Below are 57,203 nucleotides of genomic sequence, written 5' to 3' on the forward strand. Positions count from 1 at the left end.
AGATCGAGGGTCATTACGCGGTAACCAGCTTCGATAGCAAAGTCGACAGCCGGTACAAAATCCCAGCGCACTTTAGCTGTCAGGTCGGTATGGGTGTCGCCACGGTAGGCCGTTGCATTGCCTTGGGCAATTACAGACCAGCCGGTAAATGGAAGATCAAAGCGCGCCATGCCATAGGCCATTGGCAGGTAGCCCGTGAGGTCGACAGTCTCTGCTTGGGTATCGCTCACTGCGGTAAATTCACCGTCATACATACGCGCGGTCAAACCGACATCCAGGTTTACCCAGTTGTCCAAAATTTCGTAGTAAAGGGTGGCGTCGGTATGGGTGAGGTTCAGATCTGTGCGGATTTCTGAATTGGCAGTGAAGGTTTCATCATCAAAAGTAACGGAGGTGGCCAGGATATCGTCACCGTCGGAATCGATATTGCTGTGGGCCAGAAGCACATTGGGCACCAGGGGAATGGGGTGTTCCAGGGCAACCTGCAGGAAGGTAATGTTATCTTCCGAGAGGGACAGGTTATCCAGCTTGTATTCGTCGGTACCGATATTACCGCTATAGCCTGGCAGCCATGCGCCGGCAGTAGCATCAAGGCCGAGGATAGTATCTGCGCTTGCGGTGCCGCAGGCGAGGAGGGTACTCAAGGCAAGTGCGGATTTCTTCATTGACTTCACTCCGTGATGAATTTGTCGCGGAGTTTACAGATAAATTTTTCCCGTGCCGTGGCTAAGTTGCACATTTTTACAAATCTTTAACCTTTTGCACTGGTAAAAATGGTGCGTTTGGGTATTGCCTGTTAGTAAATTGGTCGCTTTTTTCCTGCCTCACTAAATAGCTGCTTCGAACAACATCTGTTGTAGCGCGCTGGCGGGATTACTCAATGTTCGGCCTCGGTGACTGATCACGCCAAGGTTTCGCAGTACTTGCAGCTTTTTGACTGGCAGCACTGCCAGGCTGCTGTCCACCAATGTGTGGGGCAGAACACTCCAGCCGAGACCGACACAGGCCATCATCTTTATGGTTTCCAGATAGTTGGTTGCCAGCTTCGCGGTGAGTTTTAACCCCTGGGCATCAAACTCTCTTTTGATCAGGCGCCCGGTATAGGTATTCATATCCGGCAGTATGGCGGGATAGTTGGCGAGGTCGGTGAGTTCCAGTTCCGGCAGCTTTGCCAGGGGGTGATCCGGGGCCGCCACCACAACACAGGGGTCAGGCCAGATCACTTCGGCATTCAGGTGCGGATACTCCTTAAGTGCCAGGGTGACCACAGCCAGTTCATATTTAGCGGCCATCAGGGCTTCGTAAGCTTGTTCTGAGTCGACAAAATCGATGTCCAAGGCAACCTGTGGGTAGCGAAAGCTGAACTCTTTCAGCACTGGAGGTAGATGATGTAGACCCACGTGATGGCTGGTGGCGATACGCAAGCTGCCGCTGACCGAGTTGCTCAATGCGCGCAATTCCCGCTCGGTGTCGCTGATTTCATTAAGTATATGGCGGGCGCGGGGCAGCAGGGCGCGGCCGGCATCGGTGAGCTGCAATCGCCGCCCAATACGATCGAACAGCGGGGAGCCCAGTTGCTGTTCCAGGGCGGCCAAGCGCTTACTCATGGCGGGCTGGGTCAAGTGCAGTTTTTCAGCGCCTTCAGATACAGAGCCCTGTTCGGCGATAGCCAGAAATGCCCGCAGCCACTGTAGTTCCACGCTGTTTCCCCTGAGCTGGTTTGTCAATAAAGGCTCCGATTGAGCCCCTGTATAAATGGCAGGGACGCCAGAAGATGGATCTTACCTCAGCTTGGCTTTCGAATTCCATTTAGGAATACCTTGGATAATAAATATAAATTGGTGTTATTTGGTGGGGCTGGGTAGACTCAGGCTCTTAACTACTGAGAGGAATGGCTGTGGCAGGGCAAACACTCTACGACAAACTCTGGCAGGACCACCTGATCAAGAACTGTGATGATGGCTCCTCACTTATCTATATCGACCGCCACCTGATTCACGAGGTGACCTCCCCCCAGGCGTTTGAAGGCCTGCGTCTGGCTGGTCGCAAACCTTGGCGCAAGGATTCGCTAGTCGCCACTCCCGACCACAATGTGCCTTCCGAGGCGGCCGAGCGCGCCGCTGGCGTCAGTGGTATTCGCGATGATATCTCCCGAATCCAGGTGCAGACCCTGGATGAAAACTGCCGTGACTTTGATGTAGTCCAGTTCGGCATCAATGAGCCGGGGCAGGGTATTGTGCATGTGATCGGGCCTGAGACAGGTGCGACACTGCCGGGTATGACGGTGGTTTGTGGCGACTCACATACCTCCACCCACGGGGCGCTCGGCGCCTTGGCCCACGGTATTGGCACTTCTGAGGTGGAGCACGTGATGGCTACCCAGTGCCTTACCCAGAAGAAAATGAAGAATATGCTGGTTCGCGTCGACGGCCAGCTGCGCCCAGGTGTCACGGCAAAAGATGTGGTGCTGGCGATCATTGGCAAAATCGGTACTGCTGGCGGTACCGGTTACGCGATCGAGTTTGGCGGCGAAGTGATGCGTAACATGTCCATGGAAGGCCGTATGACCGTGTGCAATATGGCCATTGAAGGCGGTGCTCGCGCGGGGATGGTGGCGGTAGACCAGATCACTCTCGATTACGTGAAAGGCAAGCCCTACGCGCCGAAAGACGAAATGTGGGATCGCGCAGTTGAGGCCTGGAGCCACTTGCAATCCGATGACGATGCGGTATTCGACGAAGTCGTGGTATTGGTCGGTGAGGATATTGAGCCGCAGGTCAGCTGGGGCACTTCCCCTGAGATGGTGGCGCCGATCAGCGCCCAGGTGCCTACCCCCAGTGACGAGAGCGATGCCACTAAGCGTACGGGCATGGAGCGAGCGCTGGAATATATGGGGTTGAACGCCGGGCAGAATATCAGCGATATCAAACTGGATCGCGTATTTATCGGCTCCTGTACCAACTCCCGAATTGAAGATCTTCGCGCAGCAGCAGAAGTTGCCAAGGGTCGTTACAAGGCGGATAGCGTCAAGCAGGTGCTGATTGTTCCGGGCTCCCAGGCCGTAAAAGCCCAGGCTGAGCGCGAGGGGTTGCACGAGATTTTTGTTGAAGCCGGTTTTGAGTGGCGCGAACCGTCCTGTTCCATGTGTCTGGCGATGAATGCGGACAAGCTGGGGGCGGGAGAGCACTGTGCTTCCACCTCCAACCGCAACTTTGAAGGGCGCCAGGGCTACGGTGGCCGTACGCATCTGGTGAGTCCCAGTATGGCGGCAGCTGCTGCAGTTGCCGGCCACTTTGTCGATGTGCGAGAGATGGCACCGGTACAGCTGGAAGAGGAGATGGTCTGATGAAAGCGTTTACCCAGCACGAAGGTCTCGTGGTACCGATGGATCGGGCCAATGTGGATACCGACCTGATCATCCCCAAGCAGTTTTTGAAATCCATTAAGCGCTCTGGCTTTGGCCCTAACCTGTTTGATGAGTTGCGCTATTTGGATGAGGGGGTTCCCGGGCAGGACTGTTCTGGCCGTCCGCTCAATCCGGACTTTCCCCTTAATTTCCCCCGCTACCAGGGGGGTTCAGTGCTGATTGCACGGGAGAATTTTGGCTGCGGTTCCAGCCGTGAGCACGCGCCCTGGGCACTGGAAGATCACGGCTTTCGCGCAATTATCGCGCCCAGCTTTGCTGATATCTTTTTCAATAACTGTTTTAAAAATGGTCTTTTGCCAATTGTCCTGGCGGAAGATGTCGTGCACCAGTTGTTTGAGGAAACACACGGGCAGGAGGGTTATGCGCTCACCATCGACCTGGAACAGCAGCATGTGCGCAAACCCTGTGGCGAGCTGATTCCATTTGAAGTGGATGCCTTCTCCAAGCACTGTTTGTTAAATGGTCTCGATCATATCGGTCTGACCCTGGAGCACGCCGACGATATTCGCGCTTATGAGCAGGCGCGCCGAGAGAAAGCCCCTTGGCTTTTTGATGCGGTTCAGTAATTAAAGGAAATTCCTGTGACGAAAAAAGTAATGATTCTGCCGGGTGACGGCATTGGTCCGGAAATTGTTGAACAGGCCATGGCGGTGCTGGAAGTTGCATCGGGAAAATTCAATCTGGGGCTCAGTTTTGAGCAGGGCCTGATTGGTGGCTCGTCTATCGATGCCCACGGTGAGCCTCTGACTGACGCAACGCTGAAGGCGGCGGGTGACTGCGATGCGGTGCTGCTCGGTGCTGTAGGTGGTCCTCAATGGGATACCCTGGAGCGGGAAATTCGCCCGGAAAAGGGCTTGTTAAAAATTCGCAGCGGCCTGGGCCTCTACGCGAATCTGCGCCCGGCGATTCTCTACCCGCAACTGGCCGATGCCTCTTCGCTTAAGCCCGAAGTGGTCGCCGGCTTGGATATTCTGATTGTGCGCGAATTGACCGGGGGTATTTACTTTGGCGAGCCGCGCGGTATCAAGACCCTGGAAAATGGTGAGCGTCAGGGCTTTAACACCTACGTGTACAGCGAATCAGAAATTGAACGCATTGCCCGCTCTGCCTTTGAGGCAGCACAAAAGCGCAATGGCAAACTCTGTTCTGTAGACAAAGCCAATGTACTGGAAGTGACAGTGCTCTGGCGCGAGGTGTTGGATCGTCTGGCTCCGGAATATCCCGATGTAGAGCTGTCCCATATGTACGTGGACAACGCGGCGATGCAATTGGTGCGGGCGCCAAAGCAGTTTGATGTGATGGTAACCGGCAATATGTTTGGCGATATCCTCTCCGATGCCGCCGCCATGCTTACCGGTTCCATTGGTATGTTGCCCTCCGCCTCCTTGAACGAAAGCGGTTTTGGTCTTTACGAGCCGTGCCATGGCTCCGCTCCGGATATTGCTGGCCAGGGTATCGCCAACCCACTGGCGACTATTTTGTCTGCTGCCATGATGTTGCGCTATTCCCTCGATATGAATGAGGCCGCAGATGCGATTGAAGCAGCAGTGAGCAAGGTGTTGGAGCAGGGTTTGCGCACTGCCGATATTTATACCGGCGGCTGCCAGAAAGTCTCTACCGCAGAGATGGGCGCTGCCGTTGTAGCCGCACTTTAAGTTTCGATTCCACTATCGCGCCGCTTTCCCGGCGGCGCACTTTGACCACCTCACATACAGGACACCGCAATGCAAAAAATAGGTTTTATCGGCTGGCGCGGCATGGTCGGCTCGGTATTACTGGAGCGCATGCGAGCAGAGGATGACTTTGCCCATATCGCCGAACCGGTTTTTTTCTCAACTTCCAATGCCGGAGGCACGGCGCCGGACATCGGCAGGCCGCTGCCGCCACTGGGCGATGCTTACGATATTGATGCACTGAGCCAGCTGGATGCGATTGTCAGCTGTCAGGGTGGTGATTACACCAAGGAAGTTTTTACCCGCTTGCGCGAGGCCGGTTGGCAGGGTTACTGGATTGATGCGGCTTCCAGCCTGCGAATGCAGGACGATGCTGTGATTGTGCTGGACCCGGTTAATCGCGATGTGATTAATCGCGCGATTGATGCCGGGCAGAAAAATTTTATCGGTGGTAACTGCACCGTGAGCCTGATGTTGATGGCTCTGGGTGGGCTGTTTAAGGCGGGCATGGTCGAGTGGGTTACCGCCATGACTTACCAGGCGGCCAGCGGTGCCGGTGCGCGCAATATGCGCGAATTGATTGCGCAGATGGGTGCGCTGCACGATGGTGTGGCAACAGAGCTGGCCGACCCGGCCAGTGCCATTCTGGAGATTGATCGCAAAGTAGCAGCAGATATGCGCTCAGCGGAATTCCCCACCGCAGAATTTGGCGCGCCACTGGCAGGCAGTTTGTTGCCCTGGATCGATACTCAATTGGAGAATGGCCAGAGCCGCGAAGAGTGGAAGGCGCAAGTTGAAGCAAACAAGATTTTACAGACCGAAACCCCGATTCCTGTAGACGGCACTTGCGTACGTATCGGTGCCATGCGCTGTCACAGCCAGGCTTTCACCATAAAATTGAAAAAAGATTTGCCACTTGCCGACATTGAACAATTGTTAAATGGTGCCAACGACTGGGTAAATGTAGTGCCCAATGAGCGTGAGGCTACGGTGCAGAACCTGACGCCAACAGCAGTTACCGGAAAGTTGGATATTCCTGTCGGTCGACTGCGTAAATTGAGCGTTGGTCCAGAGTACTTAAACGCCTTTACTGTAGGGGATCAGCTGCTATGGGGCGCCGCAGAACCCCTGCGCAGAATCCTACTGATTTTACTCGGCAAACTGTAACTGGTACGGACCTGAGTAAGTCCTCTACTAAGTGTGGAAATAGGCCACTTTAGTGGAGGACTTTTTGCCAAGCTGTGAACTTCTTCGCGTAAAAAACGGCTACTGTTTGTCATAGCGCCTTTTTCGAATTTTCCCCACGGGTATAATCGCCCCTCATTTTCCCTTTCCAATTCAATGAAGTGATTTGCCATGTCCGAAGCCACCCGCGAACTGGTCATTGTCGGTGTTGATAACGCCGCCTTTGGTCCCCTGCTGGAAGTACTCGAAGAGCGTGAAGTAATTTCCGCCGAGCAGCTGAGTTTGCTGGAGACTGACGAACGGGAAGTAGACCCCCAGGTATTTGCCAATCGCAATATTCCGGTAGAGTCCCTGGAGAAATTTACATTTAACGATAAGCAGGTCGTGATTCTGCTGAGCGCCGGCGATGCCGTTGAAGCCGCCATGGCTGCCGCAGAGCAAAATGGCGCCTGGATTGTCGACGTGGCCAACAATACCCGTGGCGATGAAAGTGTTGCCCTGGTACACCCAATGTTTAACAGCGGGGAACTCGCTTCTGCCGAGCGCCGTGTTGTTGCGCTGCCAAGTGCCGGCGCCTCCATGGTGGCGGAAGCCCTGGCGCCCCTGAAAGATAAACTGCAAGCGGTAGAGGTACAGCTCAACCAGCCGGTGTCTGCCCTGGGCAAGGCCGCAATTGATGCGATGGCGGCACAAACCGCGCGGATGTTTAGTGGCCAGGACGCAGAAATTGATCCAGAGATTGGCCACCGATTGGCGTTTAACCAGCTCAGTGCCTGCGAGGCCCTACTCGCGAGTGGCCACACCCTCAGTGAGCTGACTTTGGTTCACGACCTGCGTCGCTTATTTGGAGACGCGGTAGCCGTCGATGCCAGCATCAATACGGTCTCTGTTTTCCACGGTCAGCTAGCTAATTTGGGCGTCGCTTTAACGGAAGATGTCGACCTGGAAAAAGTGCGTGCGCTGCTGGCAAATGGCGCTGGCCTCAACATGGCGGAGCAGCCCTCGGCAGAAAGTGCGGTGGGCAGCGACGTGACAATCATCGGCCGCTTGCGCCAAAGCCTACTTAACAAGCGACAGTTAAATCTTTGTGCGGTGTCTGACAACCTGCGCAAAGATGTAGCAATAAACTGTGCACAAATTGCTCACTTGTTGCTAAAAAACTACTGATAATTAATACTTAGCGGCCATAGTGAAGGTGTAATCTTAACTTTTGCCTGGCTGAAATTGGCGAGATATTCGCCATATTTGGCGGCTGCCTAAACGGCGGCCAAATCGTCGAACGATTACCGTTCAGTAATGGGGATGTTCTGAAGGCGCGCTTTTCGGAAGCCCTGGGAAGGTTCTAACAATAAAGGGAATCGGATATGCGTGTGCGTAAGTTGGCACTTGCAGTTGGTCTAGTCGGTGCACTGGGAAGCAACGCGGCTCTGGCGCTTGGACTAGGTGAGATCAAGCTCAACTCGACCCTTAACCAGCCTCTCGATGCGGAAATCGGATTGCTGCAAACTCGCGGTTTGGAAGATACCGAAATTAGGGTTCGCCTCGCAGGCCCTGAAGAATTTGAGCGAGCTGGTGTCGAGCGTTCTTACCTTCTCACTTCTTTAGATTTTGAAGTAGATTATTCAGGTGGCAAGCCGGTTATCCGTATTTCCAGCCGTGAAGCAATTCGCGAGCCCTTCTTGAATTTCCTTGTTGAGACTCGTTGGCCCAGTGGCCGTTTATTGCGCGAATATACGCTGTTGATGGACCTGCCGGCGTTTTCTCCTACCGCAGCACAACAGCCCGTGCGTGCGGCTGAGCGCGAACGCCAACAAGTGCGTCGCAATACCCCGGTACAGCAGCCTCAGCGACGGACAACACCTGCGCCGAGCAGTAATCAAGCTCCGGCACAGCCGACTCCCACTGAAAGCGTTACTCCTGAAAGTCGGGAGGCGGCGCGTCCACAACCTCGCTATGTGTCCACAGAAAGTGGTGACAGTAGCCAAGTTTACGGCCCGGTAAGTTCTTCAGATACCCTCTGGGAAATTGCACTGCAAAATCGTGCCAGCCGCGAGTTTTCTGTGCAGCAGACTATGCTGGCGATCCAAAGGCTGAATCCGGAAGCCTTTATTAATGACAATATTAATCTGTTGAAGAAAGGCGCCGTTCTGCGTCTGCCTAATACAGAAGATCTGCGCACACTGACTATGACTGAGGCCATCTCTGAAGTGGCCCAGCAAAATGATTCTTGGCGTCAGCGCTCCGAAGTGGAAGTGACCACAGGTGCACCACTGGATGCCCGCGCAGTTGAGGAAGAGTCTTTCACCAGTGAAACGGTTGAAGGGCGTGTGAGTCTTGTTACACCTGGGGATAATGAGTCTGTATCTTCGGGCTCTGGAGCTGGCTCTGAAGACAGTGCAGCGCTTGAAGGCAATCTCACTATGGCTGAGGAAGAGCTGGATAAGTCCAAGCTTGAAAACTCAGAATTGCGTGAGCGGATTTCCGAGCTCGATGAGCAGATTGACACCATGGAGGCGCTGGTCGAGGTTTCCAGTGAAGAGCTGGTAGCTGCGGTCGAGGCTGCTGAGCAGTCCGATGCGCTGCTCAATCCCACTGTGGTGGATGATGCTGAAGCGGAGCTCGCAGATGACAGCCTTGCTGTCGACGATAGTGAAGAGCCAGAGGGTGCAATCGACGCAGAAGAGGAAGCTGCTGAAACTGAGCCGGCTCCATCGGAAGAGCGCAACCGGGTAGTGGCTGTGCAAACCAAACCCAAGCCCACCTTTATGGAGCAGCTCGCCGATAATGGATTGCTGATTGGCTTGGGCGGTGGGGGCTTGTTGGCCGCTATATTTGGTCTGTTTACCTGGCGTCGCCGCAAGGCCGAGCAAGAGGCGCAGCAAGAACTTGAACAGCAGATGGCTATGGAACATGAGCCGCTGGATATTCCTGAGCAAATTGCCGAACCCGATGAAACTCTCGCTGCAGTAGAAAGTATGGAGGCCGACGACACTTTCGATCTGGGCGATCTCGGCGATGTAGGCACTGATGACCCTATTTCTGAAGCGGAGATTCACCTGTCCCTGGGGCAGTACGAGGAAGCTGAAAGCAAGCTTTTGCTGGGGCTGGAAAAAGACCCGCAGGTGGTCGATGCACGCCTGATGTTGATGGAGGTCTACGCCCACAACCAGGATGTTGAGAGGTTTGACGACCACTATCGCCAGCTGCTCAGTATCAGCGACGGCCCAGCTGCCGATCGCGCCGCGCGCCTGCGTGAATCCATTGTTGGTGCACCGGATTTTGAAGCCCCGGCTATGGGTCTATCCAATGAATCCTTCGAGGCAGCGCAGCTCGACGATATTGGCGCGGCCCTGGACGATGACTTCACAAGTGCGGAACCGGATCTCGACAGCAGCGATAGCCTGGAGCCTGACACGTCACTCCTCGACGATCTGACCATGGATCTGTCATTGGATGAAGACAAGTCTGATTCTGACCAGGAATTGTCCTTGGATCTGGATTTGGATAGTAGTTTTGAAGAGCCGTTACAGGTGGCTGCGGAGCAGGGCGAATCCTTCGATACGGAGTTCAGCCTGGATGATTTGGATCTGGACGGTGCTCTCGATGGTGATAGTCAGGAAACCAACCTCGCGGCATCTGAGCCAGAAACTGAAAACGACTTAAATCTTGACGAGCTTGATTTGGGTGAACTGGATCTGGGTGATTTGGGCTCAAGCAATCAAGGGTCCGCTTTGGTCGAAGACGATTTGGGGCTAGAACCTTCTGATAACACAGATGAAAGTGTCGAAGCTCCAATAGAATTTAATACCTCTGACTTGGATCTGGATTCTCTCGATCTGGAACCGGCGGTAGAGGAAAACACTACAGCCTCAGTTGAGACCCAACTGGAAGAAAAGGCAACTACTAGCGGTGGTTCGGTTCCGGGCCTGGATTTTGAGCTGGATCTCTCCATGATGGAGGAAAAGACCCAGCCGCAAGCGGAAGAAGAGGTTTCGCTTGAGCTGGATACGGCCTTTGAGTCGGATGATGCTCTGGAGTTGGATTCAGCTGACAGTAGTTTGAGCGAAGAGATCTCCCTGACAGGAAGGGTCTCCTCTGTTCAGGAGCCTGCATCTGCAGAAGAGTTATCCATGGATGACTTCTCTGAGGGTGATCTGGAGATGATCGGCGGCGACTTGGATTCCGATCTGGATCTCGACGGTATCGACCTGGATGATATTGCTGCGGATCTCAACGCAACTGAGCAGCCCTCGGCAGAGGTAGCTGCGGCCAGCAGTGAGCCGGCAGCAGATTTATCCCTCGATGCTGACCTGGATACTCTCGATGCGGCAGGTATGGAGCTGGCCGGGGCTAGCGACCTGGACTTCAATGCGGATGCAATCGAAGAGGAGTTCTCCCTGGAGGATGAGCTGGCTCTCATCGATGAATCCACTGAGGGTGATTTGACTCTTGAGCCAGAACCCCTGGTTGAAGCTAAGCCTGAAGCGACAGAGCAGGTTGAGGCGATTGTCGAAAAGCCGTCAGATTCTGACTTTGGTGACCTCGACTTCAACCTGGAAAGCGACCTCAATTCAGAGTTGAGTTTGCTGGAAGGCGGCGATGAGATGGCGACCAAGTTGGAGTTGGCTCAAGCTTATATGGATATGGGTGACGAAGAGGGCGCTAAGGATATCCTCAAAGAGGTCGCCCAGGATGGTGGCGGTGAACACAAAGACCGCGCCGAGGAAATGCTGGAGCGGATGGTGTAAGCTAGCAGCGTATTCCGTTTTTGAAAAAACCTCGCACTGGTTGCGAGGTTTTTTTATGTTTACCGGGAAGTTCCCGGCAGTGATTTTTACCCGGCGCAGTCGCAGCGGGGAGAGCAAGTGGTTTTGGTGATATGAGTCAGGTGACGCAGAGGGAATATATTTACAAGCCCAATGGGGAGGTCCCTGAAGGTGAGGGGCTGCCCGAAGGGCTGCGCCGTATAGCACTGGGCGTTGAATACTGCGGAGCCAAACTGCACGGTTTCCAGAAGCAGAAGTCTGCATCGGAGACTGTCCAGGCTCATCTGGAGCGGGCTTTATCCACTATTGCAGCGGAGGATGTGACCCTGGTTTGTGCCGGGCGTACCGATGCGGGCGTTCATGCTACCAATCAGGTCATTCACTTTGATACCCGAGCGCAGCGCCCGGACCGCGCCTGGGTGCAGGGAGTTAATACCAAGTTGCCGGATTCTGTGCGGGTGCGCTGGGCGCGGGAAATGCCGGCGCAGTTCCATGCACGTTTTTCCGCTCACGCACGCAGTTATCGCTATTTGATTCACAGTGCGCCGACCCGCTCAGCCCACAGCGCCGCTGAGGTAACCTGGACCCAGCACTCACTGGACTTGGAGGCGATGCGTGAGGGAGCCAGCTACTTGATCGGCCGCCACGACTTCACCAGCTACCGTGCCTCTCAGTGCCAGGCTAAGAGCCCGGTGCGCGAAATTACCCGCCTGGATATTGCTCCAGTGGGTCAGCTGATTGCTTTGGAGATTAGTGCTAACGCATTCCTTCACCATATGGTGCGCAATATCACCGGGGTTTTGATGGCTGCGGGGCGAGGGGAGCGTCCACCAATTTGGGTAAAAGAGGTGCTGGATCAGCGGGACCGCTCCGCCGGAGGCGTGACTGCGCCGCCGTTTGGCCTGTATCTCGTTGATGTGCGCTATCCGGATCATTTCCAGCTTCCCCAATGTGAGCCTGGGCCACTGCTGGTGCCACAGCCTTTGGGTGCTTTGCTACTTAGTTAAACTGCTGAATTTTTCGAGGCTAAAGCAAATCTGGGAGAGGGCGTGCATTTCGCGCCTTCTGACTATCTGCTAGTATCCGTCGTTCCCTCTTTTGATCGGCCAGCCGGCTGAGTCCAGGTTACACGATGCAAGTAAAAATATGCGGCATCACTTGTATAGAAGATGCCCTGATGGCTGTAGATGCGGGTGCCGACGCGTTGGGCCTGGTATTTTATAAGCCGAGCCCGCGCTATATCGATCTTGATATGGCAGCTAAAGTTGCAGCGGCAGTTCCCCCATTTGTCACCCTGACGGGGTTGTTTGTCGATGCGGCACAGAGTGAGGTGGACGCTGTACTGGAATCGGTGCCGCTTAACCTGTTGCAATTCCACGGCGATGAAAGCGCCCGTTTCTGCGAACAATTCCGGCGTCCCTATATCAAAGCGTTGCGGATGAAAGATGACCTCGATGTCAAAGCCGCAATGACTGAGCACCCCAAAGCCCGGGGGTTTCTATTGGATGCCTACAGGCCTGGTGTCCCCGGTGGTACCGGAGAGACCTTTGATTGGGACAGGGTTCCCCAAGATAGCAGTCGCCCGATCGTCCTTGCCGGTGGCTTGAATCCCGCGAATGTAACTGCAGCAGTAGAAGCTGCGCGCCCACAGGGGGTGGATGTAAGCGGAGGTGTAGAGCGTCAGCCGGGACGCAAGGATCGAGAAAAAGTTTTTGCGTTTGTCAGCGCGGCGAAGAGATAGATTTAGAGGCGGTACCGGAAGTGCCGCCCGCCGGCTTGGCCGGCGCGAGCCAGTAAATACCAGCAGATCGACGCATCTGCGCCAGTATTTTCTGGCGACGTTTGAATAGTTCAGGAAGAACTACGGCTAATAGTATTGAAGCGGCACAGGGAAGTGCCGCCCGCCGGCTTGGCCGGCGCGAGCCAGTAAATACCAGCAGATCGACGCATCTGCGCCAGTATTTTCTGGCGACGTTTGAATAGTTCAGGAAGAGCTAGTGCTAACAGTATTGAAGCGGCACAGGGAAGTGCCGCCCGCCGGCTTGGCCGGCGCGAGCCAGTAAATACCAGCAGATCGACGCATCTGCGCCAGTATTTTCTGGCGACGTTTGAATAGTTCAGGAAGAACTACGGCTAATAGTATTGAAGCGGCACAGGGAAGTGCCGCTCGCCGGCTTGGCCGGCGCGAGCCAGTAAATACCAGCAGATCCACGTATCTGCGCCAGTATTTTCTGGCGACGTTTGAATAGTTCAGGAAGAACTACGGCTAATAGTATTGAAGCGGCACAGGGAAGTGCCGCTCGCCGGCTTGGCCGGCGCGAGCCAGCAAATACCAGCAGATCGATGCATCTGCGCCAGTATTTTCTGGCGACGTTTGAATAGTTCAGGAAGAACTATTCAAACAGTAGGTAAACAGAAAGAAAGTTTTAACCCCACGTGACCCACGGAGTATGAGTGTGAGTAAGCCAGGTGCTATCGATTTTTCCACTTTCCCGGATGCGAGCGGACATTTTGGTCCCTACGGCGGTCGCTTTGTATCGGAGACGCTGATCAGCGCATTGGATGAGCTTCAGGCAATGTATAGCCGCCTGAAAGATGATCCGGATTTTGTCGCTGCCTTTGATCACGATCTGGCGCACTACGTAGGCCGGCCATCGCCGCTGTATCTTGCTGAGCGACTGACTGAGCAGGCGGGCGGTGCGCGAATCTGGCTTAAGAGGGAAGACCTGAACCATACCGGTGCGCACAAGGTAAATAACACGGTGGGCCAGGCACTGCTGGCCAAACACAGCGGTAAGACCCGAGTAATTGCCGAAACCGGCGCTGGTCAACACGGTGTGGCTACGGCAACCGTGGCAGCGCGTCTCGGTTTGCAGTGTACGGTTTATATGGGTGCGGAAGACGTTAAGCGCCAGTCCCCCAACGTATACCGTATGAAACTGCTGGGGGCAGAAGTGGTGCCGGTGGAATCCGGTTCCAAGACCCTAAAGGACGCCATGAATGAAGCCATGCGCGATTGGGTAACCAATGTCGATAATACTTTCTACATTATCGGCACTGTGGCTGGTCCTCACCCTTATCCGCAATTGGTGCGCGACTTCAACTCTATTATCGGCCGTGAAGCCCGTCGCCAGAGTCTGGAGCGCTTTGGCCAGTTGCCCGATGCGCTGGTGGCCTGCGTCGGTGGTGGTTCCAATGCGATCGGCCTGTTCCACCCGTTCCTGAATGACGCTGAAGTGAAAATGTTTGGTGTCGAAGCCGGCGGTGAAGGCCTGGCTTCCGGTAAGCATGCTGCACCACTGAATGATGGTATTCCCGGTGTTCTGCACGGTAACCGCACCTACCTGATGGAAGATGATGACGGCCAGATTATCGAGACTCACTCGGTTTCTGCGGGGCTCGACTACCCGGGTGTTGGCCCTGAGCACTCTTGGCTGAAAGATATCGGCCGGGTGGAATATGTCACCGCCGACGATGATGAAGCCCTGGATGCCTTCCGCCGTCTCACTCGCACTGAGGGCATTTTGCCGGCATTGGAATCCAGCCATGCAGTCGCGTACGCGCTCAAGTTGGCGGCTTCCATGAGCCCTGAGCAGAATGTCCTGGTGAATCTCTCCGGCCGAGGCGATAAGGATATTTTCACCGTTGCCGCTATCGACGGTATCGAGGTGTAGCAATATCACCGCCCGCCTCTGAGGCGGGCAAAATGGGTGAAGATCAAATAATTGAGCTGGCTTTTTGCCAGGAGTAGCTCAGGGAATAAACTGTGACAGAACAAAATAGAATTGATCGCCGCTTTGCCAAGTTGCGCGATGAGGGCCGCAAGGCACTGGTAACTTATATTGTCGCTGGCGATGGCGGCTTGGAAAATACTGTGCCGCTGATGCATCAGTTGGTGGCCAGCGGGGCCGATGTTATTGAACTGGGGGTGCCGTTTTCCGACCCCATGGCAGAGGGCCCGGTAATTCAGAAAGGGCATGAGCGAGCGCTGGCCAATGGGGCTTCGCTGCGCAAATGTTTGGCATTGGTGAAAGAATTTCGGCAGTCGGACAGTGACACTCCGGTAATCCTGATGGGTTATGCCAACCCTATTCAGCGTATGGGTGAATTGGAGTTTGCTGAAGCGGCGTCCACTGCGGGTGTCGATGGTGCCCTGACCGTAGATCTGCCGGCTGAAGAGTCCGGTTCCCTGAATGCCTTTTTGGCGGAGCGCAACCTGCGCAACATCTTCCTGCTGACGCCTACTACTACTGAAGAGCGTATTCGTGAAATTACCGATGTTGCCAGTGGCTTTGTTTACTATGTATCCCTGAAAGGGGTTACCGGAGCAGGCCACCTGGATTTGGATTCAGTGCGTGACAATCTGGACCATATTCGCCAGTTTACCGATCTGCCCCTGTGTGTTGGCTTCGGTATCAAAGATGGTACCTCGGCCCGCCAGGTCAGTGCCCATGGTGACGGTGCTGTAGTTGGTAGTGTGCTGGTGTCGGCGGTAGATGCGGCGGCAGACCTGGAAGCCGCTAAAACGGCGGTTGGCGCTATTGTCAGCGAGATGCGCGAAGCCCTGGATCGCTAAAAGCAGCTATAGGTCTAAGCACAAAGCTGGCCAGAAAGCCAAAAATAGCGGCTGATCTGGCCGGGTTTGTTGTTCAGCTTAGTGTTTTAATTCCTAGCCTGAAACCCACTGGTCGGTAAAATGTGCCGGCCCAAAGAAAGCCTCCGGATTTGGAAACGAGATGAGCTGGTTAGAAAAAATTGTCCCTGCGGTAATTCGCACAGAGCGTCGCACCGGCAGCAGCAAGGTCCCCGAGGGGGTTTGGAAGAAATGCGTCAAATGCGATGCGATGCTTTATCGCCCGGAGCTGGAACGCAATCTGGATGTGTGCCCCAAGTGCGATCACCACTTTAGAATCGGCGCCCGTCGCCGCCTGGATATCTTCCTCGACGAGGAAGGCCGTGAAGAGCTGGCCACCGATGTGCAGCCGGTTGATCGCCTGAAGTTTAAAGACGTCAAAAAATATAAAGACCGCTTGGTACAGGCACAAAAGTCCACTGGTGAGAAGGATGCCTTGATCGCCATGCAGGGCAGCCTGAATGGTGCCCCCCTGGTAGCGGTAGCATTTGAGTTCGCTTTCCACGGTGGCTCCATGGGCTATGTGGTCGGTGAGCGCTTTACCCGTGCCGCTCAGCGTGCCTTGGAGCAGCGTATCCCGCTGGTTTGTTTCTCTGCTACCGGTGGTGCCCGTATGCAGGAGGCCCTGATCTCCCTGATGCAGATGGCTAAAACCTCAGCGGTGCTGGAAAAAATGAAGATGGCCGGCGTGCCATATATCTCCATTATGACCGACCCGGTATACGGTGGTGTTTCCGCATCCCTGGCCCTGCTGGGGGATATCAACGCTGCGGAGCCCGGAGCGCGCGCTGGTTTTGCCGGCCCGAATATTATCGAGCAGACCATTCGCCAGAAATTGCCGAAAGGTTTCCAGCGCAGTGAGTTCCTGCTGGAGCACGGCGCAATTGATATGATTATTCCTCGCAAGGAAATGCGCTCTACAGTGTCCCGCATATTGGGTAAACTGACCGGCAACTGATTTCCATTCCCTTGGGGTAATGCTGTGATCAGCTTAATTTCCGCTGATTGCAGCCCCCATCATCGATGTTTTCAACTATGCCTTCACTGCAAGATTGGCTCTCCCGTCTGGAGCAGCTGCACCCTTCCGAAATTGAATTAGGTCTTGAGCGCGTCGCGTCTGTGGCCGATGCACTGGGCATCCAGAAACCGGCACCGACAGTGATTACTGTGGCGGGCACCAATGGTAAGGGTTCCTGCGTGGCCACTATGGAGGCGCTGCTGTGTAAGGGAGGGCGCTCCGTAGGTGCTTACAGTTCCCCACACCTTCTGCGCTTTAACGAGAGGGTGCGTATCGGGGGTGAAGAGGTTGCCGATAAAGATCTCGTGCTGGCGTTTGAGGCTATAGAGGTTGCTCGCGGTGAGACCAGCCTGACCTATTTTGAATACACCACCCTGGCGGCGCTCTGGTTATTTCAAAGGGCAGGCGTCGAGTTTGCACTTCTGGAAGTTGGCCTGGGTGGGCGCCTGGATGCAGTCAACCTGGTGGATGCGGATCTCGCTATTATCACCAGTGTTGCCATTGATCACGAGGACTGGCTTGGCAGTGACCGGGAAATAATCGGCCGTGAAAAAGCCGGTGTCCTACGTGCTGGGGCGCCTTTTGTCTGTGCTGATAGTAATCCCACCCAATCTGTGCTGTCTGCGGCAGAAAAATTGTCCAGTTCCAGTTACTTTATAGGTCAGGATTTCTCTCTTAATTTGGGAGAGGGTAAAAAAGAACTTTACCGTTTTGGTGAGTTGGAACTTGCGATCCCCCCGATCAACTTGCCGCGCCCAAGTATCGCTGCTGGGATTACCGCGCTGGCTCTGCTCAATGTACTGCCCCAGAGTGGGATCGAATCTGCACTGGCTGAAATTGCCCTGCCTGGGCGCTGTCAGCAGGTTCAATGGCAGGGGTGTAACTTGCTGTTGGATGTGGGGCACAATCCGGCAGCGGCCGAACACTTGGCTAAATGGCTTGCAGATCACCCTGTAGATGGTGAGACCCATGCGCTGGTAGCGGCCATGGCCGATAAGGATTTGGTGGGGCTCTTCGCGCCTTTGCGGGATGTGGTGGATGCCTGGCACCCCGCAGAGTTACCGGGCAATAGCCGCGCTGCGAGCGGAGAGACCTTGCTGGAAGGTCTGGCCGCAGCAGGTGTTGAGGCAACGAACGCCAATAGTCGCTGTCCAAGCGTCGCCGATGGTTTACAACAGCTGCTGCCGACCATTGGTCCACAAGACAGGTTGCTTGTATTTGGTTCCTTCTTTACTGTGGCTGAGGTTCTGCAGCAGATGCGAGACGAAGGTAATGGAGAATTGCGAGGGTAAACCCTCCCGCCGAGGGCGATTGAACGACGGATTTAAGCAGCGCATTGTCGGTGCGCTGGTGTTAGCTGCGCTTGCCGTTATTTTCTTGCCCAGCCTGTTGGACCGGGAGGCCGCAGGCAATATCAGTGAAACCAGCCAGATTCCGGCGGAGCCGGATATACGCCCTATTGAAATTGCCGAGCCGCAACCGGTAGCGGATGCTATGCCTGCACCGGCGCCGGGTGAGGCTTTCCAGCCGGACCTGCCAGAGAACTTCTCCAACCCGAAGGCTCCAGTAGCTGATGAGGGAGAGGAGCGGTCAGAGATCGCCAAGAGTGATGAACCGGAGGAAAAACTGGCCGCGCCGAAAAAGGGGGCCTCGCCCCTTGTGGATGCCTATGGCCTGCCTGTGGCCTGGGTGGTTCAAGTGGCTTCCTACCGGGATGAGTCCAATGCGGACAAGCTGCGTTTGCGCCTGATGAACGAGGGCTACAGTGCCTATACTCGGGCAGTGGATACAGACAAGGGTCGCCTGGTGCGGGTCTTTGTTGGGCCAAAGGTCAACAAGGCTGATGCCCATCAGCTGAAAAAAGAACTGGATACCCTTCTGAAAGCCCAGACTCTCGTGCTTCAGTTCAAGGCCTGATCGGGCCTTTGGCTTCAGGTTGCCACCATTTCAGTCCGAGGAGGATGGTGGCAACTTGCTGGCAGACTTCCACTTTGCACTTTTATTCGCAATTAACCGATTGCCACTGCGCCAAACGTCCAGGGAAAGCGGTACTACAAGTAATAAATTCCAATCGGTTGGCCTACGGCTTCACGCGCTTAGTCCCTTCAGTTAGAATGCGCGCTCTTCGCGGCAGCAGCCGCCACGCAGGTAGGATTGAATGAATTGGGCTGACTGGATCATTCTGGCTATTGTGGGTATCTCCACGCTTATCGGCCTTAGTCGAGGTTTCATCAAGGAAACCTTGTCTCTGCTTACCTGGATTGCCGCCTTTATCGTCGCCATGATGTTTCGCGACCAGCTGGCGCCAATGCTATCCAACCTCGTCGACACCCCCTCCCTCCAAATGATTGCAGCTTTTGGCATCCTGTTTATCGGCACCTTACTCGCTGGCGCCGGTCTCAACATGGTGCTCTCTGCCTTTGTTGAGGCAACTGGGCTATCCGGTACAGATAGAGTGCTGGGAATGGCGTTTGGCTTGGTGCGGGGAGCCATTGTCGTGATGGCGCTGTTGATCCTGGCCCCGGCATTGGTGCCGGTGGAACAGGACAGTTGGTGGAGTCAGTCTGTTCTGATTCCCCATTTCCTCGAATTTGAGGATAGTGCGCGGGAGCTGGCGGGCTCCGTTAAGGAATTCTTCGTAAAGTTGTTTTAAATAGAGCGCCAAAAGCGCTCTTCTCGAGTCAATAGGGTCAAATATATGTGTGGTATCGTCGGTATCGTCGGTAAGAGTGACGTCAATCTGCAGCTCTATGATGGGCTCACTCTGCTACAGCACAGGGGACAGGATGCCGCCGGTATCGTTACCTGTGACGATGATCGCCTGAACCAGCAGAAAGCCAATGGTCTGGTTCGCGACGTATTCCGCGCGCGCCACATGGAGCGTCTGAAAGGCAATTTTGGTATTGGTCACGTCCGCTACCCCACTGCCGGTAGCTCCGGCCCGGCGCTGGCTCAGCCATTCTACGTGAACTCTCCCTACGGCATCGCCATGGCTCACAACGGCAACCTCACCAATGTGCACGAGGTGGTCGATGAGATCTTCCAGCAGGACCTGCGCCATATCAATACAGATTCTGATTCGGAAGTGTTGCTGAACGTGTTCGCCCACGAGCTGCACAAGTTGCACAAGTTGCAGCCGAAAGCCGAAGATATCTTCAGTGCGATGCGCTCTGTACACAAGCGCGTGCGCGGTGCCTACGCTTGTGTTGCCCTGATTGTCGGATACGGTATCGTCGCTTTCCGCGATCCCAACGGTATCCGCCCGCTGGTTTACGGCAAGCGTGAAACCGAGAAGGGCACCGAATATATGGTGGCTTCCGAGTCCGTGGCTCTGGACGTACTGGGTTACACCCTGGTGCGCGATGTCGCTCCTGGCGAAGCGCTCTATATCGAATTGGATGGCACTGTGCACTCCGAGCAGTGTTCAGATAACCCGTCTTTGACTCCCTGTATTTTTGAGCATGTGTACTTTGCCCGTCCTGACTCCATTATGGATGGCGTATCGGTACACAAGGCGCGTTTGCGTCAGGGGGAGCATCTGGCGGACAAAATTCTCAGCATGCGCCCGGATCACGATATCGACGTGGTTATCCCGATCCCGGATTCTGCCCGCACGGCAGGTCAGACGGTAGCCCACCGCTTGGGGGTGAAATTCCGTGAAGGTATGGTGAAGAACCGCTATATCGGCCGGACCTTCATCATGCCCGGTCAAAAGCAGCGCAAGAAGTCGGTTCGCCAGAAGCTCAACGCCATCGAGCTGGAATTCCGTGGCAAGAATGTGTTGCTGGTAGATGACTCCATTGTGCGCGGTACTACCTGTAAGCAGATTATCCAGATGGCCCGCGATGCCGGTGCTGCCAAAGTGTACTTCGCCAGTGCTGCCCCTGCGGTAAAATACCCGAATGTTTACGGTATCGACATGCCCTCCGCCACTGAGCTGGTGGCTCACGGTCGCACCACCGAGGAAATCTGTGAGGAGATTGGCGCAGACTGGTTGATCTACCAGGAGCTGGAAGATCTGGTGGTCAGCTCCAGCGGCGGCAAGCAAAAAATTGATCGCTTTGATTGCTCTGTATTCGACGGCAATTACATCACCGGTGATGTGGACGAGGAATACCTGAACGATCTGCACGCTCAGCGCAATGATACGGCCAAGCGTAAAAAGGCCGACGCCAACGCTTTGTAATTCGCCCTTGGGGGAATATCTAAATATCCTTCACCTGATTGGCGGGCGGCAAAAAAAACCGTTTTTGTAGCCTGCCAATAGTAAAAAAGCGTAAGCGTCCTTTTCTCGCGGCAGAAGAGGGCGCCAGTTAAGATCGTTTCGGTTAAGATGACTGCTTCCAAAAATACTGACCAGGAAGCGGTATATGTTTGAAGACGACGGTTACGCTCTGGAAACCCTGGCGGTGCGCGCCGGCCAGGTTCGCTCACCGGAAGGAGAGCACTCCGAGGCACTTTACCTCACCTCCAGTTATGTTTTCCCCTCCGCTGCAGAGGCTGCTGCGCGCTTCTCTGGCGAAAGCTCCGGCAACGTCTACTCCCGCTATACCAACCCCACAGTACGCACTTTTGAAGAGCGCATCGCTGCTCTCGAAGGCGGTGAAGCTGCGGTAGCCACTGCTAGCGGCATGGCTGCCATTCTCAGTATTTGTATGGCGTTACTGAAAAGTGGCGACCACGTTATCTGTTCCCGCAGTGTTTTCGGCACCACCACGGCTTTATTTGGCCGCTATATGGAAAAGTTCGGCGTGCGGGTGAGCTATGTCGATTTGACCGATATGGATGCCTGGAAGCAGGCCGTAGATGGTTCCACCAAGCTGCTGTTTATGGAGACGCCTTCCAACCCCCTGTGTGAAGTGGCGGATATCCGCGCGTTGGCACAGATCGCCCACAGCGCTGGTGCCATGCTGGTTGTTGACAACTGTTTCTGTACCCCGGCACTGCAGCGACCTCTTTCCATGGGCGCTGATATTGTGGTGCACTCCGCAACCAAATTCCTCGACGGCCAGGGGCGGGCCCTGGGTGGTGTTGCTGTTGGTCGCAAGGATGTAATGGATGAGTTGGTGGTTTTCCTGCGCACTGCCGGACCGAGTATGAGCCCGTTTAATGCCTGGGTATTCCTCAAAGGCCTGGAAACTTTAAAGCTGCGTATGCAGGCGCATTGCACCAATGCACTCGACTTGGCTTGGTGGCTCGATGAGCAGGAGATGGTTGAGAAGGTAAATTACACCGGCTTGCCTAAACACCCCCAACACCGCCTAGCGCGGGAACAGCAGGACGCTTTTGGCGCAGTGCTGAGTTTTACTGTGCGCGGTGGTCGCGAAGCTGCCTGGAAAGTGATCGACAATTGTAAAATCCTCTCCTGCACCGCCAACTTGGGGGATGCAAAAACCACTATTGTGCACCCTGCCACGACAACCCACGGCCGCCTTAGTGATGAAGATAAGGCTCGCGCCGGAATTACCGAAAATTTGATTCGTGTTTCGGTAGGGCTGGAAAATGTTGAGGACCTCAAGCGCGACCTGATGCGTGGATTATCCCAGTTATAAGCGCTGGCGTAAGCGCCCAGCTACCTATGATTATTAGGGAGCCTCTGAATAATTCTGCACTACCTCTGAGGGCCTTGAAGGCTACAGATGTTAGGCGTAGTGTGCCGCGAATGGCCACAGTCCTTTGCAAGAGCTGCAACACAGCAGATGCGGCCTTCAAGACCCGCCCTTCGGGGCTTGCAGAGCGATTCACACTCTGTGTTGCAGCTTCTTGAAAGGTCTAGACATTCCTGCGAAGCCGCGCCTTGATTGTGAACCGCGCTGCATGCCAGAGGTATCACGGAGTTATCCAGAGGCTCCCTGGCGGACAGTGGAATACTGCCCGCCGCTTCCGGTAGCGTTTGCATTTTGTCGCGCCCCTGCCGGTGTGCAGAAATAGCCCCCTTGAGAAAAATTGAGCAGTAATGGATTTGCCGTGCAAAAAATAGTTTCCGCCATAGTGTCTGATATCGGCAGCGTTTTATTGGGTAAAGAGCGCCAGGTGAAGTTGGCGTTGGCCTGTTTGTTATCAAAAGGCCACCTGTTGATCGAAGACCTACCGGGCATGGGTAAGACCACCTTGGCCCATGCACTCGCACAGGTGCTGGGGCTAACGTATAAGCGGGTGCAGTTCACCAGCGATATGTTGCCGGCGGATATTCTCGGTGTTTCGATATTTGATCGGGAGTCCAGCCAATTTCACTTTCACGAGGGACCTGTGTTTAGCCAGGTGTTATTGGCGGATGAGATTAATCGCTCATCGCCAAAAACCCAGAGTGCGCTGTTAGAAGCTATGGAAGAGCGCCAGGTGAGTGTCGATGGCGAGACCCGCACACTGCCCCAGCCATTTTTTGTGATTGCCACGCAAAACCCGATGCAACAATCGGGCACCTTTGCATTGCCGGAATCCCAACTGGATCGCTTCCTTATGCGTATCAGTCTCGGCTATCCCACCCGGGAGGCGGAGCGGGCTTTGTTTATGGGGGCCGATCCGAGGCAGCAGCTGGCGAAATTAAAACCCAGAATTGATATTGGCACACTCGGAAAAATGCAAAGCCTGGTTGGACAGGTGAAAACTTCTGACAGTCTGCTGGATTACCTGGAGCGACTGGTTTTGCAAACCCGCCAGAGCCCGGATTGCGCAGTGGGTTTATCACCCCGAGGCGCTTTGGCCCTTTTACGCGCAGCCAAAGCCTGGGCGTTGATTCACAATCGCGGCCATGTTTTGCCGGAGGATATCCAGGCTGTGTTGCCGGCGGTGGTAGGACATCGATTACAGAGCGATGGCAGCAACGGCGAGCAGTTGGTTGAGCGTCTGATGCGCCAAGTGGATGTGATTGCGGCCTGAGTCGATGAGTGTAAGTCACCCCCAACGTCGGAACCCTTCCCGCAATCCGATACACCTACTGGTGGAATATTGGCGCAACCTTATGCAGCGCTGGCTTAGTCGCCGGGCACCGCGGGCCCGAGCGATTACCTTGAACCACAGTCGGTTATTTATCCTGCCCACGCGCGCAGGCCTGGGTTTCTTGTTGGTGATTGCACTTTTATGGCTACTGGGCACCAATTATGAAAACAACCTGGTTTTCGCTCTGACATTTTTGTTGGTCAGCATTTTGGCGGTACTGCCACTACACACCTTTGCCAATTTAAGTGGCGTGCACTTGCGCCTTCTGGATACCCGGGCAGCTTTTGCTGGTGATTTTGCCGAGGCGGAAATTAATGTCAGTTGTGAGGGCAAGCGGGAGCGGGAATGGCTCGAGCTGAGTTGGCCACCGGAGCAGGGCAGTCGCGTGGATTTGTGCGAGCAGAGAAGTGCGGATATTTGTATCTCTATGCCGGTAGTAAAACGTGGGCGAGTGCAGGCACCTCGGTTGAGGATTGAAAGTCGTTTCCCTCTCGGGCTATTTCGCTGTTGGAGCCGCATCGACCTTGATGTCGAATTTTTGGTATACCCCCGCCCTATCTCTGCAGGCCCATTACCTGTAGGCGAAGCTATCGCCGAGGGAAAGTTTGGCGAAGTGCAGCGGGGTGGAGAGGACTATGCTGCGCTGAAACCCTATCAAGCGGGTGATTCCCTGCGTCATGTAGCCTGGAAGCAATATGCGGCCGGGCGGGATCTCTACAGTAAGGATTACGAGCGCAAAACTGATACGCGGTTGTGGCTCGATTGGGATTTGCTCGAAGGCAAGGGTGTGGAAATGCGTTTGAGCAATCTCTGTGACTGGGTCCTGCAAGCGGAAAAACAAAGCGTTGCTTATGGTTTGCGCCTGCCTGGCGTTTCGCTAGAACCCTCGCTGGGGGCTGAGCATCGGCAGCAGGTTTTACTGGCATTGGCTCTGTACCCGGGGCGAGGCCAGTGATGATTGCGAATAAGGATTTATTGCCCAGGGAGAGTTTGCTGTGGATTTTTGCCGCCCAGTTTGTCGCCCTGTTGCCGCAATTCACAATGCTTCCTCTGTGGGTGGCTTTTGCTTGGGCCTTTGCGGTTTATTGGCGTCTGGAAGTCTTTCGCGGGCGCAAGGACTTACCAGGGCGAACGCTAAAAATAACAGTGATTGCACTGACGTTGGCAGGACTGGCTCTTTCCTACCGGCGCTGGTTTGCTCTAGAGCCAATGATCGCATTGTTGGCAATTTCCTTTACCCTGAAAAATCTTGAGTTGGCCAGTCGCAGGGATGCTTTTGTCAGCTTGCTGCTGGCCTATTTCGTTGCTGCAACCCTGTTTGTCCAGGAGCAGACCATCCCCTACGCGCTTTACGGCCTGTTTAGTGTGTTAGTGATTACTGCAGCCCTGGCGGCACAGTTGGGGCAGTTCAGTGCGCGCCCGCGCCGGGCTCTCGGATTGTCTGTGCGTTTGATGGCGCAGGCCACGCCACTGATGGTGCTATTGTTTTTGGTTATGCCGAGGCTGGGGCCGCTCTGGTCAGTACCGCAAAATACTTCCGCTGGGCGCACTGGAGTCAGTGATTCGATGGCCCCGGGAGACTTTACTGAGCTTTCCAAATCCAGCAAGCCGACCTTGCGTATCTCCTTTGATGGACCTGTGCCCCCGCCTGAGCAGCGCTACTGGAGGGGCTTGGTGTACTCGGAATTTGATGGGCGTACCTGGCGCCAGGGCTATGGTGTTGACCCTCGAAATGGCGGGCGAGTGTATTGGAGAAGTGGTGAGCAGGTGCTTCCACAAGTGGGTCCCCGTTATCGCTACCAGGTTATCCAGGAAGCGAGCCGCAGCCCTTGGCTATTCGCTATGGCAAAACCGGCTTCAGAGAGCGCGGGTGTGGGAGAGACAACGGATGATCGCCTGGTAAAACGGACCCCGGTTTTCAACCGCTTTTCTTACCAGGTAAGTTCCTGGCCGAGAGAAACCCTGTCACTCAGTGCTACTCTCAGCAATGCGGAGCGGCGCAGGAATTTGCAACTTCCCAGTTACGGCAATAGCCGTACCCGCCAGTGGATGGCTTCCCTGCGGGATCAGGGGCTTAGTGCTGAGGCGGTTTCCTCCCAGCTGCTGACGCACTTCAACAACGCTTTCACTTATACCTTGAATCCCCCGGCACTGGGAGGCGATACCATCGATGAATTCCTTTTCGATAGCCAACAGGGGTTCTGTGAGCACTTTGCCGGTAGTTATGTGTTTGCCATGCGCGCAGCGGGAGTGCCGGCGCGGGTGGTGGCTGGTTACCAGGGTGGTGAGTGGGTAAGTGGAGAAGAGTACCTGCTGGTGCGGGAATACGATGCCCACGCCTGGGCTGAAATCTGGCTTGATGATCGCGGCTGGCAGCGTGTAGACCCCACTGCGGCAGTGGCACCAGAGCGTGTACGCGACGGTCTGGAGAGTGCAGCCGGTGAGGAGTTTATGCAGGACTCCCTGTTTCCTTTGCACCGTATCGGCATTCTCAGCCAGTTGCGCTTACAGTGGGATATGATCAACTACCGTTGGTATCAAACCGTAGTGAGCTTTGATGCCGATCGGCAACAGAATTTGCTGCAGCGAATATTTGGTGATCTCTCCCCGATGCGTATGGCCTTGTTGCTAGGGGTTCCGATTTTTGTGCTCCTATTGGGTATCAGTTTTTGGGCCGCTCGCACCGCAGGCAGGCCCAAGTTGACGCCTGCGGAAAAACTGTACCAGCGCTTTTGCCAGCGTATGGCCCGCAACGGGATCAGGCGGCGTTCTGGCGAGACGGCAGGTAATTACGCTCGCCGAATTGCCGAGGAGAGAGTGGAGTTGGCGAATTATGCTGGGGCCGTGACAGAGGCGTTTGAAGCGGTGAGCTACGGTGGCGATGCCCGCGCATTGAAAAAACTGCGGCAGCTGTCAAGTTGGTATTTCTGGTTGCGGCACTCGGAAAATATGGTGCCACAAAAGAGCGAGTTGGCGGGTTATTAATCATTGAGTTATTTCGTATCTAGAATGCCAACCCGATTGCAAAGATTTCTGCTGGGCTATAGCGGCACCTCCCTGGCAACCGGGTTGCAGGTGATATTGCTGCCCTGGATTGCGCTGACGATCGTGGATCTTCCGGCCCTGCAATTGGGGTGGATTCAGGCATCAGTATTGCTGCCAAACCTGGTATTCCTGCTGTTTGGCGGCGCTTTGGCGGATAGGCGAGACCCGGCTCTGGTGTCGGCTCTGGCCTGTTTGGGCCTGGCGCTTTGCCATACCGCATTGTTGTTGTATTTCACCTTCCATGTCCTGAATTTATCCACCTTGATGGTTTACGGAATTTGCCTGGGGGTGTGCAGCGCTTTTTTACAGCCGGCACGGGATAACTTGGTGCAGCGCAGTGCCCGCAACCGCAAGGGGCAGGCCACTGAGCGAGGCGTGCAAAAAACCGTAACCTGGATGATGTTGGCGCAGTACGGCGGCCAGGCGGTGGGTATGCTGCTAGCAAGTCGATTTGACCAGTGGGGCTTGCAGCACTTGCTGGGTATACAGATTGTCGTTGTGCTAGTGGCTTCATTATTGCTTTTCTCCTTGCGTCAGCCTCAAGAGCGTCAAAAGGCACCAGAGAAGCGACCCCATACCCTGATTCTGGATGGTCTCAGTCAGGCATGGAAACACCCGGTTTTGCGGGAGCTGACCGCATTGATGGCATTCAATGGCTTTGTGCATATCGGGGTTTTCCTGGTGGTCTTACCGCTGCTGGCCGAGGACTACGGTCGCGGTGCCGGTTACTACGCGACCCTGCAGCTGGCATTTATAGCGGGCACGGTGATCGCGACGGTGACCATGTTGAGACGGGGGCAGGGACAAGAGCCAGGGCGGGGAATTTTGATGTGCTTGCTTTACAGCGCAGCACTCTTGATTGCTATCAGCCTGGGGCCAACAAAGTTTGGCTTGATCCTGTTGTGTCTGTGTTGGGGGGCGGTTGCGGCAGCCTCCGCAGGGTTGGGGCGAGGCATTGTGCAATTGATGGCGCCGGCGGATTATCGCAGTCGCATTATCTCCATTTATCAATTTGCCCTATTTGGCTCTGCGGCGCTGGGAGCCCTGGCAGCGGGTGTTTTGAGCGAGGTTGCAGCGCCTCTGACGACACTATTGTGGGCGGGAATCCTGAGTTTATTGGCATTCGCACTGGTTGCCCTGAGTGGGGCTCTACGGCAGGTTAAAATTTCCGATAGCGAGGTTTAGGAATTCCGTAACGACCAAATCCAGTTGAGCCACCATATATTTAACAGGGAACTGTGGTTATGGAGGTGGGGTTTGGTATCAGTAAAAAGTGCCAAATGGTCACAGAGAGTCACGACAAACAGCCATGCGCTGGACCTTGAAGCCGGTGTATTTAGCCTGGATGATCCAAAAGCGATAGCCAAATCCCTGAAGAGTGCAGCTGAGGCCAGTCAGCAGCGCAAATCAGAGCCTTTCCGTTCAGCCATGTCTATGCTCACTTTTTATATCAATCGTGCGGGCCACCATTTACCTGCGCGCAGGCGCAGAATCCTGGAGGCCGCGAAAAATGAATTGCGTGAGCTTTATGGGCGTCCGCGCCGGCATTGAGCCGGCGCAGGGTAGAGGCGATGAAGTCTTTTAGGGGGCTAGGCAGGGCAGGCAGCGCACGTAGAGTCCGCGCGGGTCGCGGAAGCTCTGCAGTTCGCCGATTGGTGCCAAAACCGGTTGTAAGCTGTTTAACCAGGCGCCGAGTGGCAGGTTTGCCTCAAGGCTGGCGGCGATACGTGCATCCACATTATCGCTCAGGGCGCGCAGGAATCTTTCGCCGGGAGTCAGCTCGCGCTGGATCTCTATTACATCGTATTCTTCGATCTCAGCAAGCTGTGCGGCGTCGGCAATGGCGTCGTTGAGATTGCCCAGATCGTCTACCAGCCCCAGGTTTTTAGCCGCTCGCCCGGTCCAGACCTGGCCCTGGGCAATTTTGTGCACTTCCTTAGGAGTGCTGCCACGGGACTCGGCCACAATTCTCAGGAACCTGGCGTAGGTATTATCCACTCCCTGTTGCAGGATACTGGCGGCTGCCTCGGGTAGGGCACGATCCAACCGCATGCTGCCGGCCAGGTCTGAAGTGCCCACACCATCGGTATAAATACCCAGTGCCTCAAGGGAATCCTCAAAGGTCGGGAAGGCGCCAAATACGCCAATGGAGCCTGTCAGGGTTGCGGGAGAGGCCCAGATTCGATCGCCGCCGGTAGCAATCCAGTAGCCACCAGATGCGGCCAGACTGCCCATGGAGATAACGACAGGGATATCGGCTTCGCGGGTGGCGAGTAACTCTTGTCGAATTGCTTCTGACGCGAAGGCGGAGCCGCCGCCACTGTCAATGCGCAGAACCAGTGCATCAACTTCTTTTTTGCGCGCCTGTGCGATTAGTTCTCCCAGGCTTTCGCTGCCGATCCTGCCGGCGGGAGCGCGGCCATCGACAATAGAACCGCTTGCCGTGATTAAGGCAATCTTATTGGGTTCTTTCTTGGCGGCGACTTCGCTGAGCTTTTGGCTGCGTAGATAGGTGAGGGCATCGATGGCTTTATAACTGCGTTCATCGTTCTCATCTTCACCAATGGTTTTGCGTAGCTCTTGAACTGCCAGGTTGCGGTTGGCGAGTTGGTCGACCAGTTTATTGGCCAGAGCAGTACGTGCCCAGTCGCCCTCATGCTGCTGCAGTTTCTGGGGTAACTCATCGATAAATAGATCGATGCTCTCAGTTGGCAGGTTGCGAAGGCCGGTCACCTGTTCGGTGTATTCACTCCAGAGTTCATGCAGCCAGCGCTGGTTATTCTCACGGGAAGCCGGAGACATGTCGTCGCGAGTATAGGGTTCGATAAAATCCTTGTAGTCGCCAACGCGGAACACGTGGAAATTGACTTTGAGCTTTTCAAGGGCGCTTTTATAGTAATTCCGATAGACGCCAAAGCCGGTGAGCATCACGGAACCCATTGGATTCAGGTACACCTTGTCGGCGTGGCTGGCGAGGAAATATTGCGCCTGGGTGTAGTTATCACCCACCGCATAAATGGGCTTGTCGGCAGCCTTGAAGCGCTGCAGGGCTGCGCCAATCTCGTCGAGCTTACTGAGACTGCCGCCGACCATATTGTCGAGTTCCAGCACCAGTGCGGAAATGCGTTTGTCCTGTGCGGCTTTGTCGATAGAGTCGACAAGATCCTTAACCCTGATTTCCGCTGGCCCCTGTGAGCCACCGAAGAAAATCGGTAATCCGCTGGGCTGGCTGAGCTCATCTACCAGAAATCCACTCGGAGCCACTCGAAGGGCCGCGCCTTGTGGGACTACCAGCTGTTCGTCCTTGCCAAAAATTGCGATACCCAGGAATACCAGTATTAACAGGAATACCAGGTTGGTAAACACTCGCCTCAGCCAGGTAATTGAGCCGCCAATGGCACCAAAAAAGCTGCGGAACAGTCCTTTCTCATTGGATGAATCAGTCAAACCTCAAAACTCCTTAGTGCGCTGAGGGGCAAGCGTTGTCAAATTATCGGTTACAAAATCACAAGCAATGTGAATCTCGCCAAGGCTTATTGCATGCGATGCCAGCGGCTGCTCATCATTGATGAAAAGAATAGGATAAGGCTAAGGACTACCAGTACGCCATCCTGCCAGCCGCGTGTAGGCATCATTACGTCGACAATACTGGCAGTGATATACAGCAAAAGAATAAAACAGAGCCACAGATAGCTACGATAGTGCTGCTTTAGTAACCCGGGTAGTACCAACAGCAGTGGTATGGTCTGCAAGCACCACAGGAATAATGAGCCGCCTTCGAGGAATAGATTCCAGACGACAAACAGTACGAGCATGCCGATATAACAAATCCAGTTAATTCGCAGCGCTATCTTGAGCTTGCGCTGTACAGAATCGTTCACACTTTATCCTCTAGTTGTCGCCGTTATGCGAATTATCCAGCGTCTGTGCCAGGCTGCCGACTCGCTTGCCCAGTGCCCGGCACAGGGTTACTTCGTCATCGGAAAGCGATGTGGCGTGTTCACCGGACCAGTGTGAGGCACCATAGGGTGTGCCGCCAGTGCGGGTGCGCATTAAGGCGGCTTCGGAGTACGGGATGCCGGCGATCAACATGCCGTGGTGCAGCAGCGGCAGCATCATGGATACCAGCGTAGTTTCCTGACCACCGTGAAGACTGCCAGTGGCGGTAAATACCGCAGCCGGCTTACCGGTAAGGCTGCCATCGAGCCAAATATCACTGGTTTGGTCAAGGAAATAGCGCAGCGGAGAGGCCATGTTGCCAAAGCGGGTGGGGCTGCCCATCAGTAAACCGGAGCAATTGCGCAGGTCCTCGATTGTACAGTAGGGGGCGCCTTCGGAGGGGACCGGCGGCTCGCTGGCTTCGGTGTCTGGGGATACGCCAGGCACGGTGCGCAGGCGAGCGGTAATCCCGCTGGCCTCTACGCCGCGAGCCAGTTCGGTGGCCATGCGCGCTGTGGCGCCGGTGCGGCTGTAGTAGAGGATGAGGACATAGCCTTCGTTGTCCCGATCCATCAGATCAGCCCCAGTACATTTTCAGGGGGTCGTCCTATCACTGCTTTGTCGCCTTTTATAACGATCGGGCGTTGGATCAAAATAGGGTTTTGAGCCATTGCGTCAATTAACTGGGATTCGGCCAGATCTTTGTCTTTCAGGTTTAACTGCTTGTAGGGTTCTTCACCAGTGCGCAACAACTGTCGTGCATCAATATCCAGTTTGTGCAGCAACTTCTGAATATCCTCGGCAGAAGGTGGGGTTTGTAGATAGAGAATCACCTCCGGTTCAATACCGTTATCCTGCAATAGCTGTAGGGTTTGGCGGGATTTTGAGCAGCGGGGGTTGTGGTAAATCGTCCACATTGTGGCGGCATCCTGTTACTGTTTGGCGTATTCTAACCGAAGAATGTTGCGGAGTTCTAAGGCGCTTCTGAATAATCCCCCCAACGTCCTGCGGGGTTTTCGGGAGCTCCTTGGCTATTTGGGGCAGTAATACTGCGGCCTGGGCGAGATGTCCAGGCATAGAGAGATCACGATGAGAAGCACCGTTAAGGATTGGGGAAACCACTGGCTGCGCTTTGCGACGTCACTGTGGAAACTGTTTGATGAAAAGGATTGTCGGCAACGCGCGGCTGCTCTTACTTACCTGACACTGTTTGGCATAGTTCCCCTAGTGACGGTCAGCTACGCCATGTTGTCACTGTTTCCCGACTTTGCCGGCTTGCAGAGTAGGTTACAGGATCAACTGTTCACCCACTTTTTGCCTCAGAGTGGGCGCGAGATCCAAAAATATATCAGCAGTTTTTCCGAACAGGCACAGCGTTTGACTGGCGTTGGTATCGCGATGCTGATTATTACTGCCGGTTTGACCCTTCGCGGTATCGAGGGGACCTTTAACTCTATCTGGGACGTCCAAAAAGGCCGCAGCGGCGTTTCGAGTTTTCTTTTGTATTGGGCGATATTAAGTCTGGGTCCAATCCTATTGGGGGCGGGCCTGGCGACAAGTACTTTTGTCTTTTCACAAAAATTTTTCGTGGGTGGGGCCGATTCCTTTGAGGTAACTTCGTTGTTATTCAGGGTTCTGCCGTTTATTTTCAGCTCCATAGTTTTTACCCTACTGTTCATAGCTGTGCCCAATTGCAATGTCCCGTTGCGCCACGGAATAGAGGGGGGGATCATAATCTCGATTGCTTTCGAGGTTATGAAGTACTTATTCGGCTTGTTGGTAGCGCGGAGTTCAGTCCAGGCAATTTATGGGGCATTCGCTGTTGTTCCCCTGTTCCTGCTTTGGATTTATCTGATGTGGATACTGGTACTGGCCGGCTGTGTGTTGGTGCGCACACTATCGGTTTATCAAGCTGCGACCCAGGAGCGGGAGCATTCTGACCTGGTTGCCCTCCTTATTGTTCTCTGGCAGATGTATAAGAAATGCGCGCAGGGGAGGCCTCTGAAGGAGCGCGATATTTCCCGTATGGGAATCAAGTTTGTTCAGTGGCGAAGGTTGCGGAATATCCTTCAGGCTAATCGTATGGTGACCCAGACCGATCGCAATGATTATGTTTTGCTGAGGGATCTGAATACGGTGTCTCTGGTTGAATTGGCGGGTTGGTTGAGCGTGGATTGGATGCCCAGTGGAATTCCTGCGAGTCTGGATGGATTGCCCTGGTATGGAGAGGTAGAGCAACGCTTTGCCAATGCCAGAGAGTCAACCCGGGAGCAATTAGGTATTACTGTTGGAGAGTTGTTCCTGGAGGCCGAGCAAAAGGAAGCTGAAGATAAGCCCCTTGAGCTGGGCCACGACGGCGGGACTGATGATAAGCAAACAAACTCTGAAACCGGGGGAGAAAGTGGGCCTGATGAAAATAGTCAAAGTGAAGATGACAAGAGCAGCAGCGGTCACCTTTCTTTTGTTGGTATGCGGAATAAGCGCCTGCGCTAAAGACGATAAATCGCTTCTAGCCATTGATGGGGGAGGGTTGGATGTATCGGGCAAAGTTTTGCTGGTTAACTACTGGGCAGAGTGGTGTAAGCCCTGTCGAGAGGAGATCCCGGTCCTAAATCAACTGGCCAAGGGTAACGACAATGTCGTTGTTGTCGGGGTGAACTTCGACAATTTACCGGTTGCGGAAATACAAAAACAGGTGGAAAAGTTGGGCATTACTTTTCCCGTCCTAGTGGCCGAACCGCAAGGGCGCTGGGGGCAGGAGAAGCCGGAGGTGCTGCCTTCTACGTTCATTATTGGTACCGATGGACGCTGGCAAAAAACATTGGTTGGGCCGCAGGATAGAGACGACTTTATTACGGCTCTCAATTTATAGTAAGTACTAATGCTGGTAAAAGTCGGCGGGGTATCAGTGGGTTCTTAGAAGCTCCCAAACTTTATAAAACTATAACTAACACATCTATAGGCTTGTGACGGATCGCTGATAGCATGCCGCCACTTTCCCCTTTCGTTCCGGGTGGGACCCAGACCTTATGCATATCAGTTCATTTGCTTTTCTGCTTCTATTTATTGTTTTTCTATACGGACTTTTTCGCTGGCAGCGAGGCCGTGACTCCCTCGCACCAGCAGTGCTGGCAGGCCTTATTCTTGGGGTTATCTTTGGAGGCACCCTGCAACTGTCTCGCGGATGGGGGGCTGCGCCCGCAGAGGTAATACCTTGGGTAGAGATGATAGGGGACAGTTACGTAAATCTATTGTATTTACTCGTGATGCCCCTGGTGCTGACTTCCATATTAGTGGCGGTAGTTAAAGTCAGCCATACCCAGGCGCTGGGCAAAATCAGTATTTCAGTCCTGGGGGTGCTATTAGGAACAACGGCGGTGGCCGCTCTAATTGGCGTGGCTATGGCCGAGTTATTTGGTTTGTCGGCTGCGGGATTGGTTGAGGGTTCCAGGGAAGCTGCGCGAGTGGAAGTGCTGAATGCGCGCATTGGCAAGGTCACAGACCTTTCCATTCCTGAGATTATTACCTCTTTTGTGCCGCGCAATATTTTTCTGGACCTGACCGGAGCTCGCTCTACTTCTGTTATAGCGGTGGTTATATTCGCGGTGCTTTTAGGGCTGGCAGCCTTGGCGGTGCGCCGTGAATTTCCCGAAGAGGGCGCAGCGATTGAACGCTTCGTTCATGTGGCTCAAGTCTGGGTTATGAAGCTGGTGCGACTAGTGATGGCTTTTACCCCTTACGGCGTGATGGCTTTGGTTACAGGCCTGATCGCTAAATCCAGTATGGGGGATATTCTTAACTTATTGAGTTTTGTGCTGGCTTCCTTTACCGCTATTGGTTTGATGTTCCTGGTGCACGGTCTGCTGCTACTGTTTAATGGTATCAATCCGCTGCACTATTTCACCAAGGTATGGCCGGTGCTGGTTTTTGCCTTTAGCTCCCGCTCCAGTGCTGCAACTATTCCCCTGAATGTCGAGACTCAGGTGGACCAGCTGCGTACGTCTCCAGCAATTGCCAATTTCTCTGCATCTTTCGGTGCGACTATTGGGCAAAACGGCTGCGCCGGTATTTATCCGGCTATGCTGGCAGTGATGGTGGCAGTGCCGATGGGGATCAATGTATGGGACCCGGTATGGATTGCTACTTTAGTGGCGGTTGTAATGATCAGTTCTTTCGGTATAGCGGGCGTTGGTGGAGGGGCGACCTTTGCAGCCTTGGTGGTACTGCCGGCAATGGGGTTGCCAGTTACTATCGCGGCACTGCTAATTTCTGTTGAACCTCTGATTGATATGGCGCGAACCGCGCTGAATGTTAACGGCGCTATGACCGCTGGCACCCTGACACAACGCTGGCTTGGCGATGAAGTGCCCGGCCCGGAAGTTGTAGAGGGGTAAGTTAAAGGGAGAGTATCCGGCTTTCAGTTATGTGTGCTTTTTGAATTTGCTGACGTTTACCAGTTCCCTGTCAACCGGTTTCAGTGATCGACGTTATAGTCAGTGCTGTTAACTTGTTGAGTTTTTTGTTCACGGAACTGGAGCAACTTATGAATAAACTGATAGGGCTGTCAGTACTGGCGTTAAGTCTTGGTTTTCCACTCGCACTGCAGGCGGAAAGCAGCAGTGGGGGCGATGGACACGATCACGGTGACCATATTGAAAATCGACTTGACCGCAAGGGGGATCGTATTGAAGATCGCCTGGATGAGAAGGGTGACCGTATTAACGAGCGCTTGGATCAGCGGTCTGAGCGGGCGGCAGCTAATGGGAGAGATAAATTAGCTGCACATTTGGATAAAAAAGGTGATCTTATCGATAGTCGTCTGGACAATAAAGGTGAGAAAATTAACGAGCGCCTCGATGAAAAGGGTGAGCGAATAGATAATAGATATGATCGTAAGAATGAGCGCGGCGAGCGGAAAAAAAAGCACCACCGCAGATCCCGTGACAACGATAACGATTAATCATTACCGGTTTTAGCTGGCATTATCTATTGGGTTGTGGCGAACTGAGGAGCTTCTGACTAATTCCGTAATATTTCTGTGGGCCTTGAAGACTGCAGATGTTAGACGCGGCTTACTGTGCATGGCCTTTGCCCTTTGCAAGAATAACGCAGTAGCTGCGGTTTTTGAGGCCCGCCCCATGGGGTTTTCAGAGCAACTCATACTCTATGCTGCGACTGCTTAAAAGGTCTAGACATTCCTATAAAGCCGCGCCTTGGCTGTTAGTTGCCCTGAGATTCTGATGTATCACGGAATTATTTAGCAGCTCCTCAATCGCTGTAGAAGGGTTTCATCCTCGTCAAGGGACCTCAATCGGCTTTTATGGATCAGTTTCTCGCTTCAGTAGAAAAGCGGGCATTCACTATGGCGAAATATGCTGTAGGGGACCGTGATGATGCGCTGGATATAGTTCAGGACTCTATGCTTGCACTCGTCAAAAGCTATAGCTGCCGAGACCGTGCTGAGTGGCGCCCATTATTTTTTACCATTCTTAATAACCGCATAACCGATTGGCATCGTCGCAAGAAAAACCTGTCCCGTTGGCAGCTGTTGAAAGATAAACTTCCTATTAATAGCGAAGGCGATGAATGGGATTTGAGTGAATTTCCCGACCCCAACGGCCGCAGCCCAGATAGTGCCTTGATCGGTGAACGTACGATTGATGCCATTGACCGCGCCATTGAAAAGTTACCTCTGCGTCAACAGCAGGCTTTTTTATTGCGCTGCGTTGAAGGCTTTAATGTCAGTGAGACAGCAGGGGCTATGACTTGTAGCGAGGGAAGTGTGAAAACTCACCTATCTCGAGCATTGCGCAGCCTGCGGGTTTATTTGGAGGCGATGGAATGAGTAATTTGGGTAATAATTCATCGACTAACCAGAAGCGTATACTCGGAGCCGCCAGTGCCGCTGTTATACGTAGAGAGAAGTCACTCGATACGGAAACCCTGGCCGAGTTACGAAGAATCCGCTCCGCAGCGCAAGATCAAAATAATAAAAAACGGTACTTTTTACCCAGCACTTTGTATCCCTACCTTCCAGTTACCGCGGCTTCTGCCGCAGTGCTATTTCTTGCTCTATGGTGGCCCAGTTCTGTGACTAACAATGAGAATCGTACAGAGCTATTAGTGAGCGGTGATTGGCTCCTGGACGAAGATATGGATATCGAGATGATTGAGGATATGGAGTTTTATCAGTGGTTGGCGGAGGAGTTGGATGGACACTCTTCGTAGTGTTTTATTCATCATATCTATGTGTGCGCTCATATTTCCAGGTATTACCGAGGCGGAGGACGCTGAGCCTCTGCCGGAGGAATTCCTGCTATTCCTGGAAGAGTGGGTCGATCAACAAGGTGATGTTGTTATCCCAGAAGAGCCCGAGTTGGTTCAGGGCCGCAGGCAAACCCAGGAAGATACCAAAAGCAGAGATATATGGCTGGGGGACAGTCATGACTAAAACCCTGGTCGCAACTTGTTTGATGGCAGCCTCGCTACTTTGGGCTGGTATGGCATGGTCGGTGGAGTGGAGCAGCCTAAGTGAAAGTGATCGGAAGCTGTTACAGGGCATGGAAAAACGCTGGCCCAATATGTCTGAGAGCCAGCAGGAGAGGTTGTTGCGGGGTGCCCGCCGATGGAACTCAATGAGCCCTGAGCAGCGTGACAATGCTCGGCAGCGCTATGAAAAATGGCAGTCTCTGCCCCAGGAACGTCGTAATCAGCTGCGGGAATCTTATCGACAGTACCGCGACCTGCCGGAAGGTAGGCGTGAGAGTATCCGTGAGGCCCGTGAGAGATATCGACAGATGTCCCCCGAACAGAGAGAGCAAATGCGTGAGCGCTGGCGTGAAGCTAGGGGCGATAGGGGTGAATTGCCGAGGCCCAGAGGTGATAGGGCTCGGGGAGAGCGAGCGCAAGGGGATAGACTCAGGGAAGATGGGCCGAGGAGGGATAGGTCCGATGAGAATAGACCTAGAGGAAACCGGCACAGAGAAGACCGACCAAGGGGCGACCGGGCGAGAGGAGATAGGCCCAGAAGGGAGCACGAAAGGGGGAGAAGGCACCAGGATTCTCGGCCAAGGCGTGATCGAGAGGCCAGTGACCGACGAGAGGGTGATGAGGAGACTGATAGTTCATCTGGGGCTCCTGAATAGTGCCCTGCCATTCAAATTCCAATCCTGAGAGGCTGGCTTATCGTTTTACCTCGCTGCTACGACAGTGTAATTCAGCGTCTATTCAGATCATCTTAAGTAATCTGGCTCCCGTTGATGACTAGCGGGAGAGATATCGTGCAACTATACAAACAGCTAATCGCGGGTGCGGCAGTTGCGGCACTGGTGGGTCTAAGTTCTACTGCCAGCGCGGGCCCCCGAGGCTATGCTGCGGGTGGCTATGATTATGCGCGAGTTACCGAGGTTACTCCCGTCTACACCGATGTTCAGGTTGTTACACCGACGACTCAGTGTCGCGATGAACAGGTTGCCTATCGCGAGCCGACTTCCCCGGCAGGTACTGTAGTGGGGGGACTTATAGGTGCTGCAATCGGCAATAACTTAGGCGATCACGGCCACCGTGGACGCTACGGTTATCATCGCAGTCACAATCGTGGCGGCGCCACAATCGCAGGGGCTTTGGTGGGCGCCCTGGTAGGTAACCAGATCAGCCGTGCCAATGCTCCAATCCACTATGCAACAGAGTCCCGTTGCCATGTTGTAGATGAATACTCTACAAGAAGGGAATTAGTCGGATACGATGTCCGCTATCGGTATAATGGGCAAGTTTACTTGACCCGCACTGACCATCATCCGGGCGATAGAATCCGGGTCCATGTCGACGTCTCACCGGCTCTTTGAGCCCGGTTGAGGGCGGCAGGGAGTTTATAAAGGGTGGAAAATTGGATATCCACAGGAGCCGCACCGTGAAACTGAATCGTACCTTACTTGGCTTTATTGCTTTTACCGCTGTGTTTTTGCCGGCGCTCTGCAGTGCCACGGTACACAGCTACCCCGCTTATGAGCGGGAGAGTTTCCAGCCCCACTTTCTTCGTGTGCAAGGGGGAGAAATCTCAAGGGATCGGGCTGCTTCAATCGTAAAACAACGCTTTGGTGGAAAAATTCTCGCCATTTCTGAGACCAAGAAACAGGGGCGAGCCGTGTATCGGGTGAAAGGACTGTCGGCCAAAAGCCAGGTTTATGTGGTGTTTGTCGATAAACAGAGCGGCCGTATATCCCGCTAGCAGAATAATTGCGAGCCGCAATAAGGTAATTACTATGCGCGCACTATTAGTTGAAGATGAAGCATTACTGCGGCAGCAGCTGGCAGAGTCCCTGCGCACGGCCGGGTACACCGTTGACGAAGCCCCTGATGGAGAAGAGGCACTTTATCTGGGAAGGGAATATCCCTACGACGTTGCAGTAATGGACCTGGGTTTACCCAAAATTGATGGTATCCAGGTTATTGAAACACTGCGCCGTGAAGAGAAGCATTTTCCTATCCTGATTTTAACGGCTCGGGGACACTGGCAGGAAAGGGTCTCCGGCCTGGAAGCTGGCGGGGACGATTACCTGGTCAAACCCTTCCATACTGAAGAACTGCTCGCACGGTTGAATGCCCTGGTGCGCCGTTCCGCAGGTTTCTCATCGCCGACGATTAAAGCCGGACCTATCGTTCTGGATACCAGTGCTCAACGGGTTAGTGTGGATGAAGTTGAATTGGACCTGACTTCGTTTGAGTACAAGGTACTTGAATACCTGATGCTACATCCGGATGAGGTGGTGTCAAAAACCACCCTGACAGAACATATCTATGAACAGGACTGTGACCGGGACAGTAATGTGATAGAGGTTTTTATTGGACGCCTGCGGAAAAAAATTGATGCGGCAGCCAAGCTTAAGCCTATCGAGACTCTGCGCGGGCGCGGCTATCGCTTTGTGATTCCGCAGTGAGATCCATCAATTTCCCCCTGCTCTCCTATATTCTGGGTTCCTTAAAGGGGCGTCTGGCCCTGGTTACCAGTCTTGTGCTGGTCGGCTTTATTCTTCTTATCTCTGGAGTCCTCGAGCACGCCTATCGCACGTCCCTGAATGAAGCCAAGCAGCGGGAGCTGCAGGTTTACATTTACACCCTGCTGGCGGTTGCTGAGCCGGAAGGTAAAACCCTGATTCTGCCCCCGAGTTTGCCCGAACAACGCTTCAACCAGCCTGATTCCGGCTTGGTGGGCGCTGTTATTGATCGGGAGGGTGAGATTATCTGGCGTTCGGAGTCAGCCCTGGCAATGCCGCAGCTGGAGTTCTATCCGCTTTCCCAGGGGCAGGAGTCCTATTCGCAGGTATCGGTTCCGGGAGAAGAGGGAAGTTATAGCAGTTTCCGCCAAGGGGTTGCCTGGGGGCTGGAAGATGAAAATTTGTTTACCTTTGCAGTGCTCGAGGATGCGGCCCCGCTACAGGCTCAAGTGGGGCAGTTTCGCTCAACCATGTGGCACTGGTTGGGGTTGGGAGCATTGTTATTAATCCTTGCACAGTGGTTGGTTCTGCGCTGGGGGTTTGCCCCGCTGACAGCCCTGGCTAATGCGCTTCAGGAAATACAGCGTGGGGGTGCTGATCGATTGGAGGGTAATTTTCCTCGGGAGCTGCGCCCACTGACAGATAACTTAAATCTGTTGATTGAAAATGAGCGCCGCCAGAGAGAGAAAACCCGGCATACATTAGCTGACCTGGCCCACAGCCTGAAGACGCCATTAGCGGTATTGAAAGGTCTCAAATTTTCTGGAGATTCAACAACTGCCGGCAAGACGCTAACGGATCAGGTGCAGCGGATGGACAGTATTATCAGCTATCAACTGCAGCGGGCAGTAACCAGTTCGCCGAAATCCATTATACGGGGGACACCGGTCGCGCCACTGCTTCATAAAATACTGGATGCGCTTGAAAAGGTGTATCGCAGTAAGCCGTGTGATGTCGAAAGTTCCTGTGCTGAAAACGCCTTGTTTTATGGTGACGAAGGTGACCTGATGGAAGTCCTGGGTAACTTGCTGGATAACGCTTATAAATATGGTGACGGGAAATTATCGATTGCTGTTGAGAATATGGAGGATACTCGCAAACTGTCTATTCGGGTTAAAGACAATGGCCCAGGGCTGGACAGTGAGAAATGGCAAGCGGTTACCCAGCGGGGCGTTCGCGCTGATGAACAGCAACCTGGGCAGGGTATTGGACTTGCCGTGGTAGTGGATATTGTTGAGAGCTATGAAGGGCAAATAAATGCAGCCCCCCTTCCTCAGGGAGGTACGGAAATTACGGTACAACTGTAATTTCCGTTTTGCTCGACAAGTCGTTTAACTAGAACCAATTTTCCTGCATGTCGAAAGGAACGCTATTGCCTGATTTCAGCAGTGCGATAGCTGTCTCTGTTTTTGGCAGCTCCCATTCAAAATAGTATTTTGCAGTGTGTAATTTGCCCAGGTAAAAATCCTGAGCTTCACTGTTAGGATTCTTTTCCAGTGCTTTTTCTGCGATAACTGCCTGCTGTAGCCACAACCAGGCGACTACGGTACAGCCAAATAAATCCAGGTATAGGGTGGCATTACCCAGGCCGCGATCCACATCTTCCTGAAGCTGGGAGAATAATGCAAAACTTGTCTCATCCAACTTTTCCAGGGCTTCTTCCATCATTTTGGCCATAGATTCGAGCTTAGGTTTATCCCTGGCCTGCATAATCGTATTGCGGATCTCTGCCTGTAACAGTTGGTAGCCAGCAAGATTTTTTGACGGTACTTTCCGGGCCAGTAAATCCAGGGCATGGATGCCTTCTGTACCTTCGTGAATTGCGTTAAGGCGATTGTCTCGATACAACTGCTCTACCGGGTATTCACGAATATAACCCGCTCCCCCCAAAACCTGAATCGCCAATTCATTAGCTTTTAGGCAGTACTTGGAGGGCCAGGATTTTACTACGGGAGTTAGTAGATCGAGCAGTGTTGCAGCATTGTTGCGCTGCTCTTCTGTAGGGGCTGTATGCTCATCCTCGTAAAGTGAAGTGGCATAAACACTCAAGCTTAAGCCACCTTCAGCATAGGCCTTTTGCATTAGTAGCATACGGCGAACATCGGTATGCTGGACGATAGGGACCTGTTTGGATTCAGGATCTCGATTGGAGGGCATGCGCCCTTGTGGGCGGCCCTTGGCGTACTCAAGGGAGTAAGTGTAACCCTGGTATCCAAGTACAGAAGCGCCAGCTCCCACACTGATACGAGCCTCATTCATCATCTGGAACATATACTTCAGGCCCTGATGGGGTTCACCGATCAGGTAGCCTACAGCGCCACCATCCTCACCAAAGCTCAAAACCGTTGATGTGGTATTACGGTAGCCCATTTTATGTAGCAGGCCTGCGAGTTTTACATCATTGCGTTTTACCGGTTTCTCCTGCTCGTCCAGAAGGAATTTGGGAACCAAAAAAAGTGATATTCCCTTCACACCTGCGGGTGCGCCTTTAATTTTTGCCAGAACCAGGTGAACGATATTCTCAGTGAGGTTTTGATCGCCACCAGAAATATACATTTTCTGCCCGTGAATGCGGTAGCTGCCGTCTTCTTCTGGTAGGGCGCTAGTGCGAATGTCTGACAGCGCGGAGCCCTGATCCGGTTCAGTTAGTGCCATAGTCCCGGCAAAACGCCCGTCCAACATTTGTGGAAGGAATTGTTTTTTAAGCGACTCGCTGGCGAAAGTGCGCACCAAATTGGCCGCGCCAATGGTCAAGAATGGGTAGCTAGCACTGGCAACGTTTGCTGCAGCCATATAAGCGAGTGCTGTGCGCAGAATAACTTCTGGCAATTGCAGCCCGCCTTCCTCAGCATCACAGTGAGCGGCAAGAAATCCTGCAGAGGCAAAAGCATCCCAGGACTGTTTGGTTTCTTCGATAACGCTGACGTTTTCACCATCAAAGCTCGGTTCAATCTCATCGCCTTTGGCGTTGTGATTAGCGAAAAACTTTTCTGCAATGGTATGTGCAGTATTCAGTGTTGCATCAAAAATTTCACGGGAATGCTCACTGTACCGAGGGCGATTGATTAGGGCCTCGGTATCTAAAAATTCGTAAAGCAAAAAATCGATTTCACGCTCGTTGAGCAGCTGATGGGCCATGTTTACCTCTTACATTATTCTTTTTGGGTAATCCGTTTAATTTCCAGGTAGTTTTCCATTGAATATTTTTATGCTGGAACACTACGATTCAAGTGTATATGTAAACGTGGAGAGGGTGCACTGGGCAATGACTGATTCTATGAATAGACTTGGCGATTATTAGAGTGCTTTTACTCGGATATTCTTTGAAATACTGGTGCTGCTTCTGCAACGGGCTTTGGAACCACCTTGCGCCACAGTTGGGAGGATAGTTCAGTTGAGCTTTGTCGGCACCCGGAAGCAATCCAGTTGCCCAGTGCTTGAGCTACATCAGGCCATACTATCCGAAGTGGAGGGGGGCAGTTGGTTAGCCACTTGTCGATCGTATAGGCATTTATCTGTTTTACGATTGTGGCCAGTTTGAGCTGATCGAGCGCTTTGGCATTGGCTTCCTGCTCAAATTGATTGGCGAGAGGCCTACTGAGAATGGGTTTTCCCAGAGCCAGGGTTTCAGCCAATAATTCAAATCCGCTATTGCAGATTACTGCTTTAGAGGTTGCCAGATCCTTTTGAAAACCATTAATTGAGGGGGCCTTAACTTGAATATTACTAGAGGTAGGTAAATTGTGGGGTATACCGTAGACGATAAACCGATAGGGCAGCCTGGAAAGTTCGTCCAGCATCGGAATAGGCTGTTCGAAAGGCAAGTAAACTAGAATATGTTCACCCAATTCTTGGGAGAGTTCAGGTTTCTGAGGGACGATTGGCGGTAGTATTGGGTTGCCGAAGTGGTGCCAATGCAAACCGATACTCTCTTGTGTTGGGGCAAATGATTTTAGTACTGTGCGGGATGCCCACTTATTGCGAGGTGCAGGGATCGGGAATTCAAAGGCGTATTGATGGCCGATACCGATGCTGCGTTTTTTCTTAAATTTTGCTGCCCAGGCCGTAACAGGTTCATAGTCACTGATAATTAAATCAAAATTATTAACCGGCAGTGTTCTTGTATCCTTGATGAATCTTACTGCATTGATGTTTCGTAGTGTTGCGAAACTATTCAAGCGGCCGTGACTGTGGATAAAAGTCATTCCCTCCCGCCACCAATAGTCTCCAAAAGAAGACATCTCAAATAAGCTTTCTCTTGGACGGCCTGAAAATAACCACTGGACCTCGAGATTTGGATACTTTTCGAATTGCTTGGCCAGCGCGCGGGAGCGACTTATATGTCCGTTACCCGTGGATTGAACGCCATAAAGTATCTTCATAAAAAGGCGGCACTCACAATTAAGCTAACGCTGGTCCCCAAAATGGCACCAGCACAAATATCGGATGGAAAATGAACCCCTAAGCCAACCCTGGCAGCTCCCACCCCTGTGGCCCAGATATAACCAAAACTCCACATGGGACTTACCTGTATAGACATTGCGGTTATGAATAAAAAGGCGCATGAGGTATGGCCTGATGGCAAACTGAATCGATCATGCGCCACAATTACCGGACGCATACCGGGAATTGCCTGAGGCGGCCTAAGGCGACGAGTTGTATTTTTTATTCCCCAGTACAGGCTGCGTTCTAGAGCGACGGCTGTACATGCCAGGTACAGTAGTTGAATGGCTGAATTAAGCCATACATAAGTGAAAAAAAGTGCCCCGGCCGCCCATCCATCCCCAGATTTGGATAGCCATAAATAGCGCCGGCGTGAGCTGGGGCGGGATGCCCGCTCAACCATATACAGTACGGCGGACACATCAAAACTCTTCAAATTCATCGGTAAGCCTCGCATGCCGACAAGTTACAAATCGATTATTGCACGGACTTGACCGATTTATGTCGCAATAATGAAATCTAGATTAGGCTGGAGGGAATGTGCGAAAGGGCATATTTTGAAGTGGGAAAGCAAAGAAATATCTGACGTGCAATTCCTTTAAATCTGAAATGGAAAGTAATTTGGTTAATTAATGTCAGTAATCTACAGGTCTATTTTGTAGCATTTAATACACTTACTTATTTGAAAAATATTGAAAAATTAATATTGGATAAAGGTTGTGATAATTGCGCGTTTTAACTTAGTTTAAGTAAGAGTCAAGAAGAGGAGGGGGTTGGAGGGGCGATAGCACCTCCAAAAAATAGTTGATATGTCAGTCCCACCTAGGCGGCAATATCAAATGCCTGAATCAATTCAAAGCATGGCACGCAAGTACCATTTTTAGAAACCGATTCTTTAAACATACTTTGTGGCCGCACCCAGACACCATAGCTCCCATAAAGGGCGCGATAGACAACCATTACCTCTTCAGTTTCACTGTGTTTTGCTGTATGTAAAACCTCGTAAAGATTTCCTTTGTAGTGGCGATATAGGCCGCGTTGCATAGATACCTCTAACTCACGTGATGGGGGGCAAGCTGTAATTGTTCGATGCGATTTGCATGTAGCACTGCAGTGCCTGAGTAACGATGTTCGCCTGTAGAAGTAAACTCAAACTTATAGCTGCGGTGAAGACTGAAAAACCCTCTCTTATCTTTTCTGATTCGAGTACGCACCAAAAGCACGGTGTCATCTAGCAGTTGAACACCGAGCTGTCGGCAATGTTCAGAGGCTGCTCGCCGGACATGTTCCTTAGCTGCCATACTGGCCCAGATATACCAGAGAACCAAAAAGAACAGGGAGAGCCACAGTATGTCGCTAAGAGTGTAATACATTGCTATACAGTTGCTATGATCGCTTTCTTGCAAGAATAACACCTAAGGAGCGCCAATGTCCGGCACGATTTTAATAACCGGTTGTAACCGTGGAATTGGGCTCGAAATGTGTGCTCAGTTTGCCGAGATCGGCTGGAAGGTTCTGGCTTGTTGCCGGGAGCCTGAAAAGGCAGTGGAACTTGAGGTACTTCAGCAGCGCTACCCCTCCTCAATACAGTTGATACGCTTAGATGTAACCGACTATGAGCAGATGATCTCGCTGGGCAAGGCATTCCAGGGGGAGCCAATTGACATATTGCTTAACAATGCGGGCTACTACGGACCCAAAGGAGTAGGGTTTGGGTCTGTTGATCGTGGAGAGTGGCGGCGAGTCTTAGAGTCCAACACTATTGCCCCCTATATGATGGCTGAAACATTCTGCGAAAACGTTGCGGCTAGTGAGCACAAATTGATCGCGGTCATGAGTAGTAAGGTGGGTAGTATCGCCGATAATCGCTCTGGTGGCGGGTATATTTATCGAACATCTAAAGCTGCCGTTAATCAGGTAGTTAAGAGTCTATCTATTGATTTAGAGCCTAGAGGAATCACGGTTCTCACTTTACACCCGGGATGGGTGAAAACGGCTATGGGAGGCCCGGGAGCCCTTATTTCTGCTGAGGAAAGTGTTGCTGGAATAAAAAGGCTGCTTTTAGCTGCAAATTTGGCAAAAACAGGTCGATTTTTTAACTATGACGGAGCAGAAATTCCTTGGTAATGCTTGTAATGGCGTGTGACAAAACTTCGCCAAGAATCCTCTAGAATGCGGCTCCCGCACACAGTATACAGGTCTGATACAAGGTCTTGAGAATCTGCTCGATTTAAGTGCCGAACTCATTGTATTTACTTCTGAGCGCACACCTGCTTGTCCTGCAACGAGGTTTTCTATTGATTGCAAGATTAGGCAAGAATGTGGAAGAAGCCTTCTATCGCCTCGGGTGAAAACTCCTTGAAAATGACTCCCATACCACGGAGTGACACAAGAAAACCCTTTTACTGAATTGGCGGGTTTTACGTTTTAGGCAAGGATGCCTACGAAGGAGTGAAAATCATGAAATGGCTCGGTAGTTTAACCCGCAGTGAGAACTTTTCCCCCAGGTTACTGAAGTCGCCAATTCTAGCGGTTCTTATAGTCGCGGCATTGGTGGGTTACCTGGGAGGGATGCCAATTTGGGTAGCGGTACTGGGAGTTGTTGCTTATTACTCCAGAGGTCGTGATTTGCGGGCCGGTGCCTATAACCTCGCTTGTGTAGTGACCGGACTTGGATTGGGTCTAGGGGCACAAGCGGCAGCTTACAAATGGCAGATTGATCCAAGTATATTGATTGGACCAATTGCATTGATTTTTTCCATTATCAGCGTTTGGGCTATGGGGTTGGTGACAGGTGTTCGGAATATTCCCAGCTATACCATTGGCATCCTTATTGCGTTTCTCGCTCAGTTGGATGTCACACTGGATACCTACTTTCAATTAATCGCTACCGTATCTATTGGGGCAGTATTTGCCGGGCTGATCGATATTTTTTGGCCTCGTCAGGAAAGTACAGTGGGGACTTGTTGATTACTAAATTTTCTGCAGTGAGTATTGCGCGAAAAAGATGATCAGGTGCTAAATAAGTTTGTGTAGAGATATTATCCGGTGTTAAAGCGTATAGTGGTGTCAACGGCAATGGTGTTCGTTATAGCTTTGGCCTTTACTGAGCCCTATGAGCCCGAATTTAGTATTGAACAGAAATACTACAGAATAATTCTTCTTTGATGTAACTCGTTTTTTCGATTTTTTCAGCTTGAATTATGGGGAGGTAGGTGTGAAAGAAGATTTTTGGCATGATAAGTGGGAAAGAAATGATATTGGTTTTCATGAGACTTCCGGAAATTCATTGCTGATAGAGTTCTTTCCCAGGCTCGATTTGTCTTCAAGTGGTCGTATTTTCTTGCCGCTATGCGGAAAGACCAAAGATATCGCTTGGTTACTGCAGCAGAATATCTCAGTTGTAGGCTGTGAACTTAGTGAAGACGCAGTCAGGCAACTATTTATTGAAATGTCAGTGGCACCCAAAATAAGAGAAGTTGGCAGCCTGAAGTGTTACTCCAGTTTAAATATTGATATTTTCGTTGGTAATATTTTTGAACTGAGTAGGGAAGAGTTGGGGCCGGTTGCAGCCATTTATGACCGAGCTGCTCTGGTAGCCTTACCTACAGATATTCGCGAGCGATATGTCAGGCATTTACTGGATATTACCCAGGTCGCACCGCAACTTTTAATATCCTTTCAATATGAACAAGCCCGGATGCCAGGCCCTCCATTTTCTGTCGGCAGTCATTTGATTTATGAATATTATGATGCAGATTATGACTTGCAGGTTTTGACGGTAAGAGACGTTGTCGGGGGGCTAAAAGGAAAGGTTCCTGCTAGAGAAGAGGCGTGGCTGTTAATACCAAAGTGATAAAGGTTTCTCTGCAAGCTAAGTTTCTGGTAGAGAATGAGAGCCAAGTATTAGTTTTTCCTTTTTTGATTTTGGCCACTTCTTAATGGCTATCTCCATTTTCAAGGCGGTTGATTTATCGGGTAGCTCTACAGAGAACACGAGCGTAAGGGGCCCCTTGCCTCGTAGTGCTTTTGCCGCTTTTGGGCCATCACTACAGTGCTCAGCAAAGCGCCTCTCCAAATCATTGGTTATACCGGTATAGAGTGTTCCTCTGGCCGTTCGAACAAGATAGAGAAACCAATTCACGCCCAGCTCTTCCTTCTTTTTTACATAGCCCATAGATTCAAGAGAATAAATCCTGCTGCTCATTAGTGCGAGGTGGCGGCTTGAACTGGGAGCAATCCAAGGTTAGGCGCCGATGATCCAAGCCCAGCTTCTTAACTGCTACCTGAAAGCGTCTTTGGAGTAGTTGAGCAAATATTCCTGTGCCAATGCGCCTTTGGGAAAACTCACTTTGATAGTCCTTACCTGCACGGCTTTGCTGTACCAAGCTCATGACATGCTTTGCCCTTTCTGGGTAGTGTACCTCTAACCATTCCCGAAATAGAGGGGCAACCTCATGGGGGAGACGCAATAGGATATATGCGGCTCTTACAGCCCCTGATTTCCGCGCAGCTGAAAGAATCGATTCCAGTTCGCAGTCATTGAGAGCGGGGATCATAGGTGCAGCGAGCACCGCAGTAGGAATACCCGCTGAACTCAGCTGTTCAATTGTTCGCAGACGAGCTGCAGGGCCAGCGGTCCTTGGTTCAAGCTTGCGCTTAAGGCCGTTATCTAGTGTGGTTACGCTGATAGCGACTTGTACTAGGTTGTCTTGTGCCATTTCAGCCAGAATAGGGAGGTCCCGCAAGATTAGTTGGCTTTTGGTGATAATGGTGACCGGATGGCGAAATTCCAGCATGATTTTTAGGAGGCCTTGAGTTATCTGCTTTTCCCGCTCCAAGGGTTGATAGGGGTCGGTATTGGCTCCCAGTGCGATGGGGCTGCACTGGTAGCGTTTCTTTCGTAAAGCCCGCTCTAGCAGTTCAGCTGCGTTCGGCTTATAGAAAATCTTGGTTTCAAAGTCTAGGCCGGGTGACAAATCCATATAAGCGTGGGCAGGACGGGCGTAGCAATAGATACAGCCATGTTCACAGCCTCTGTAGGGATTTATCGATTGAGAGAACGGAATATCAGGTGATTGATTGGTTGAAATGATAGTTTTCGATTTTTCTTCAATGGAGGAGGTTTTTAACCTCACCGGCTCATCTGGTTCCGTTTGCCAGCCGTCATTTTCACTGGAGCTGTACTGCTTAGCAAAGCGCCCTGGGAGGTTGTTGGCAGTTCCTCGGCCTCTATACAATGGCGCTGATTTGTTGTGAGAGTGATCTGACATTGCGATAACAATAACTGTATTAATGTACAGTTTACGCTGTACTTTTGACGAATTGCAAGGCCTTGTGGATTTAACTGGATAGTGTGAATACGGTTCCCTGAGAGGCTGAGCCCCTCAGGGTTTACCTGTTTTTATAAGCTGGACTCAGGCAGTGCTGCAGGATTGTATTTTGAATCCATTGTTAGACCTGATCTTTCGTCATCCCAAATCATGTGTACTACTTTCCATGACTCGCCATCATTAAGGAGCTGAATACTATTTACTCCTCTTTTAATGAACTGAGTTCTTTCTTTATCGGACCAGGCTTCATAGATGCTGAAGGCATGGGCAATATTCCCAAATCGCTCAATGATGTTGTGGATCTCTATCTCGTAAAACGGACGGCCGGCAATCAGATTTTCAAAATTTTCGGGATATTCCTGTACGGTTAGGATTGTTGATTGAGGCATACCATTGCTATCAACAAATGTACGAATCATTTTTGCGTCAGAAGTAAATAATGATTCCTGCCTCTTCCAGTCCCGTTTAAATCCCGCAGGACCAGAAATTCCGCTGTAAAGTTCATCTATAACCTTTTGTATTTTTAGTTTGTCCTTCATGGTCTTCTCCTTGTTATGCTTCAGTATGAAATCCAACTGTCGGAATGTAGCTATATCAGTACCAATTGGCGTTAAAAGTAGATTGTTGATGGGGTGAATTTTCGGAGTGCCAATAGTATTTTATTAGTTTAAGTTGAGCTTAGTGTTTTTTGTTGTTTGTGTCATCAGCTCTATGCGGGTTCGATATTGTTTGCCTTTAGGATCTGTGAGGCATTTGTACCTATTGGTAATCGGCTGAATAACTGGTTGATATATAGCAACATTGCTTTTTCTATTTCTAATCTCCTTTTTCTGGCGGGCTAGCAATAGCCACTAATTTGATATGTGAACCCTTTTCGGCGAGTTTTTATAGGAGCATCACTTAGATAATGTTTTTTGGTCCCTGTTTTTGTCTAAGATGAGTAAATAGGCCATTTGCTTTTATGTGAAATATGAGTCGAGAGCATTACTCCAGAGAGTTGGGGCCGCAAGAAGCGCTATATATTGAGTTGACCAGGCAGTCACGAGGTGGATTGCAGCTTATTTCATTTATTAGGGTTTGTGAGCCATTAAGTGTAGAGGATGTACGCCAAGGCTTTAGCTACTTGCATTCGCGCCACCCGTTTTTGCGTGCCCGAGTAGCTAGGGGGCAGCGACTACGATGGGTGTGCGATGTTGATTTTTGTGACATTCCGAATCAAATCATTCCGCTAGAAGAGGCGATAAAGTTTGAAGAAGCATTTATGTTTCATGGGATGAGTTGTTTAGATAGTGAAAAATGCGTTTACAGTCTTACCTTGTACACCAATCAAATGGGAGATGTAGAATGGATTGTTATTGCTAGTATCCATGCCGCACTTGATGGAAGAGCCATAGTGACGCTTTTTTTGGACCTTGATAATTATCTATGCTCCCATAAAAAACCTATTGGAGTTCCATCACTCCCATTATTGGAGAGTATTGCTGATAGGCTTGGAAGTGCAGGGTTTTCTAGTGAGGAAGAATTTCAACACAAGAATAAAGCCGGATTTTTTTGGGCAACAGAAAAGAGTGCAAGCGTTCATGAGCGGAGAGCATGTGCTACCTCCTACTCTGTACCAATGGAAAGTGTCGGCCGGATTATAAAGGTTGCAAAGAATAACCTTATAAAGCCAACAGCACTATATAGTGCCGTAGCAGTATTGGCAGCGCGAGTTTTAGAAACTGAAAAAAACTTGTCAGAAATAATTATTGCCTTGGATGCGAGGCAGCTTTGTACTCCGCCGATTCCATTTGAGTCTGTTGGCTCATTCTCCCAAACGGTTAGTTTAAATGTACCGCTAGAGAGTACCTCGATGGGAGTTATCAAGATCGCTAAATATTTACAATCTCAAATTGACTCAGTGATGATTGGAAAGTTGCCTCTGACCAAAAATCTGAGTGCTGGGTATAATATAGAAGAAATTATTCAGGTGGCTCATGAAATTACAGCAAAGCATGATACTTTTTTGTCAGGAATTTGCCTGTCAAACTTGGGGAGTATGAGGTTTGTGGCTGAAAATATGCGTTACTTTGAGCTGGAGAGGGGAATGGTTACCCAGCATAATGGTATAAGTCCATTAATGATTGTTACTTATACAACATATCGCCATGGAGTTTTTGTGTTAGGGTATTGTGAGCCCTTAATGAGTAAGAAAAATGTGAGCCTTTATGTCGATGAATATAAAAAAATAATAAATAGTACCGTTTCTGAAGTGCAAGATTGAGCAAGATGGAAAAGTTGATTTTTCTAGCCCTCTAATTTGTCAGGGGATGGCAGCTATTGTCTTGTTGTGGTTATTGTGTCTGTAATTTTAAATTTAATTCTTTTGTTGTTTTGTGTGCGAATAACTTTTATATAAAAAGCTAAATATTGAGCTTAAAGAGGTGATATAAATTGCAAAACTCAGATGGGCGTAAAGTTGCAAAGGGTTTCAAGTTGAAATTTTATCAATGAGGTTTCTTTCGGGGCGGGTTTAGTTGTGAGGGTATGGGATGTTAATATGCTAATTCATAATATTGTCTATACTGAATGACTGTCCTCGCTGTGAAAGGATGTAAGCCTAGCTAATTTTCTAGACCATGCAGAAGATCTGCAGTACCAGGTGCTTTCTGCCCTGGCTAAAAAGATCCCATTAGCTAAAAGGTAGAGTCTGTTTACACAATCTTCGATATAGAAAAATGGCTGCAGGAACTACTTTAAAAAACAATGTTGCGTTCATAGGTCGATATATGGAGGTGTTACATGATCTCTTTTCTAAGGGCTAGAGTATTTGTTTTTGATGAGCAGATTTTATTTTTTTAGCTTAGTGGCTGATTATGCGAGGTCTCTAGTTGGTGGTTTGGTAATAATTGTGACCAGCTTGGCGATGAACATTGATTCAGTAGACAGGTCTCGATATTTTCTGCGAGAAGGGGAGAGGTCGGATAATTACACTTGGATGCCATAATAAATGGCTTAGGAGGTTTTTGGGTGTAATAAAGGATAGAATTACGAAGTAGAGATTTAATCGCAAATGGTTATATCAGGACATTTTTCCAGTCATCGGCTTATGAGTAGACGATGGCTGCTTAGAAAGAATAGGTGACAATGGTAGCTACTTATGCGACTTTAATGATTGATAGACAGAAAAAACGCTAGGAATGATTTTATTAAAGAGCGAATGAGAAACTTATGAGTCATAGCGTAGGAGAATGATCTTGGATGCCTATACTGAAGCAGTCGGCTTGTTGCTAGGCCCCAAAGTGCAACGACTGAACCTTACTGGATAGGCTTGGAGTTTGTATGAATAGTGGATCCCTACTAGTACAAAACAAGTTCTGTATAAAATATATTTTGAAATTTAGCATGGTGTGTTTATATGTTGGCACGGTGATCATTGTATGTTGGCAGTGACATGTATGACTTATCGAATAGTAAATGTGTCTTTGAATGCTGTGTCTCATTAACCAGTCAATAGATTGTTTAGTGCTTCTTAGAGAGCTACAGGAACACTTTAAATGATTTAATTGTAGATGGTAGTTCCAGATGAGCTTGTTGTCGGATTTTAGCGTGAGCGTTGCTGTATTTGAGTCTTGGATATATTGGCAAAGGGAGTGGCTCGGTGAGTGATGTAGTCACTGTTGTAGGGCAAGGATTATACCTTGCTGTCGCTGCAGTTATAGGTTTGGGTATCGCGAGAATATTGCGGATTGATAATACGCTTGGTTGTCTTGTTGCCGGAGTGCTGGCAGCTTTATTGCTACCCATAATTGACTATGATACAGGTTTGCGCGCAACCAGTATCAGGGAGTTGGTTTTTTTTGTTATCTTGCCGGTGTTAATTTTTGAGTCTGCATGGCAATTGGAGCCAAAAATTTTAAAGCGCTGGATTGGTCCTGTACTGTTATTTTCTACGGTAGGTTTGGTGATTTGTGCCGTTCTTATCGCAACAATTACTTATTACGGTATCGGCCATCCAGAGGGTTTTCCCTGGGTGGCGGCTATGTTAACGGGAGCTATTTTAGCGGCTACAGATCCAGTTTCTGTAGTTAATAAGTTGCGCCAGGAAAAAGCGGGAGAGGATCTCTTAACTTTGGTGGATGGAGAGAGCCTCTTCAATGACGCCGCAGCGGTAGTTCTCTATTCCTTAGTGTTGGGCTTGGCGACTTATGGTCTCGTTGAAAATTCTTCGATGGCGGCCGAAGCTCCATCGTTGGGTGTAACTTCCGTAACGCTATATTTTTGTATGGTATTTTTTGGGGGGGTTGCTATTGGGCTTATATGTGGCCTGATAACCACTCTAATCATATTATTTTTACGCTCCTCTAGTGCGGCACTTATGACTTTAGTGATCGCTGCGTTTGGGAGTTTTTATCTGGCAGAGAGTATTTTTCATGTATCAGGTATTATTTCGGTAATGGTATGTGCAATTGTTGCTCGAGGGTGTTTAAGTAAGCAAAATGATACCTATTTGGTTCATGCAGGCCCAACTTGGGAGTGGATGGGATTATTTTTTACCGGCATTATTTTTGTAATCATGGGGTTGGTAATTACCTTTGAAATGTTTAGCCATCAGTGGCTGGCAATGATTATTGCTACAGCGGCCGCTCTAGGAGCCAGAGCATTATCCGTATTCTTAGTGTCACCTTTAACTCGCTTTGTTGGCCCTCCAATACCTAAATCCTGGCGGTTGTTGATGAGTTGGGGGGGGCTGCGAGGAGTTATTGCGGTCGCCTTGGTGCTTTCTCTTCCGGTTGAATTGCCCTATTGGTGGACAATTCAATCTATGGTATTTGGTGTAGTTCTTTTCTCCTTGTTGGTACAGGGTACCACCAGTGGTCGCCTAATTCACAAATTAAACCTTTGAGTTAGTCGCCCTAATTATCCTGCAGTTAGGCTAATAGCGGCGGGATTATCAGCTGCCAACCACACGGCAACAAGAAGCAGGCTGAGCGCGAAAAACTTATTTTGTAAACTTCTATTTTTATCACTCGCAAGTGCTTTTGATAAAGTCCGGCCAAAAGTGATCCATGAAAAGTGTGTTATAAGGTTAAGTATAGTAATCATAATAATTAAGGTGATAACACTACTCTCGGCACCTTCCCCCTGTTTTGGTGCAAATACGGAAAACATGGTAATTACTATCATCCAAGCTTTAATGTTCATGCTTTGAATAAACATTCCCTGCCAAATACTGACTGATTTTATTGTGGTATCACCAGGCGCTTTACTGGGTTGTATGAAAACGTAAGCAAGGTAAATTAAATAGATGGAGCCAGTCCATTGTAGGATGGTCATTACCAAAGGGTAGTGAATGAGCCAGCCCATAAATCCGAAGCCGACTAATAAGGCCTTAACTAGAAACACAATGTCGATGCCCGCCAGCAAAGGTAAGGAGCCGCGAATGCCCAAGCTAGCCCCAGCTGCAGCAAAAGTGATATTGGCTGGGCCTGGGCTAAAAATTAGGGGGAACATTACTGCTAACCAGGCCAACACAAACTCTAAGCTCATATGTATTACTCGTATTGATTCAGTGAGGTAACCAAGAGATATAGGCACACTCCCTGAAGGTGAACTTTATTTTCTTGGTGGTAGATGAGGTTAAGGGGAGTGGGGGCGAGTTTCTTGTACAAAATTGCGCTACACAGATTTTAGGTAGCGAGCGGGTGTAATGCCGAATGCACGTTTGAAGTTACGGCTCAAATGGCTCTGGTCAAAGAACCCACAATCGATAGCTACATCTGCAATCTGAGCCCCTGTGCGAAATAATGTGCGGGCCTTTTGGGCTTTCAGGAGTATTAGGAATTGGTGGGGGGGAACACCAAATTGGGTATTGAAACTACGGATAAGCTGATATCGATTCATGCCAGTTACTTGACATAGCTCATCCAGAGTCACATTTCTCTGCCAGTTTTCTTGTAAGTAAGCGCGGGCTCTCAAGGCGCCCCGCTTATTTGGCGATGACTTTGGGTAGATTTTTTGGTCGCCATGTCGAGCAAAAAGTTGACTGATTGCTAAGGTAAGTAAAGTGTCTGTTGATAGGGATAGAGTGTTCACTTCAAGACTACTATGCAGCTTGTAAAGTAGCTGAAACAGCTCAGGGTCATCCAGTAGCGGCCCTTTTAGAAATGGTACGGGTGTTTGGTTGACTTGACTGTGCTCCCTAAGGGTCTCCTCAATAAGAGCTGTGTCAAAGTAAAACATACGGTAGTGCCAACCGGAGTCACTGCCGGAAAAGCCGGTGTGAATTTCCCCTGGGTTGAGTGCAGCGAGGGTTCCTTGGGGGAGGGTTACAGTCTCCCCGCGATAATCGAGCTTCTCTACACCGGAGAGGAAGATCCCGATAGCAAGCTCATCGTGCCAATGCTTGGCAAAGGAAAACTTGTGAAAGTAGGCGTGAAAAAGCTCTACGCCACTATGGCTTGGGCTCCGCCAGGCTTTAGAGAATTCCTTTGTCATTGATATTTCCCATATGAGAAGTGACTATTACCATACAGAAAGGAAGGGTGGTAACGCAAAGTTACAGGTGGGAGTGGAGAAATGAAAGAGCGGGAGGAAAATAGCTGCGGTTATATCCGCAGCTATTTGTGCTTATTATTAGCTAGGGATTATCTTTAGCTGGGTTTGGTGCCCCTCATATACTTGAGGTAGTTAGCTAGAGCTAAAGTTATGACACTGGAGATCATCAAGCAATAAGTGGCGATGATCATGACTGATCCAGCTTCAGTGCCAATTAGAATACTGTGTAACAGACCCAAAATTAGGCCCGGTAAGCTGAGGCGGTGTAGCCAGATTGCAATGAGCTTTCGGTTCGCGCGCATTGTTCCAGCCAAGGCTGACCCAATTAACGCCCAAAATGCAATAGCTCCTATTGAAACGCTGGTTTTATAGAATCCATGAAAAAAAGTAGGTATTAGGTTGCCGAGTGTAGAGTGTCCAGTTCTAATAGATGTGGCAGCAATAAATAAGCCTGCATGCAGAAGAAAGGTAACACAAACCATACTTCCAAGAATGATATGCACCTTTCTGGTAACTATTTTTCGGGAGGCTAGTGGATTGGCTAGTGCCAAGCATACTTGTAGCCACAGTAAGAAAATACTGTAAAGCCCGAATAGTTTTGAGAGTATGTAGGCTAATTGTCCCTTAGGTATTTCATAAGTAAAGTAGTCGGCAATACTGCCAGTCGTATCACTCCAGAGTACAACTGGTGTTATTAGGGTAAAGCATAGTGCTAGAGCTTTAAAAGCTGTAAGAGTGATCGGTGCAATAAAAGTTGCTTCCGTGGATGTATTGGCTTGCTGCATGATGTCGCTTTTATAAGTGAGTGCAAATATTAAATATTCTTAATGCATTCTTTGTCGTTAATGCATTGCTCTAAGTTGGCCTTAGCTTGCTGTTCGGTCAGCGCTTTAGTGCCAGCAACGGGAAGCTCAGCTTCAATCCAACCTCTTATGCCGTAGGGATTGAGTATGGCAGTTTGCTGCAATCCCCGCCGGCGAAGTATTTTAGCCATCTCAAAGCCCCTAAAGTCTTTAACGCAATAACTTATAATGATGTCGGCGCTCTCCAGTGATTTGGGGAGCTGATTGCCTAAGCTGCGTATGGGAATGTTTACAGCTCCTGGAATATGGGCCTCGGCAAATTCATTGCTTTCTCTAGTGTCAACAAAGACAACGTTCTTGCCGCTTCTTATGTGATCGAATAGCTCCGAGGCTTTAATCTCAGGTACAAGCCTTGTAGAACTGTTAAAAGCTACTTTAGTATTTTTTGTGCATTGCTGATCTGGTATTA

General features: G+C 51.3%; 57 protein-coding genes (2 of these 57 running past the window's edge). 38 read left to right on the forward strand and 19 right to left on the reverse strand.

The window, feature by feature from the left end:
- Window positions 1-665, reverse strand: partial view of a TIGR04219 family outer membrane beta-barrel protein gene (locus ACJJIW_RS12860; RefSeq protein ID WP_444905933.1) — the 5' portion only. It extends 73 nt beyond the left edge of the window; only the first 665 of its 738 coding nucleotides appear in the window; it begins with the start codon at window positions 663-665; its stop codon lies beyond the left edge, outside the window.
- Window positions 666-827: 162 nt separating this feature from the next.
- A complete protein-coding gene (locus ACJJIW_RS12865) occupies window positions 828-1,700 on the reverse strand; it encodes a LysR family transcriptional regulator (protein WP_413664945.1) in 873 nt (290 codons plus the stop codon).
- Between the two features lie 197 nt (window positions 1,701-1,897).
- On the opposite strand from ACJJIW_RS12865, the gene leuC reads away from it, so the two are divergent.
- The 8 genes from leuC (at window position 1,898) to ACJJIW_RS12905 (ending at window position 12,792) form a co-directional block, all read left to right on the forward strand.
- Window positions 1,898-3,346: a 3-isopropylmalate dehydratase large subunit gene (gene leuC / locus ACJJIW_RS12870; RefSeq protein ID WP_444894525.1), complete on the forward strand. Its 1,449-nt coding sequence runs from the start codon at window positions 1,898-1,900 to the stop codon at window positions 3,344-3,346.
- Window positions 3,346-3,993, forward strand: coding sequence for a 3-isopropylmalate dehydratase small subunit (leuD, locus tag ACJJIW_RS12875; RefSeq protein ID WP_444894524.1), 648 nt, complete (start codon window positions 3,346-3,348; stop codon window positions 3,991-3,993). Before leuC ends, leuD begins: the two co-directional genes overlap by 1 nt.
- A 30-nt stretch (window positions 3,994-4,023) precedes the next feature.
- A complete protein-coding gene (leuB, locus tag ACJJIW_RS12880; protein ID WP_444894759.1) occupies window positions 4,024-5,082 on the forward strand; it encodes a 3-isopropylmalate dehydrogenase in 1,059 nt (352 codons plus the stop codon).
- A gap of 69 nt (window positions 5,083-5,151) precedes the next feature.
- Window positions 5,152-6,267, forward strand: coding sequence for an aspartate-semialdehyde dehydrogenase (gene asd, locus ACJJIW_RS12885; protein ID WP_444935385.1), 1,116 nt, complete (start codon window positions 5,152-5,154; stop codon window positions 6,265-6,267).
- Between the two features lie 189 nt (window positions 6,268-6,456).
- Window positions 6,457-7,452, forward strand: coding sequence for an Asd/ArgC dimerization domain-containing protein (locus ACJJIW_RS12890; RefSeq protein ID WP_282931869.1), 996 nt, complete (start codon window positions 6,457-6,459; stop codon window positions 7,450-7,452).
- Between the two features lie 197 nt (window positions 7,453-7,649).
- Window positions 7,650-11,033: a motility hub landmark protein FimV gene (locus ACJJIW_RS12895; protein ID WP_444935386.1), complete on the forward strand. Its 3,384-nt coding sequence runs from the start codon at window positions 7,650-7,652 to the stop codon at window positions 11,031-11,033.
- A 131-nt stretch (window positions 11,034-11,164) separates the two neighbouring features.
- Complete coding sequence (gene truA, locus ACJJIW_RS12900) at window positions 11,165-12,058, forward strand: tRNA pseudouridine(38-40) synthase TruA (protein WP_444935387.1); 894 nt, start codon at window positions 11,165-11,167, stop codon at window positions 12,056-12,058.
- Window positions 12,059-12,183: 125 nt separating this feature from the next.
- Window positions 12,184-12,792 carry a phosphoribosylanthranilate isomerase gene (locus tag ACJJIW_RS12905; protein ID WP_108732437.1) on the forward strand — a complete coding sequence of 203 codons (609 nt, stop codon included), beginning with the start codon at window positions 12,184-12,186 and terminating at the stop codon, window positions 12,790-12,792.
- Window positions 12,793-13,035: 243 nt separating this feature from the next.
- Here the strand turns inward: ACJJIW_RS12905 and ACJJIW_RS12910 are convergent, their stop codons facing one another.
- The gene (locus ACJJIW_RS12910; RefSeq protein ID WP_444935388.1) at window positions 13,036-13,263 is read right to left on the reverse strand and encodes a hypothetical protein; all 228 of its coding nucleotides are present in this window, start codon (window positions 13,261-13,263) and stop codon (window positions 13,036-13,038) included.
- A gap of 238 nt (window positions 13,264-13,501) precedes the next feature.
- On the opposite strand from ACJJIW_RS12910, the gene trpB reads away from it, so the two are divergent.
- The 13 genes from trpB to ACJJIW_RS12975 all read left to right on the forward strand — a co-directional run bounded on the left by trpB (window position 13,502) and on the right by ACJJIW_RS12975 (window position 28,237).
- Entirely contained in the window at window positions 13,502-14,725 is a 1,224-nt protein-coding gene (gene trpB / locus ACJJIW_RS12915; RefSeq protein WP_108732438.1) for a tryptophan synthase subunit beta, read from the forward strand.
- Window positions 14,726-14,817: 92 nt separating this feature from the next.
- Window positions 14,818-15,627 carry a tryptophan synthase subunit alpha gene (gene trpA / locus ACJJIW_RS12920; RefSeq protein ID WP_413664953.1) on the forward strand — a complete coding sequence of 270 codons (810 nt, stop codon included), beginning with the start codon at window positions 14,818-14,820 and terminating at the stop codon, window positions 15,625-15,627.
- 160 nt (window positions 15,628-15,787) lie between these two features.
- Window positions 15,788-16,642, forward strand: coding sequence for an acetyl-CoA carboxylase, carboxyltransferase subunit beta (gene accD / locus ACJJIW_RS12925; RefSeq protein WP_282931874.1), 855 nt, complete (start codon window positions 15,788-15,790; stop codon window positions 16,640-16,642).
- 77 nt (window positions 16,643-16,719) lie between these two features.
- Entirely contained in the window at window positions 16,720-17,994 is a 1,275-nt protein-coding gene (gene folC / locus ACJJIW_RS12930) for a bifunctional tetrahydrofolate synthase/dihydrofolate synthase (RefSeq protein ID WP_444935389.1), read from the forward strand.
- On the forward strand, window positions 17,975-18,619 hold the full coding sequence (locus ACJJIW_RS12935) for an SPOR domain-containing protein (RefSeq protein ID WP_444935390.1): 645 nt from the start codon (window positions 17,975-17,977) through the stop codon (window positions 18,617-18,619). The genes folC and ACJJIW_RS12935 overlap by 20 nt, the downstream gene beginning before the upstream one ends.
- Before the next feature lie 241 nt (window positions 18,620-18,860).
- The gene (locus ACJJIW_RS12940) at window positions 18,861-19,355 is read left to right on the forward strand and encodes a CvpA family protein (protein WP_282931877.1); all 495 of its coding nucleotides are present in this window, start codon (window positions 18,861-18,863) and stop codon (window positions 19,353-19,355) included.
- Between the two features lie 45 nt (window positions 19,356-19,400).
- Window positions 19,401-20,888 (forward strand): amidophosphoribosyltransferase, encoded by a 1,488-nt coding sequence (gene purF / locus ACJJIW_RS12945; protein ID WP_282931878.1) that lies wholly within the window; start codon window positions 19,401-19,403, stop codon window positions 20,886-20,888.
- A gap of 184 nt (window positions 20,889-21,072) precedes the next feature.
- Window positions 21,073-22,254 (forward strand): O-succinylhomoserine sulfhydrylase, encoded by a 1,182-nt coding sequence (locus ACJJIW_RS12950; protein WP_444935391.1) that lies wholly within the window; start codon window positions 21,073-21,075, stop codon window positions 22,252-22,254.
- Window positions 22,255-22,669: 415 nt separating this feature from the next.
- The gene (locus ACJJIW_RS12955; protein ID WP_444935392.1) at window positions 22,670-23,581 is read left to right on the forward strand and encodes an AAA family ATPase; all 912 of its coding nucleotides are present in this window, start codon (window positions 22,670-22,672) and stop codon (window positions 23,579-23,581) included.
- An 82-nt stretch (window positions 23,582-23,663) separates the two neighbouring features.
- A complete protein-coding gene (locus ACJJIW_RS12960) occupies window positions 23,664-24,596 on the forward strand; it encodes a DUF58 domain-containing protein (RefSeq protein WP_444935393.1) in 933 nt (310 codons plus the stop codon).
- Complete coding sequence (locus ACJJIW_RS12965; RefSeq protein WP_444935394.1) at window positions 24,596-26,626, forward strand: transglutaminase TgpA family protein; 2,031 nt, start codon at window positions 24,596-24,598, stop codon at window positions 26,624-26,626. Before ACJJIW_RS12960 ends, ACJJIW_RS12965 begins: the two co-directional genes overlap by 1 nt.
- 36 nt (window positions 26,627-26,662) lie before the next feature.
- Complete coding sequence (locus ACJJIW_RS12970) at window positions 26,663-27,871, forward strand: MFS transporter (protein ID WP_444935395.1); 1,209 nt, start codon at window positions 26,663-26,665, stop codon at window positions 27,869-27,871.
- Window positions 27,872-27,943: 72 nt separating this feature from the next.
- Window positions 27,944-28,237, forward strand: coding sequence for a DUF3175 domain-containing protein (locus ACJJIW_RS12975; RefSeq protein ID WP_413664960.1), 294 nt, complete (start codon window positions 27,944-27,946; stop codon window positions 28,235-28,237).
- A gap of 30 nt (window positions 28,238-28,267) precedes the next feature.
- Here the strand turns inward: ACJJIW_RS12975 and sppA are convergent, their stop codons facing one another.
- From sppA to arsC, 4 genes are all read right to left on the reverse strand, one after another.
- Window positions 28,268-30,133, reverse strand: coding sequence for a signal peptide peptidase SppA (gene sppA / locus ACJJIW_RS12980; RefSeq protein WP_413664961.1), 1,866 nt, complete (start codon window positions 30,131-30,133; stop codon window positions 28,268-28,270).
- An 86-nt stretch (window positions 30,134-30,219) separates the two neighbouring features.
- Window positions 30,220-30,567 carry a DUF2069 domain-containing protein gene (locus ACJJIW_RS12985; protein ID WP_413664962.1) on the reverse strand — a complete coding sequence of 116 codons (348 nt, stop codon included), beginning with the start codon at window positions 30,565-30,567 and terminating at the stop codon, window positions 30,220-30,222.
- 10 nt (window positions 30,568-30,577) lie between these two features.
- Window positions 30,578-31,198: an NAD(P)H:quinone oxidoreductase gene (gene wrbA, locus ACJJIW_RS12990; protein ID WP_282931886.1), complete on the reverse strand. Its 621-nt coding sequence runs from the start codon at window positions 31,196-31,198 to the stop codon at window positions 30,578-30,580.
- Window positions 31,198-31,542 carry an arsenate reductase (glutaredoxin) gene (arsC, locus tag ACJJIW_RS12995; RefSeq protein WP_444935396.1) on the reverse strand — a complete coding sequence of 115 codons (345 nt, stop codon included), beginning with the start codon at window positions 31,540-31,542 and terminating at the stop codon, window positions 31,198-31,200. The genes wrbA and arsC overlap by 1 nt, the downstream gene beginning before the upstream one ends.
- Window positions 31,543-31,714: 172 nt before the next feature.
- Here arsC and ACJJIW_RS13000 point away from each other — a divergent pair, with 172 nt between their 5' ends.
- The 12 genes from ACJJIW_RS13000 (at window position 31,715) to ACJJIW_RS13055 (ending at window position 40,925) form a co-directional block, all read left to right on the forward strand.
- Entirely contained in the window at window positions 31,715-33,118 is a 1,404-nt protein-coding gene (locus ACJJIW_RS13000; RefSeq protein WP_444935397.1) for a YihY family inner membrane protein, read from the forward strand.
- Window positions 33,036-33,497: a TlpA family protein disulfide reductase gene (locus tag ACJJIW_RS13005; protein WP_444935398.1), complete on the forward strand. Its 462-nt coding sequence runs from the start codon at window positions 33,036-33,038 to the stop codon at window positions 33,495-33,497. Before ACJJIW_RS13000 ends, ACJJIW_RS13005 begins: the two co-directional genes overlap by 83 nt.
- Before the next feature lie 157 nt (window positions 33,498-33,654).
- Window positions 33,655-35,019 carry an L-cystine transporter gene (locus ACJJIW_RS13010; protein ID WP_282931889.1) on the forward strand — a complete coding sequence of 455 codons (1,365 nt, stop codon included), beginning with the start codon at window positions 33,655-33,657 and terminating at the stop codon, window positions 35,017-35,019.
- Between the two features lie 149 nt (window positions 35,020-35,168).
- Window positions 35,169-35,585, forward strand: a complete 417-nt coding sequence (locus tag ACJJIW_RS13015; protein WP_444894509.1) for a hypothetical protein — start codon at window positions 35,169-35,171, stop codon at window positions 35,583-35,585.
- Between the two features lie 360 nt (window positions 35,586-35,945).
- Window positions 35,946-36,470 (forward strand): RNA polymerase sigma factor, encoded by a 525-nt coding sequence (locus ACJJIW_RS13020; RefSeq protein ID WP_282931891.1) that lies wholly within the window; start codon window positions 35,946-35,948, stop codon window positions 36,468-36,470.
- On the forward strand, window positions 36,467-36,853 hold the full coding sequence (locus tag ACJJIW_RS13025; RefSeq protein ID WP_282931892.1) for a hypothetical protein: 387 nt from the start codon (window positions 36,467-36,469) through the stop codon (window positions 36,851-36,853). The genes ACJJIW_RS13020 and ACJJIW_RS13025 overlap by 4 nt, the downstream gene beginning before the upstream one ends.
- A complete protein-coding gene (locus tag ACJJIW_RS13030; RefSeq protein WP_282931893.1) occupies window positions 36,837-37,076 on the forward strand; it encodes a hypothetical protein in 240 nt (79 codons plus the stop codon). The genes ACJJIW_RS13025 and ACJJIW_RS13030 overlap by 17 nt, the downstream gene beginning before the upstream one ends.
- A complete protein-coding gene (locus tag ACJJIW_RS13035) occupies window positions 37,069-37,770 on the forward strand; it encodes a DUF3106 domain-containing protein (protein ID WP_282931894.1) in 702 nt (233 codons plus the stop codon). Before ACJJIW_RS13030 ends, ACJJIW_RS13035 begins: the two co-directional genes overlap by 8 nt.
- A 135-nt stretch (window positions 37,771-37,905) precedes the next feature.
- Window positions 37,906-38,469 (forward strand): glycine zipper 2TM domain-containing protein, encoded by a 564-nt coding sequence (locus tag ACJJIW_RS13040; protein WP_444894508.1) that lies wholly within the window; start codon window positions 37,906-37,908, stop codon window positions 38,467-38,469.
- Between the two features lie 65 nt (window positions 38,470-38,534).
- Window positions 38,535-38,852: a PepSY domain-containing protein gene (locus tag ACJJIW_RS13045; protein WP_282931896.1), complete on the forward strand. Its 318-nt coding sequence runs from the start codon at window positions 38,535-38,537 to the stop codon at window positions 38,850-38,852.
- Between the two features lie 34 nt (window positions 38,853-38,886).
- Entirely contained in the window at window positions 38,887-39,561 is a 675-nt protein-coding gene (locus tag ACJJIW_RS13050; RefSeq protein WP_282931897.1) for a response regulator transcription factor, read from the forward strand.
- Window positions 39,558-40,925, forward strand: a complete 1,368-nt coding sequence (locus ACJJIW_RS13055; RefSeq protein WP_282931898.1) for an ATP-binding protein — start codon at window positions 39,558-39,560, stop codon at window positions 40,923-40,925. The genes ACJJIW_RS13050 and ACJJIW_RS13055 overlap by 4 nt, the downstream gene beginning before the upstream one ends.
- A gap of 28 nt (window positions 40,926-40,953) precedes the next feature.
- Here ACJJIW_RS13055 and ACJJIW_RS13060 read toward each other — a convergent pair whose 3' ends face one another.
- The 5 genes from ACJJIW_RS13060 to ACJJIW_RS13080 form a co-directional block, all read right to left on the reverse strand.
- On the reverse strand, window positions 40,954-42,756 hold the full coding sequence (locus ACJJIW_RS13060; protein WP_282931899.1) for an acyl-CoA dehydrogenase: 1,803 nt from the start codon (window positions 42,754-42,756) through the stop codon (window positions 40,954-40,956).
- Window positions 42,757-42,926: 170 nt separating this feature from the next.
- Window positions 42,927-44,000, reverse strand: coding sequence for an MJ1255/VC2487 family glycosyltransferase (locus ACJJIW_RS13065; RefSeq protein WP_282931900.1), 1,074 nt, complete (start codon window positions 43,998-44,000; stop codon window positions 42,927-42,929).
- Window positions 43,997-44,482, reverse strand: a complete 486-nt coding sequence (locus ACJJIW_RS13070) for a phosphatase PAP2 family protein (protein WP_444894507.1) — start codon at window positions 44,480-44,482, stop codon at window positions 43,997-43,999. The genes ACJJIW_RS13065 and ACJJIW_RS13070 overlap by 4 nt, the downstream gene beginning before the upstream one ends.
- Window positions 44,483-44,883: 401 nt before the next feature.
- Window positions 44,884-45,105, reverse strand: a complete 222-nt coding sequence (locus tag ACJJIW_RS13075) for a DUF1653 domain-containing protein (protein WP_444935399.1) — start codon at window positions 45,103-45,105, stop codon at window positions 44,884-44,886.
- Between the two features lie 8 nt (window positions 45,106-45,113).
- Window positions 45,114-45,476 carry a DUF3301 domain-containing protein gene (locus tag ACJJIW_RS13080; RefSeq protein ID WP_444894505.1) on the reverse strand — a complete coding sequence of 121 codons (363 nt, stop codon included), beginning with the start codon at window positions 45,474-45,476 and terminating at the stop codon, window positions 45,114-45,116.
- Between the two features lie 13 nt (window positions 45,477-45,489).
- Between ACJJIW_RS13080 and ACJJIW_RS13085 the strand changes: the two genes are divergently transcribed.
- The 3 genes from ACJJIW_RS13085 (at window position 45,490) to tmpT (ending at window position 47,917) form a co-directional block, all read left to right on the forward strand.
- Entirely contained in the window at window positions 45,490-46,188 is a 699-nt protein-coding gene (locus ACJJIW_RS13085) for an SDR family oxidoreductase (protein WP_282931904.1), read from the forward strand.
- A 333-nt stretch (window positions 46,189-46,521) separates the two neighbouring features.
- Window positions 46,522-47,031, forward strand: a complete 510-nt coding sequence (locus ACJJIW_RS13090) for a DUF1097 domain-containing protein (protein WP_282931905.1) — start codon at window positions 46,522-46,524, stop codon at window positions 47,029-47,031.
- A gap of 247 nt (window positions 47,032-47,278) precedes the next feature.
- Window positions 47,279-47,917, forward strand: a complete 639-nt coding sequence (tmpT, locus tag ACJJIW_RS13095; RefSeq protein WP_282931906.1) for a thiopurine S-methyltransferase — start codon at window positions 47,279-47,281, stop codon at window positions 47,915-47,917.
- A gap of 18 nt (window positions 47,918-47,935) precedes the next feature.
- Here tmpT and ACJJIW_RS13100 read toward each other — a convergent pair whose 3' ends face one another.
- The 3 genes from ACJJIW_RS13100 to ACJJIW_RS13110 all read right to left on the reverse strand — a co-directional run bounded on the left by ACJJIW_RS13100 (window position 47,936) and on the right by ACJJIW_RS13110 (window position 49,933).
- Window positions 47,936-48,268, reverse strand: coding sequence for a GIY-YIG nuclease family protein (locus ACJJIW_RS13100; protein ID WP_282931907.1), 333 nt, complete (start codon window positions 48,266-48,268; stop codon window positions 47,936-47,938).
- Window positions 48,243-49,334: a PA0069 family radical SAM protein gene (locus ACJJIW_RS13105; protein ID WP_444935400.1), complete on the reverse strand. Its 1,092-nt coding sequence runs from the start codon at window positions 49,332-49,334 to the stop codon at window positions 48,243-48,245. Before ACJJIW_RS13105 ends, ACJJIW_RS13100 begins: the two co-directional genes overlap by 26 nt.
- Before the next feature lie 131 nt (window positions 49,335-49,465).
- Window positions 49,466-49,933, reverse strand: a complete 468-nt coding sequence (locus ACJJIW_RS13110) for a hypothetical protein (RefSeq protein WP_282931909.1) — start codon at window positions 49,931-49,933, stop codon at window positions 49,466-49,468.
- 431 nt (window positions 49,934-50,364) lie between these two features.
- On the opposite strand from ACJJIW_RS13110, the gene ACJJIW_RS13115 reads away from it, so the two are divergent.
- Together ACJJIW_RS13115 and ACJJIW_RS13120 are read left to right on the forward strand one after the other, a co-directional pair.
- Window positions 50,365-51,657 carry a hypothetical protein gene (locus ACJJIW_RS13115; RefSeq protein ID WP_444894502.1) on the forward strand — a complete coding sequence of 431 codons (1,293 nt, stop codon included), beginning with the start codon at window positions 50,365-50,367 and terminating at the stop codon, window positions 51,655-51,657.
- A 1,377-nt stretch (window positions 51,658-53,034) separates the two neighbouring features.
- On the forward strand, window positions 53,035-54,279 hold the full coding sequence (locus ACJJIW_RS13120) for a cation:proton antiporter (protein WP_444935401.1): 1,245 nt from the start codon (window positions 53,035-53,037) through the stop codon (window positions 54,277-54,279).
- 14 nt (window positions 54,280-54,293) lie between these two features.
- Here ACJJIW_RS13120 and ACJJIW_RS13125 read toward each other — a convergent pair whose 3' ends face one another.
- The 4 genes from ACJJIW_RS13125 to ACJJIW_RS13140 form a co-directional block, all read right to left on the reverse strand.
- Entirely contained in the window at window positions 54,294-54,923 is a 630-nt protein-coding gene (locus ACJJIW_RS13125; protein WP_282931912.1) for a LysE family translocator, read from the reverse strand.
- A 129-nt stretch (window positions 54,924-55,052) separates the two neighbouring features.
- Window positions 55,053-55,871 carry an AraC family ligand binding domain-containing protein gene (locus ACJJIW_RS13130; RefSeq protein ID WP_444935402.1) on the reverse strand — a complete coding sequence of 273 codons (819 nt, stop codon included), beginning with the start codon at window positions 55,869-55,871 and terminating at the stop codon, window positions 55,053-55,055.
- Window positions 55,872-56,026: 155 nt separating this feature from the next.
- Window positions 56,027-56,716, reverse strand: a complete 690-nt coding sequence (locus ACJJIW_RS13135) for a hypothetical protein (RefSeq protein WP_282931914.1) — start codon at window positions 56,714-56,716, stop codon at window positions 56,027-56,029.
- 29 nt (window positions 56,717-56,745) lie between these two features.
- Window positions 56,746-57,203 carry the final stretch of a chromate resistance protein ChrB domain-containing protein gene (locus ACJJIW_RS13140; protein WP_444935403.1) on the reverse strand. It continues 547 nt past the right edge of the window, so the window shows 458 of its 1,005 coding nt (coding positions 548-1,005); the start codon falls outside the window, past its right edge; its stop codon occupies window positions 56,746-56,748.

It is taken from the genome of Microbulbifer maximicatervae (SeqCode) (assembly GCF_052467815.1).

What these genes read in the sequence shown, in the direction of transcription:
- leuD (WP_444894524.1), top strand. Translation starts at nt 3,346, where the DNA reads ATGAAAGCGTTTACCCAGCACGAAGGTCTCGTGGTACCGATGGATCGG.
- leuB (WP_444894759.1), top strand. Translation starts at nt 4,024, where the DNA reads ATGATTCTGCCGGGTGACGGCATTGGTCCGGAAATTGTTGAACAGGCC.
- asd (WP_444935385.1), top strand. Translation starts at nt 5,152, where the DNA reads ATGCAAAAAATAGGTTTTATCGGCTGGCGCGGCATGGTCGGCTCGGTA.
- ACJJIW_RS12890 (WP_282931869.1), top strand. Translation starts at nt 6,457, where the DNA reads ATGTCCGAAGCCACCCGCGAACTGGTCATTGTCGGTGTTGATAACGCC.
- ACJJIW_RS12895 (WP_444935386.1), top strand. Translation starts at nt 7,650, where the DNA reads ATGCGTGTGCGTAAGTTGGCACTTGCAGTTGGTCTAGTCGGTGCACTG.
- truA (WP_444935387.1), top strand. Translation starts at nt 11,165, where the DNA reads ATGAGTCAGGTGACGCAGAGGGAATATATTTACAAGCCCAATGGGGAG.
- ACJJIW_RS12905 (WP_108732437.1), top strand. Translation starts at nt 12,184, where the DNA reads ATGCAAGTAAAAATATGCGGCATCACTTGTATAGAAGATGCCCTGATG.
- trpB (WP_108732438.1), top strand. Translation starts at nt 13,502, where the DNA reads ATGAGTGTGAGTAAGCCAGGTGCTATCGATTTTTCCACTTTCCCGGAT.
- accD (WP_282931874.1), top strand. Translation starts at nt 15,788, where the DNA reads ATGAGCTGGTTAGAAAAAATTGTCCCTGCGGTAATTCGCACAGAGCGT.
- folC (WP_444935389.1), top strand. Translation starts at nt 16,720, where the DNA reads ATGCCTTCACTGCAAGATTGGCTCTCCCGTCTGGAGCAGCTGCACCCT.
- ACJJIW_RS12935 (WP_444935390.1), top strand. Translation starts at nt 17,975, where the DNA reads ATGGAGAATTGCGAGGGTAAACCCTCCCGCCGAGGGCGATTGAACGAC.
- ACJJIW_RS12940 (WP_282931877.1), top strand. Translation starts at nt 18,861, where the DNA reads ATGAATTGGGCTGACTGGATCATTCTGGCTATTGTGGGTATCTCCACG.
- purF (WP_282931878.1), top strand. Translation starts at nt 19,401, where the DNA reads ATGTGTGGTATCGTCGGTATCGTCGGTAAGAGTGACGTCAATCTGCAG.
- ACJJIW_RS12950 (WP_444935391.1), top strand. Translation starts at nt 21,073, where the DNA reads ATGTTTGAAGACGACGGTTACGCTCTGGAAACCCTGGCGGTGCGCGCC.
- ACJJIW_RS12960 (WP_444935393.1), top strand. Translation starts at nt 23,664, where the DNA reads ATGCAGCGCTGGCTTAGTCGCCGGGCACCGCGGGCCCGAGCGATTACC.
- ACJJIW_RS12965 (WP_444935394.1), top strand. Translation starts at nt 24,596, where the DNA reads ATGATTGCGAATAAGGATTTATTGCCCAGGGAGAGTTTGCTGTGGATT.
- wrbA (WP_282931886.1), bottom strand. Translation starts at nt 31,198, where the DNA reads ATGGATCGGGACAACGAAGGCTATGTCCTCATCCTCTACTACAGCCGC.
- arsC (WP_444935396.1), bottom strand. Translation starts at nt 31,542, where the DNA reads ATGTGGACGATTTACCACAACCCCCGCTGCTCAAAATCCCGCCAAACC.
- ACJJIW_RS13000 (WP_444935397.1), top strand. Translation starts at nt 31,715, where the DNA reads ATGAGAAGCACCGTTAAGGATTGGGGAAACCACTGGCTGCGCTTTGCG.
- ACJJIW_RS13005 (WP_444935398.1), top strand. Translation starts at nt 33,036, where the DNA reads ATGAAAATAGTCAAAGTGAAGATGACAAGAGCAGCAGCGGTCACCTTT.
- ACJJIW_RS13010 (WP_282931889.1), top strand. Translation starts at nt 33,655, where the DNA reads ATGCATATCAGTTCATTTGCTTTTCTGCTTCTATTTATTGTTTTTCTA.
- ACJJIW_RS13015 (WP_444894509.1), top strand. Translation starts at nt 35,169, where the DNA reads ATGAATAAACTGATAGGGCTGTCAGTACTGGCGTTAAGTCTTGGTTTT.
- ACJJIW_RS13020 (WP_282931891.1), top strand. Translation starts at nt 35,946, where the DNA reads ATGGATCAGTTTCTCGCTTCAGTAGAAAAGCGGGCATTCACTATGGCG.
- ACJJIW_RS13025 (WP_282931892.1), top strand. Translation starts at nt 36,467, where the DNA reads ATGAGTAATTTGGGTAATAATTCATCGACTAACCAGAAGCGTATACTC.
- ACJJIW_RS13030 (WP_282931893.1), top strand. Translation starts at nt 36,837, where the DNA reads ATGGACACTCTTCGTAGTGTTTTATTCATCATATCTATGTGTGCGCTC.
- ACJJIW_RS13035 (WP_282931894.1), top strand. Translation starts at nt 37,069, where the DNA reads ATGACTAAAACCCTGGTCGCAACTTGTTTGATGGCAGCCTCGCTACTT.
- ACJJIW_RS13050 (WP_282931897.1), top strand. Translation starts at nt 38,887, where the DNA reads ATGCGCGCACTATTAGTTGAAGATGAAGCATTACTGCGGCAGCAGCTG.
- ACJJIW_RS13060 (WP_282931899.1), bottom strand. Translation starts at nt 42,756, where the DNA reads ATGGCCCATCAGCTGCTCAACGAGCGTGAAATCGATTTTTTGCTTTAC.
- ACJJIW_RS13065 (WP_282931900.1), bottom strand. Translation starts at nt 44,000, where the DNA reads ATGAAGATACTTTATGGCGTTCAATCCACGGGTAACGGACATATAAGT.
- ACJJIW_RS13075 (WP_444935399.1), bottom strand. Translation starts at nt 45,105, where the DNA reads ATGCAACGCGGCCTATATCGCCACTACAAAGGAAATCTTTACGAGGTT.
- ACJJIW_RS13085 (WP_282931904.1), top strand. Translation starts at nt 45,490, where the DNA reads ATGTCCGGCACGATTTTAATAACCGGTTGTAACCGTGGAATTGGGCTC.
- ACJJIW_RS13090 (WP_282931905.1), top strand. Translation starts at nt 46,522, where the DNA reads ATGAAATGGCTCGGTAGTTTAACCCGCAGTGAGAACTTTTCCCCCAGG.
- ACJJIW_RS13100 (WP_282931907.1), bottom strand. Translation starts at nt 48,268, where the DNA reads ATGAGCAGCAGGATTTATTCTCTTGAATCTATGGGCTATGTAAAAAAG.
- ACJJIW_RS13105 (WP_444935400.1), bottom strand. Translation starts at nt 49,334, where the DNA reads ATGTCAGATCACTCTCACAACAAATCAGCGCCATTGTATAGAGGCCGA.
- ACJJIW_RS13110 (WP_282931909.1), bottom strand. Translation starts at nt 49,933, where the DNA reads ATGAAGGACAAACTAAAAATACAAAAGGTTATAGATGAACTTTACAGC.
- ACJJIW_RS13115 (WP_444894502.1), top strand. Translation starts at nt 50,365, where the DNA reads ATGAGTCGAGAGCATTACTCCAGAGAGTTGGGGCCGCAAGAAGCGCTA.
- ACJJIW_RS13125 (WP_282931912.1), bottom strand. Translation starts at nt 54,923, where the DNA reads ATGAGCTTAGAGTTTGTGTTGGCCTGGTTAGCAGTAATGTTCCCCCTA.
- ACJJIW_RS13130 (WP_444935402.1), bottom strand. Translation starts at nt 55,871, where the DNA reads ATGACAAAGGAATTCTCTAAAGCCTGGCGGAGCCCAAGCCATAGTGGC.
- ACJJIW_RS13135 (WP_282931914.1), bottom strand. Translation starts at nt 56,716, where the DNA reads ATGCAGCAAGCCAATACATCCACGGAAGCAACTTTTATTGCACCGATC.